A 57,671-nucleotide genomic window follows, 5' to 3' on the forward strand; every position below is an offset into this window, starting at 1 on the left:
TTTTATAATGGAAATGTCAAAACGGCATCGGAAATGCTTCAGAAGGCGGAACGAAGAGATGTAACTCTGGGCGATCTGAAAGAAATCGTATTTAAAAATGACGATACAGTTTTATTTGAATATTTGTGTCAAAGAGAATGGCTTAGTGTTACAGATATTTCTAACGAAGATATCGGAACGATTGTGGTAAAAGATGCCAGAGAGATCATGAATTATCTGTTTCAAAACGGATATCGGTTTTCAGATCATAAAGGGGCATCTAACGAGGTGTTAAACCGGGCAATTATGTTTGAGCGGGAGGAGATGCTGGATTTATTATTAGCAAATGCCGCTGATCCCAGTGAAGATGGGGAACTTGGTTATCCGCTGATTGAGAGCTGCCAGTCTGGGGATTCCAAAACGATAGAGAAACTGCTGTCCTATGGTGCAGACTTAGATAAGTGTGGAGAAGCTGCAATGCAGAACGCTGTTGTAAGTGCAAATCTGGACGCTGTCAAACGCTTAATAGAGCATGGAGTGAAAATTTCAGAGACCACATATAAGGATGCAAAAGAAGCTGGTATTTATAAGAATGATCATACCCGGGAATTTGTGAAAAAAGTGTATGAAAGTCAGAAATAAAGAATATGCAGCCCAGGAGGGGAATTCTACAAATACAGAATTCTTCTCCTGGGTTTTACAGTACAGTCATTTCTAAATTGCAGTCAGGGTAAACTTTCCGGTTTGAATTTTTTCCAGCGCAGCTTCTTTTCCAAACAGCCGGATCAGGCTGATCACTTTTCTGGCATAGTCCTCCTGATCTGTATAATAGATGATCATCTGCCGGGATGCCGTTTCCAGCTGCCGGATGATCATTTCATCACCTGTGGGCATGGAATAGCCGAAAATATGAGTGATTACAGGAACAGGCAGCCCCTGGGAGTCCGTTGGATACAGCTGCTGTTTGTCAGGAATACCGGTAAATCTTATAATATTCTGGAAATAGTTTTTAAAGTAAATAAAATCCAGATTGTCCTGAGAATCGTTCGGAATTCCAAGAATCATATTCAACGGCTGGCTGTCTGCACGGCCTTTGGCATAAAAGATCTGTTCCCGGGGAATGTCATACAGCCTGCAGGTATCTGTGTAATTAAAATTAATGACATAATCCGGCTGAAGTTCCAAGAGTTTTTCCCAGCGGGCAGTACAGTTTTTTGGCTCAGCGCAGTGGGACAGATACAGGCCAAGGGACCGGGTAAAGTTGTCAAGCTCCCTGCAAAGCTCCTGTATCATTCCTTTTTGGTTCAGTTCTCTGCCGTCTGTAATATAATCCTGCCGGATTTTAAACAGGCCTCCGGATAGATCATCATAGATCTGTTCAAAGAGCCGGAAAAACTGCTGAAAAACACGCAGTTCATAATAAGAGAAGCTTTCGCAGAAAATGGAATACCGGCTGATATCAAACTGGGGTTCTTTTTTCTGCTCTTCCAGCTTTTTGAAAAAATCAATAAAGACAGTTACTATTTTTTCCAGCTCTGCTTCAAATCCATTCCAATCATTTTCAATGGCCATACCCTTTTGAAAATATCTGAAAAATCCATTCTGAATACATAAGGTAAAAATTTTCTGTTCCCATTTAGTCCGCTGATCTTCAGGTTTTTCCTCGATTTGGCCGGCGGCAGTTAAAAAATCCTGATAATTTGTTTTTAAACCGTGGTAAAGGTCAAAACCATTGCCTGTTACTAAAATATGGTGTGTATTTGACATATGAGATCCCTTCTTTTTATTAAAGTTTCTGTCTGTTTAAAAAGTCTTTAAACTCCTGTTCCTGCTCCCGGAAGTCTTTCATACCAAGGTCATACAGCTGCTGCTCGATTTCGCGGTCCATGGTATAGGTGCCCATTTTCAGCTGTGTGCTGGGAGCAAAAATAAATGCTTTTCCCTGTTTTTCCAGTTCGAAGGCTTTTTCCTGGCAGGCCCGGTACATAATATGTCTGTTATCAAGGGCTTCTATAACTTTTGGATATTTTCTGCAGAGGCGGGAGTAGGCAAACCGCATTTTTTCAGGCCCTTTTATAAGATCTTTCTGTTTGGATAAAATGATAACCAGCCGGTCACAGCCGTCATCCAGCGCCCTTTGCACGGGAATTGCATCAGTGACTCCGCCGTCATAATAAAGGCGCCCGTCTATCTCTACCGGACGGCAGGCGCCTGGCAGTGCACAGGAAGCCATAATATGGCGGTAATCATCCTGTATCATATCCTGTTTGCTGAAATAGGCCGGTTTTCCCGTCTGGGCATCTGTAGCAACTAAGTGAAATTCTGCGGGGTTTGCAAGAATAGCCGGGAAATCCAGTGGGTCGGCACCGTCTGAATTGGTAAGGTCTGCATATATGTACTGGAGTCCAAACAGATTTCCGGTTTTCAGGAAGCTTTTTAATCCGAAATAACCGGGTTCTTTTAAATGTTCTGTGTAAAAACGCAGATTACGTTCCCGTTGTCCGGCCATAAAGGATGCAACGTTGGCGGAACCGGCTGATACGCCGATACAGTAGTCAAAGGTAATATGATGATCTAAAAATGCGTCAAGGATACCTGCGCTGTATGCACATTTCATACCGCCGCCCTCAACGATCAGTCCAAGTTTATTCATTCTTTTCCTCCATTTGTGAATACCATTTATTTTATACCAGTTGTTTTCAGATTACAATGTCTGCCGGGAGGAATCTTTTGCATACCGGTTGTAAATATGGTAATCTTGGTCTGTAAAAAAGAGAAAAAAGAAAGAGGTGCAGGATGATGACTGATGGATATGACAGCCGTGAAATAGAAGAAGCAATAGAAGCTGGATGGCAGGCGAAAAACACTCTGGAAAGCGCCATAGATGCTCTGGAGAGCGCCGCAGGATGGGGTGTCTGGGATCTGCTGGGGGGAAATCTGTTTTCCGGAATGATGAAGCATTCCCGTATGGATGATGCTCAGGTGCTTGTGGAAGAAGCACAGCGAAAGCTCCGGAGATTTCAAAGAGAGTTAAATGATGTTCATCTGGCTCCGGAGCTTAAGGTAAATATGGAAGGTTTCAGCCGTATGGCAGATTATCTTTTTGACAATGTTTTTCTGGATATGTTTGTGCAGTCCAAAATCAGGAATAATATCCGGGAACTAAAGCGGGCTGTAACAGAGATTGAACAGGTGCTCTCCTGGCTGCGGGTTCAGGCTGAGATATAGTCTTTGAAACTTTTTCCAATTGGATTTTCAGGCTGAGATATAGTCTTTGAAACTTTTTTCAGCTGGATTTTCAGGCTGGGATGCAGGATTTAAAAACTTTTCCAGCTGTTCTTTCAGTGTATGGAAATCTTTGATGCCAAGGTCATACAGCTGTTGCTCCCGTTTCGCATCCATGGTGATCAGATTTGTTTTTAAATCTGTGCTGGGGGCGAAAAGGAATGCTTTTTGTTCCTGTTCAAGCTTTAATGCCGTTTCACGGGTTTTCCGATACATAATATGGCGTTGATTCAATGCCTGGACTGTATTTGGATAGTTTCTGCACATACGGGAATAGAGAAAACGGAATTTTTCCGGGGGTTTGATAAAATTTTTTGGTTTACATAATATAACAACGATTTTATCACAGCCCTCCAGAAAGGCCCGTTCAATGGGAATGGCATCAGAAATGCCGCCGTCATAGTAGGGGACACCGTTGATTTTCATGGGCCGGCAGGCTCCGGGCAGTGAGCAGGAGGCAATAATATGGCTGTAATCATCCTGTTTCATCAGATCTTTGGAAAAATATTCTGGGGTTCCGGTTACAGCATTGGTGGCAACGGCATAAAAAGGAACCGGATTATTTTTAAATGCAGGGAAATCCAGGGGATCCTTACCGGCTGAATTGCTTAACGTTCTGTAGATATAGTCCAGACCAAAAAGATTGCCGGTTTTAAAAAAACTTTTTACTCCGAAATATCCGGGGTCTTTTAAATGTTCGGTGTAGAAACGGAGATTTCGTCCCCGCTGTCCGGCCAGATAACTGACCAGATTAGCCGCGCCGGCAGAAACTCCGATGCAGTAATCAAATGTAATCTTGTAATCTAAAAACGCATCAAGGATACCTGCACTGTATGCGCATTTCATCCCGCCTCCTTCAACAACCAGTCCGATTTTATTCATAAAAGCTCTTTCCTTTCGTTTATTAGTGTATGGATGTTACAAAGAATTGTTATACAGGTATGCCGGGAACGGAAAGAAATCTTCAAATTGAAATCTTTAAATCGAAATCTTTAGGAGGATGTTTTTTTGATAAAAAAACTCCTCTGCTCTGATAAAAAAACTCTATAACCCTCTTGAAAATTTCAAAACTGCTTTTAATGAGAAAAATAGTCGCAAAAAATAAAAAAATCAACTTGTAATTTTAAAATTTGGAATTTATAATACAAAATCGAGTTAGCTATAACTAACCAAGGAGGGATTCATGAAAAAAATCATTGTATATATTGTAGTATCGGCTGCAGTCATATCCATGTGTCTGGGGGCGGCCGGATGCTCCACAAGCACCAATGTTTTGGCAGCCCAGCAGTCTTCGGAAAATGCTGACAGTACAGAAAAGGATGAAGCGTCCGGGGAAGTTTTATCTGCATCCAGGGATATATTTGCTATGGATACTTATATGACGGTGGAGGCCTATGGGGATCATTGCCAGGAAGCGGTAGATCAGGCGGAAGAGGAGATTTTAAGACTGGATCAGATGCTTTCTACAGGAAGTATTTCCAGTGAGATATCTAAATTAAATCAAGACGGTTACGGAACCGTATCCCGGGATACTTTTTACCTGATTCAAAGATCGCTGGAGCTGTATCAGGAGACGGACGGGGCTTTTAATATTGCTGTTTATCCGGTTATGAGAGCCTGGGGATTTACTGATCAGAATTATAAGGTTCCGGATGAGACAGAGCTTAAAAAACTGATTTCTGATATGGATCTGACCGGGGTTGTGCTGGATGAAAAAACGTACCGTGTACAGCTGGCAAATGATGAAATGGAAATTGATCTGGGAGGGATTGCCAAAGGATACACATCATCCAGAATTATGGATATTTTCAAAAGCTGTAAGGTGGAAAGCGGGATGGTAAGCCTGGGTGGAAATGTGCAGCTGTATGGAGCAAAAGCAGATGGAAGCAGCTGGAGAGTGGCTATTGAAGATCCTAATAATTTATCCGGGTATGCAGGAATTCTGGAAGCCAAAAACCGGGCGGTGATTACCTCAGGAGGGTATGAGCGTTACTTTGAACAGGATGGAAAAGAATACCATCATATTATTGATCCCAAGACAGGATATCCGGCTGACAACGGCTTAAAATCAGTAACTATTGTAAGCGCTGACGGAACGCTGGCCGACGGTCTTTCCACTTCTTTGTTCATTATGGGAAAGGACAGGGCTTTGGAGTTTTGGCAGGCGCACAGTGAGGAGTTTGATGCTGTTCTTATTATGGAGGATGGAAGTATTTATATTACAGAAGGAATTGAAAACGATTTTCAGACAGAGCAGAAATCAGTAATTGTGAGAAAGGAAGATTCGGATGAATAATCATTTAAAAAAGTGGGGAGGGATGCGCTACCTTCTGCCGGCGGCTTTATGCACCTGCTGTGTTGCCTGGGCGCTGCATGGATATACGGCTCCTGTATATGAAGTAAAAGCATCGGATCTTTCTGAACTGTCAGATGAGAATCCGGAAAATGAAGAATCGGCAGCTTCCGGGAATTTTGACCTGGAAGATGGATTTTATGAGGGAACCGGCGTGGGTTATGCGGGAAATATCACGGTATCGGTAGAAATAAAAGATCATTCTATTGTGGGAATTGAAATTCTCAGTGTGGAAGCAGACGATAAAGCTTTTTTTAATCGGGCAAAAGGTGTTATTGACCGGATTATCAGCAGTCAGAGCACAAATGTGGATGCAGTGTCCGGAGCAACCTACAGCTCTAGGGGAATTATCAGTGCGGTGGAAAATGCGCTTACCGGTAAGGTAAACCAGGAAGAGCCGGCCAAAGCAGCTGCATCTTCCCCCAGGGGTTCGCTGACAGTGGCTGATGTAAAAGATGCGGCTGCCTATCGGGACGGGACCTATTATGGAAACGGGACCGGTTTTTCGGGAGATCTGAAAGTGAAAGTGGTGATAAAAGACGGAAAGATTGTTTCTGTTGATGTGGTTTCTTCCGGGGACGATGCAGCTTATCTGAAAAAAGCGTCCGGATTGATTAAAAACATCATCTCGGGTCAGAGCACAAATGTGGACACTGTGTCCGGTGCAACGTACAGCTCAACGGGCATTATTACAGCTGTCCGGGATGCATTAAGCCAGGCGGCAGTGGAGCCGGATACCAAAACAAATAAAACAGAAACGGTGAAATCGGATGCCGGTAAAACAGAAACCGGCAAAGAAGGAAGATTTCCATACAATGACGGGATCTATTATGGAATCGGAGAAGGATATCTTGGTGAAATAAAGGTTGCCCTTGTTTTGAAGAATCATACTATAAAGGCGGTTATGATTCTTGAAAATGAAGCAGATGATGAGGCCTTTTTTAACAGAGCTAAAGTCATTGCGGACCGAATTGTGGAGCAGCAGAATACAGATGTAGATGTAGTATCCGGAGCAACCTACAGTTCAAAGGGGATTTTAGAGGCGGTAAAACAGGCTCTGCTAGAGGCAGAGCAGGTAACTGCCGGCAAGAAAGAGCCGCCGGCAAATGATAATACCGATTCTGACGGGAGCGGAAACGGCTCGGAGGATACATCGGGAGATGAATCATTAAACGGCAAAGATGATTCTTCAGGAAATGATTCAAAGGATCCTTCCCAAGAAAGCATTTACCGGGATGGTGACTATACATGGGAGGTTTTATGTGAACCGGATGAAGAACAGGATTTTATGCCGTATCTTTTGTCACTGACGGTTTCCATAGCCAATGACAAAATTGTGGCAGTAACGGATATTAAGGGTACCGGAGATGATTATGATTCCGGAAACGATCCGTACCTGAACAAAGCGGTAAAGGGAACAAGTAAGTATCCCGGAGTTGTTTCACAGATTTTAGACCAGGGCGTTCCGGAGCATATTGACGTGGTAACAAGAGCAACGTGCTCGTCAAATGCCATTATAAAAGGCTGTCAGGAAATACTAGAACAGGCCAGGATACAGCAGGGTGAGGAGGCGGAAGAATGAAAAGATTTTTTGCAAAATCCGTAAACATTTTTGCTGTAGCAGTACTGCTGATGGGATATAATATGGTGCTTCAGGCCCGGCATCAGCAGGAAGAGATAGAACGTCTGGAAGCAGAATTAAAGTCGGGAGAACTCTCACATTCAGACGGCAGTGGAAAAGAAACGGGAGCTTATGCCGACGGGACATGGGAAGGTCAGGCAGACGGGTTTGGAGGTATTATAAAGGTTTCCGTGCTGGTGGAGGATGGAAATATAAAAGAGGTGAAGATTCTTTCAGCGGATGGGGAGGACGGAGCATATCTTAAGATGGCTCAGGAAATTACCGGGGATATTATAGAGGAGCAGTCCACGGATGTGGATGTGGTCAGTGGTGCCACCTTTAGCTCCAACGGAATTAAAAATGCCGTAAAGCAGGCATTGGATAAGGCGGTTTCGTAGTATGCAGTTTAAAAAGAGAAAAAAAGCCGGAAAATATGTCAGAGCAGTTATACAGCTGATATTTTTTCTTCTGATGCCATCAGCATTTACAACAGCTTTTGCAGGTGTTAAGTATATTTTTACCCAAATCGGACAGGAGACACAGTTAGAGATGACAGCATTTGTCACGGTTCTGCTTGTGCTTGGCATTTATACCATTGTATTTGGCCGTTTTTTCTGCGGATTTGCCTGCGCCTTTGGAAGTCTTTCGGATGCTGTCAGGGCTTTTTATGTGTGGATTTGTAAAAAAATGAAAAAAAAGCCCGTTACGATAGGGGATTCTGTAACAATAAAATTAAAATATTTAAAGTATGTGGTGCTTGCCGCTGTTGTGCTGCTTTGCTTCCTGGGATTGTATGGAAAGCTGCAGGGGACAAGTCCCTGGGATGTATTTTCCATGCTTCATGCAGGGAACTTAAGGCTGCAGAAGTATCTGGCAGGGGCTGTGATACTGATTTTAATTGTAATAGGAATGTGTGTGCGGGAACGGTTTTTCTGTCTGTTTTTGTGCCCTATGGGAGCAGTCTTTGCTCTGCTGCCGGTTCTGCCGTTTTTCACTTTCAGGAGAAACCGGGAGAAGTGTCTGAAAGGGTGCCGGGCTTGTACCCGGCAGTGCCCGGCAGCGCTTAATCTTCCGGATGATAAAAATCCCGGAGTGTCCGGGGATTGTTTTCAATGCCAGAAATGCGCTGATATCTGCCCGGGAGGAAATATTCACTGCAGCGGTATGGCGGGAAATGAGATTCCGGTAACCATTGTAAAAGCAGCAGTGCTGTTTGGTATCTTGTTCTGGTTAGGAGTATAAAATGAGGAAAAAAGATCTGATTCTGCTTGGAGGGATTCTGTTATTGGCAGCAGCACTGTTTTTGTGCCTGGGTATGGGCAGGAAAAAAGAGGGAAGTATTGTGAAGATTACCATTAAAGGAGCGGTCTATGGGACGTATTCTCTGGATGAAGACCAGGAAATTAAAGTAAAAGGCAGCCAGGGAACCAATGTTGTTTGTATAAAGGATGGGAAGGTTTTCATGAAAGAAGCGGATTGTCCGGACCAGTACTGTGTGGAGCACAATGCAATCAACAATAAAACAGATACGATTGTCTGCCTCCCCCACCGGCTGGTGGTGGAAGTGTCAGATGACAGCCAGGCCCAGGAAGATATTGATGTAACTGTTAGGTAGAAGGGAGAACGAAATGACGAAAAAAATAGCGCTGCTTTCTATGTTAGTGGCACTTGCTCTTGTATGCAGCTACGTGGAAGTACTGGTCCCTATACAGGTGGGGCTTCCCGGAATGAAACTGGGGCTTGCGAATCTGGTAATTGTAACAGGGCTTTATTTTTTAAATGCCAGAGAAATATTGGCAGTGTCCATTGTCAGAATTATGCTTTCTGCGTTTATGTTTGGAAATGGTATGTCGCTGATTTACAGTCTGGCAGGAGGCGTTTTAAGTCTGGCGCTTATGCTTTTGCTGAAAAAGAACAAAGGATTTTCTATTGTGGGCATCAGTATTGCCGGTGGTGTCTTCCATAATGTGGGCCAGCTTTTGATTGCGCTGGTGATCGTGGATAATATAAACCTTGTTTTCTATTTTCCTGTATTGATGGTGGCAGGAGCTCTCACAGGTACTGTTATTGGTATTGTAAGTAAAAAGATATTGGAGGCCCTGAAAAAAGGGGTGCTGAATCATACTGTTCATTAGTTAGTTAAAACTAACTTTATGATAAAATATTTCAATTTCTCAAATGTTTGGGAAACCCGCAGATGCGGAGAACAGGTAAAGGAGGAAGTGTTGAAAAAAGCTGATAAACAAAAAAAGAGGTTTTAGATATGAAAGGAGAATGATATGAAATTAAAAAAACTGCTATCAGCAGGATTGTCTCTTTCCATTGTTATGGGAATGGTACCGGTTACCTCCCTGGCGGCAGAGACAGCAGAGTATAAGGATGGAACCTATGGAGCAACAGCAACGGTAGAGCCGGATGAAGATGAGGATTTTGATGCATATGACATAAAGGTTAATGTAACAATTACGGGCGGTAAAGTTACGGCAGTAGAATATGCAGATACAGATAAAATTCCGCAGGACAGTGTTACTTATGCAGATAAAGCCATGAAAGGAACGAAAAGTAAAGCAGGTGTTGCAGAGCAGATTATCATAAATAACAGCGCTGATAATATTGATGTGGTTTCAAGTGCAACCTGCAGTTCCGATGCGATTCAGTCAGCAGTTAAAAAGGCGCTGGAGGAAGCAGGGGCAGCAGCTTCAGAACCGGAGAAAAAGGATATTTATGTATTAATGAATATTCCTTATGATGAGTTTTATCAGGCAGATGTCAATAACAGTATTCCTGTAGATGCAATGAGTTCTGCCACAAAAAATAAAACAAGAACATCAACACTGGCAGGGGGCTCCTACCATATAAACAGTGATGGCAGTGATATTACAGGTATTACATTTCCTGTTAAGGTAAGCAGTCTGGATGAGCTGAAAAAATATACACAGATTACAGACAGCAGTTCTGTAGATATTACAGTTACCAACCGGGGACAGACAACGACCACAACTTATACTGGCAAAGATGCATTGTTTGAAAGCGGCAGCTATTCTTATTATGTATTAAATGAGACTCCTTCTTATTACAAAGAACTGACTGTAGGAGAGAACGGAACGCTTTCATTTGGAAAAACGATAGGGACAGAGCAGCAGGTATCCGGAGCTGGAGCGGCTCTTTTAACGGATACTACTTATGGAGACTATCAGTTAAATATGACAGGGCTAAGCAAGATTATTGACAGTAATGATCCTATTTATGGTGTTATTATTACTACAACAGACGGCAGCAGCTATGGTCTGCGTCATCTGGAAAATATCTGGCTTGGAACAGAGCTTGCTTGGTGCACAGGATATACGGATAAAGTTCACAACTGCCCCACCTCATCTGAGCACTATAAATCAATGATGGGCAAAACAATTGACAAAGTTACTTATTACACCAGCGACGGTATTTATGTGGCAGATATTGCAGATATTTATGTACCTGAGAAATTCAGCGGTTCTGTTACGGTTGCAGATGCTGCGCTGAATGCCGGAAAAACATCCGTAGTTATGAATGATATTCCCGGGGATTTTCAGGCGGAATACAGTGTAGAGGGGCTGGAAGCACAGGTGTCAGATGGTGTGCTGACATTTTCTGGGGATGCAGAACCGGGTACCTATATCCTGACAGTAAAAGATAAAAGTGGAAAATATGCTGATCTGAAAGTTGATTTTACATTGACAACCGATAAGATTCCGGCAGCTTTTGATCAGGAGAAAAAAGCATTGACCGCAGCAGAGGGAAGCAGTGCGGATGATTTGTCCAATTATGTGGGCAATATCGTTTCTGTTTCTGTAAACGGAAAAGCTTATTCCGCCAGCGGACGGGGAGCTGTACAAATTATTAATGATGACGGAACACTGAATCTGGAAGCTGCTTCTGGCGGGAGTGCAGTGTTTGGCGATGCCGGCACTTATAAAATTGAAGTAACTGCAACCGGATATACAAAACCGCTGGAGTTTAATTATACACTGTCATATAAATATGTGTATGCGGCATTGAGCTGGGCGGAATACTGGGAAGCTGAAAATGTATACCTTGCCCCAGACAGCACAATGACCTCTGCATCTGATGAGGTGGATGAAAGAGGGGAAGCTGATAAAGGTGCGTTTGATGTGGTTTCCAGAGCTACAACGAATCACGGACTGCACAGAGGAAGCTTTCAGAGTGATACCATCATTTATGATACAGATGGGAAAAGCTATGAGATATCTTACTGGAAAGATAAAAACACAATTGTTCTTGCAGACGGAAGTGAGATTGGATTTGATAAGGGCACCATTACTGCTGCAGATGGAAAAACAGCAGTCATGGATCATTACGAGGTAAAAGGTCTGAAATATGTTCCGGTAGCGGTAAAAGAAACAGATTATGCTGCCTTTTGTGAAAAATATCATGTAGTAGAAAATGGCGATATGCTCTATGGCGGTTATGAAGAAGTTAATTTAAAGAGCTACTCCGTTGAGGCAGAGGTGAGTGATACTACCAATGGACTGAAAACGGTATCTAAAAATGAGGATGGAAGCTTTTCCTTCTCAGCACGCAAAAATGGCAGTCAATCAGGTATTTCATCCACAGAGCAGAAAAAAGTAAATGCGGATCAGCTGGAGGTTACTGTAAAAGAAGCTGACGGAGCTTATGGCGAATTTTTAAGGGTAGATCTTACCGGAGAAGCGTATGGAGATCTGGGATCAAATCTTCAGGCAGTGAAATGGACCTATTATGGAAGTGATGATTCTTACAGCACACCCCTTGTATCATACGGAACCAAATTTGCAGCAGATAACTGGATGCATAAATCAAATGGTATTCAGCTGGGGCTGACAGATTCTCTGCGGTGCCAGCTGCCGGAAGGAACAGATGGAACCGGTTACTGGGCGTTAACGGTATATGCAATGGGATATGAGGATTATACCTTCCAGATTAAAGTTACAGATGACAATATTGTAAAAGCAGATGAAGAGCAGGTTGACATAACAGAACTTCAAAACGTTATCGGCCAGGCAGAAGCATTGAAGGAAGCGGATTATACTGCTGAAAGCTGGGCTAATATGCAGACAGAATTACAGGAAGCAAAAGATGCTCTGGCAGCTCCAAACAGCCAGGCCATTGTAAACGAAGCAATCGCTCACCTGCAGGAGGCAATTGCCGCTCTTGTGAAAGTGGATACGGAAAACCCGGGAGGGGACGATCAGCAGAATCCTGAAACACCGGGAGGAGATGACCAGCAGAATCCTGAAACACCTGATGGAGATGATCAGAAAGATCCTGTGGTACCCGGAGATCAAAATCAGACACCTGGAACAAATACACAAAATCCAAATGGCAGCGGAATGAATCAGGTAAATACAAATGGAAATGCTGATAAAACTGATACAGAGGATGAGAATATTGTGAAAACCGGAGATAGTACAAATGCAGTGATTCCTTTTGCGGCTGCAATGCTGGCACTGGCATCTGCGGCAGGTGTCGGGGTATATGGAAAAAGAAAGAAAACGGAAGAGTAAATAAAAGAGGATTTCTTAGGGGTGTGGCTGGCGCCGAATATAGCCGCAGACCCTAAGCGCCAAGCGGCACCTTAGAAATCCAAAAGGATTTCCTCGGTTTGTGGCTGGCGCCGAATATAGCCGCAGACCCTAAGCGCCAAGCGGCACCTCGAAAATCCAAAAGGATTTCCTCGGTTTGTGGCTGGCGCCGAATATAGCCGCAAAATACCCAGGCTCCAAGCGGCACCTCGAAAATCCAAAAGGATTTCCTCGGTTCGTGGCTGGCGCCGAATATAGCAAAATACCCAAGCGCCAAGCGGCACCTTAAAAATCCAAAAGGATTTCCTCGGTTCGTGGCTGGTGCCGAATATAGCCGCAGACCCTAAGCGCCAAGCGGCACCTCGAAAATCCAAAAGGATTTCCTGGGTTTGTGGCTGGCGCCGAATATAGCCGCAAAATACCCAAGCTCCAAGCCGCACCTCGAAAATCCAAGAGGATTTCCTCGGTTCGTGGCTGGCGCCACATATAGCAAAATAATAGACCGTAAAACGATATGCAAGCACATTGTTTTACGGTCTATTATTTCACTATACGCGGCTTGGAGCCTGGGAATATTTCGCTTCGCTGAGTTCGTTGAAGACTTTGTTTTTCAGGTGATAGAGTTTATCTGACAGATCTACATAGATTTCAGCGGGGTTTACGAATCGCATATTTTCGTTCCACAGGGTGTCTTTTTCTTTTGTGCAGTATTCCTGAATTTCCATAACACTTGGAGAGGTGTAAATGCATTTTCCTTTATCGAAGATTGGAATTAGAAGTTCTCTCATGGTATATGTTCCGCCGGTCAGGAGTGTTCGTTTCCATGTGGCGTTGGGATCAAAGAGGAGGAGGTCTTCTTCTGAATTAAACACTTCTTCTTCCAGGCAGATTAGATCTGCTCTGATTTTTTTGCTTTCTTTATCATAAATCCGATAAACTGTTTTATTTCCGGGGTTTGTAACCTTTTCTGTGTTTTCTGACAGCTTGATTTTGGGGATAAAGTTTCCGTTTTTATCCTGAATAGCGGCCAGTTTATAGACGCCTCCGAAGGCAGGACAGTCTCTAGAAGTAATCAGACTGGTTCCCACACCCCAGGATGTAATCTTTGCCCCCTGTATTTTCAGGGATTCAATCAGGTATTCGTCAAGATCGTTGGAAGCGGAGATAACAGCGTCTTCAAATCCTGCTTCGTCCAGCATCCTGCGGACTTTTTTGGAAAGATAGGCCAGATCTCCGCTGTCTAAGCGGACACCATAATTTTTCAGTTCAATGCCTGCTGCTTTCATCTCCTGAAAGATACGAATGGCATTGGGAACGCCGGATTTTAAGGTGTCATAGGTGTCGATCAGAAGAATGCAGGCTGTGGGATAAAGTTTGGCATAGGTTTTAAAGGCGGTATATTCATCCGGAAAACTCATAATCCAGCTGTGGGCGTGGGTGCCTTTTACCGGAATATCAAAAAGCTGGCCGGCTAGAACGTTTGACGTGCCGCAGCATCCGCCGATGACTGCTGCCCGGGCGCCGTAAATGCCGGAGTCGGGTCCTTGTGCCCGGCGCAGACCAAATTCCATAACACCATCGTTTTGCGCAGCATAACAGACTCTGGAAGCTTTTGTGGCAATAAGACTTTGATGATTTATAATATTTAAAACGGCGGTTTCAAGGAGCTGGGCTTCCATAATAGGCGCTACAATTTTTACAATTGGTTCTCTCGGGAAGATTACTGTTCCTTCTGGTACAGCATAGATGCTTCCAGAGAAACGGAAATTGCTGAGATACTTTAAAAATTCCTCCTGAAAAATATTGAGGCTTCTCAGGTAGCGGATATCATCCGGTGTAAACTGCAATGTTTTTACATAGTCAATAACCTGCTCTAGCCCGGCGGCAACAGCATAGCCGCCTCCAGAAGGTGTTTCCCGGTAGAAGGTGTCAAATACAACAATATCCTGATTTCCGGTTTCAAAATATCCCTGCATCATTGTGATTTCATAGAGATCAGTCAATAATGTCAAATTTTGTGTTCTCATTCTATTTTCACATGCTTGCGTTCGCATGTGCTCCTCTCTTACTGAAAAAATGTATGATTTACAATTATACTCTTTTTATTCAAAAGTACCAGCATTTTCTTATATTTTACTATTGTGGGAAGGGAGGAAGTTTGATATACTCTTGCTATAGTTTATTTATAAATGGAGGTTACTACTATGGATGAAAATAATAACTTCAACAATCAAGAACCAGAAAATAATAATGTGCAGCCTGCAATAGATCCGGTTTTTACAGATGCAGACTATCATGACCCGGAGAATACAAATAACACAGTAAATAATTATGATACAAATACTAATTATAATAACGGTGGTGAAGGAAAGTCCGGTCCACAAGGATTTGCCATTGCATCATTAGTACTTGGAATTATCTCTATTGTATTATTCTGCGCAAGTATTAATATTGTAACAGGTATACTTTCAATTATATTTGGCGCTATTCATCTGGTAAAAGGATATCAGGATAAAAGAGGTATGGCCCTTGCAGGACTGATACTTGGTATTATTTCTATTGTACTGTATATTATTCTTCTTGCCATTGGTGTAAGTGCACTTAACAGTGGTTTGTATAGTTACAGCACAATGTTCTAACAATTATAAAAAGATTATTGCAGTAGAAAAATATGAATGTTTCGGGCGGCTCTAAGAGGGGGCCGCTTTGTGATTTCTCACAATGATTCATCCGGCATATGACGGAATAGTTGCTGATTTTTCTGATGAATCAGGCGATAATCAGTTGACAAAGTTCTGAAAGACTTTTATAATATTTTCGATCTATTAATAAATGAAAAAAACGTTGAAGAAGACAGTAGATTATATATAGAAAGTAGCAGAGAGCCGGGGTGGTGAGAGCCGGTACAAGTATATTATAATTGAAGATCACTTCCGAGTTTCAGACTGAAATGTTTACAGAGTAGGTTCTGACGGGATTCCCCCGTTACCGGGAAACAGTATCCGGCAAAAGCCGCGTACTTCGAAACAGGTGGTTACGAATTTATTTTACTCTCGTCCTTTTTCGGACGGGAGTTTTTTTATACTTGGGAAATCTTATTTCCCAAGTATAAAAAATGCTCCGCAGGGATGCGCACAGGCGTGAAAAGGAAGAGAGCCGCAGGCGGCCACGCCCGGCGCGAGAATGTGCAAAAGCACATTCTTTTATATACCTGGGAAAATAAGTTTCCCAGGTATAAAAGCGCTCCGCAGGGATGCGCACAGGCGTGAAAAGGAAAAAAGCCGCAGGCGGCCACGCCCGGCGCGAGAATGTGCTAACGCACATTCTTTTATAAACAGAAAGGAGATCTTGAATGTACGAGAAAGTATCGACAAATCTGAATTTCGTTGACAGAGAAAAGAAAACCGAAGAGTTCTGGAAGGACCATGATATTTTTCGAAAAAGTATGGAAAACAGAAAAGAAGGGGAGACCTATACCTTTTATGACGGTCCGCCAACAGCTAATGGAAAACCTCATATTGGGCATGTTTTGACCCGTGTTATTAAGGATATGATTCCGAGATACCAGACAATGAAGGGAAAAATGGTTCCCCGTAAAGCCGGATGGGATACCCATGGACTGCCTGTAGAGCTGGAAGTGGAGAAACTGCTTCATCTGGACGGGAAGGAGCAGATAGAGGAATATGGTCTGGATCCCTTTATTCAGAAATGTAAAGAGTCCGTCTGGAAATACAAAGGTATGTGGGAAGATTTTTCCGGTACCGTTGGATTCTGGGCTGATATGGATCATCCATATGTCACATACGATGACAATTTTATTGAATCAGAGTGGTGGGCATTAAAACAGATCTGGGATAAAGGACTGCTTTATAAAGGGTTTAAGATTGTGCCTTACTGTCCGCGGTGCGGGACTCCTCTGTCATCTCATGAGGTTGCTCAGGGATATAAAGAGGTCAAAGAGCGTTCTGCTATTGTGCGGTTTAAAGTAAAAGGCGCGGATGAATATATTCTGGCATGGACAACCACACCCTGGACACTGCCGTCTAATGTAGCTCTTTGTGTAAATCCGGTGGAATCCTATGTTAAGGTAAAAGCGGCAGATGGATATACGTATTACATGGCGGAAGCACTGCTGGATAAAGTTCTGGGTACAGATGAAGAAAATGGCGCTTCTTATGAAATTCTGGAGACATATAAAGGCAGGGATCTGGAATATAAAGAATATGAGCCTCTTTTTGACTATGCCCTGGATATCTGTGAAAAACAGCATAAAAAAGCATACTATGTGACCTGTGCGGATTACGTTACACTGACAGATGGTACCGGTGTTGTTCATATTGCGCCGGCTTTCGGTGAAGATGATGCCCAGGTAGGACGCAGATATGATCTGCCTTTTGTACAGCTGGTTGACGGCAAAGGTGAGATGACAAAAGAAACGCCATATGCAGGCGTATTTGTAAAAAAAGCCGATCCTATGGTATTAAAAGAACTGGAAGAAAAAGGTCTGTTATTTGACGCTCCGAAGTTTGAACACAGCTATCCACACTGCTGGAGATGCGACACACCGCTGATTTACTATGCAAGAGAATCCTGGTTTGTTAAGATGACTGCCGTGAAGGATGATCTGGTTCGGAACAATAATACTGTAAACTGGATTCCGGAATCTATCGGAAAAGGACGTTTCGGAGACTGGCTGGAAAATATCCAGGACTGGGGAATTTCACGTAACCGTTACTGGGGAACTCCATTAAATATCTGGGAGTGCGAAGACTGCGGTCATATGGAATCCATTGGAAGCCGGCAGGAACTTGCAGAAAAAAGCGGAAATCCGGATGCTGTTCATGTAGAACTGCACAGACCATATATTGATGAAGTGACAATAAAATGTCCTCACTGCGGCAAACCTATGCACCGGGTGCCGGAAGTAATTGACTGCTGGTTTGATTCCGGAGCAATGCCTTTTGCGCAGCATCATTATCCCTTTGAAAACAAGGAAGTATTTGAACAGCAGTTCCCGGCTCAGTTTATTTCTGAAGCTGTAGATCAGACACGTGGATGGTTTTACTCCCTGATGGCAGAGTCTACTTTACTGTTTAATAAAGCTCCTTATGAAAATGTAATTGTTCTGGGTCATGTTCAGGATGAGAACGGACAAAAAATGAGTAAATCCAAAGGAAATGCGGTAGATCCTTTCGACGCACTGGAGAAGTACGGTGCAGATGCAATCCGCTGGTATTTCTATATTAACTCAGCTCCATGGCTGCCTAACCGTTTCCATGGCAAAGCCGTTATGGAAGGACAGCGTAAATTTATGGGTACTCTCTGGAATACCTATGCATTTTTTGTGCTGTATGCGAATATTGATAATTTTGATGCCACAAAGTATCAGCTGGAATATGATAAATTATCCGTTATGGATAAATGGATGCTGTCAAAATTAAACACACTGGTACAGACAGTGGATGATAATCTGGCAAATTACAGAATCCCGGAAGCGGCAAGAGCTCTTCAGGACTTTGTAGATGATATGAGCAACTGGTATGTCAGAAGAAGCCGTGAGCGCTTCTGGGCAAAAGGTATGGAGCAGGATAAGATCAATGCTTATATGACGCTGTATACTGCACTGGTAACTGTTGCAAAAACAGCGGCTCCAATGATTCCGTTTATGACAGAGGATATTTATCAGAACCTTGTAAGAAGTATTGACAAAAATGCTCCGGAAAGTATTCATTTATGTGATTTTCCTGTTGCAGAAATGTCCATGATTGATAAGGAACTTGAGAAAAACATGGATGAGGTTCTGAAAATCGTTGTGATGGGCCGTGCATGCCGAAACAGCGCTAATATTAAGAATCGTCAGCCAATTGGAAATATGTTTGTAAAAGCCGCAAATAATCTGCCAGAATATTTTGTGCAGATTATTGAAGAAGAGCTGAATGTAAAAAAAGTAACTTTCTCAGAGGATGTAAGTTCCTTTACAAGCTATACGTTTAAGCCTCAGCTGCGAACAGTAGGACCTAAATATGGAAAAGTACTGGGCAGGATTCAGAAAGCGCTGGCATCCTTAGATGGCAATGCAGCTATGAACCAGCTAAAAAGTACAGGATTACTGAAACTGGATATTCCGGATGCTGAGGTAGAATTATCTGAAGAAGATCTGCTGATTACCATGACACAGATGGAAGGCTATGTGACAGAAAGCGATAATGAAGTTACTGTTGTGCTGGATACAAAACTGACACCTCAGCTGCGTGAAGAAGGATTTGTAAGGGAAATCATCAGTAAGGTTCAGACTATGAGAAAAGAGGCAGGGTTTGAAGTTATGGATAAGATCCTGCTGTCTTATGAAGCTGGAAAAAAAGCTGCAGATATTTTTGAAAAATTCGGTAATGATATTCAAAAGGAAGTTCTGGCGGTATCTGTTTTGGGGGGAACACTTCAGGGATATCAGAAGGAATGGAACATTAACGGCGAACAAGTAAAATTGGGAGTGGAAAAACAATGATGAAAAATCCGGCATTTGAAAAAGAGACTTTTAAAAAAAGTGTAAAAGAGAATGTTAAAAATTTATATCGAAAGACATTAAAAGAAGCGACCCAGCAGGAAATTTATCAGGCGGTTTCTTATTCTGTAAAAGATGTAATTATTGATCAGTGGCTGGCAACTCAGCAGACCTTTGATAAAACAGATGCCAAAATTGTATATTACATGTCCATGGAATTTCTCATGGGAAGAGCTCTTGGCAATAATTTGATCAACCTGACAGCCTACAATGAAGTAAAAGAAGCCCTAGAAGAGATCGGGGTGGATTTGAATGCCATTGAAGATGAAGAGCCGGATCCGGCTCTTGGCAACGGCGGGCTTGGCCGGCTGGCTGCCTGTTTTATGGAATCTCTGGCAACTCTTGGTTATCCGGCTTATGGATGTGGTATCCGTTATCGGTACGGAATGTTTAAACAGAAAATTAAGGATGGATATCAGCTGGAAGAACCGGATAACTGGCTGAAAAACGGTTATCCCTTTGAACTGCGCAGACCAGAGCATACCTTTGAAGTGAAGTTTGGCGGATATGTCCGGGCAGAGGCCTCTGGAAACGGCCATACGAAGTTTATTCAGGAAGGTTATCAGTCAGTTCGCGCCGTACCTTATGATATGCCGATTATCGGATATAACAATAATATGGTAAATACGCTGATGATCTGGGATGCAGAACCTATTCAGTGTTTTGAACTGGATTCCTTTGATAAGGGGGATTACAGAAAAGCTGTAGAGCAGGAAAATCTTGCAAGAAATCTGGTGGATGTGCTGTATCCTAATGATAATCATATTGCAGGAAAAGAACTCCGGTTAAAACAGCAGTACTTCTTTGTATCAGCCAGCATTCAGCGTGCTCTGGCAAGGTTTAAGAAAAATCATCCGGATATTCACATGCTGCCTCAAAAGGTTGCTATTCAGATGAATGATACGCATCCCACTGTAGCAGTAGCAGAGCTTATGAGAATTCTGCTGGATGAAGAGGGACTTGGCTGGGATGAAGCATGGGAGATCACCTCTAAAACCTGCGCTTATACTAATCATACAATTATGGCAGAAGCTCTGGAAAAATGGCCGATTGAGATATTCTCCCGTCTGCTTCCTCGTATTTATCAGATTATTGAGGAAATTAACCGCAGATTTTTACTGGATATTGAGGCTAAATTCCCGGGGGATTACCATAAAAAAGAAAAAATGGCTATTATCCATGACGGACAGGTAAAAATGGCTCATCTTGCTATTGCGGCAGGATATTCAGTGAATGGTGTTGCCAGACTTCATACAGAAATTCTTAAAAATCAGGAACTGAAAGATTTTTATGAGATGTTCCCGGAAAAATTCAATAATAAAACAAACGGTATTACCCAGAGACGGTTCCTATATCACGGAAATCCGCTTCTTTCTGCGTGGATTACTGATAAAATCGGAGACGACTGGATCACTAATCTGTCGCATATGGAAAAGCTTGCATTGTTTGCGGATGATAAAAAAGCGCAGCAGGAGTTTATGAATATTAAATACCAGAATAAACTGCGCCTGGCAAAATATATTCAGAAACATAATGGAATCGAGGTTGATCCAAGATCAATTTTTGATGTTCAGGTAAAACGTCTCCATGAGTATAAACGTCAGCTTCTGAATATCCTGCATATTATGTTCCTCTATAATATGTTAAAAGAGCATCCAGACATGGACTTTTATCCGAGAACATTTATTTTCGGTGCAAAAGCAGCGGCAGGTTACAGAATAGCAAAGCTGACAATTAAGCTTATTAATTCTGTGGCAGATGTTATTAACAATGATAAAACCATTAATGGCAAGCTGAAGGTTGTGTTTATTGAAGACTATAAAGTCTCCAATGCAGAATGGATTTTCGCTGCTGCCGATGTCAGTGAACAGATTTCCACTGCAAGTAAAGAGGCTTCCGGAACCGGCAACATGAAATTTATGTTAAATGGTGCAGTAACAATTGGTACTATGGATGGAGCTAATGTTGAAATTGCAGAAGAAGTGGGAGAAGATAATATTTTTATTTTCGGTATGAGTTCTGACGAAGTCATTGAGCATGAGAAGAGACGCGATTATAATCCAATGGAGATTTTCAATAATGATCAGGATATCCGTCAGGTACTGATGCAGATTATAAACGGATTTTATTCACAAAATGATACAGAGCTGTTCCGGGATCTGTATAATTCCCTGTTGAATACACAATGTACCCAGTTTGCAGATACCTACTTTAATCTGAAAGATTTCCGTTCCTACTCAGATGCACAAAAACGTGTAGAAGAAGCGTACAGAGACGAAGAACGCTGGGCAAAAATGGCAATGTTAAACGTAGCTCATGTTGGCAAATTTTCATCTGACAGAACCATTCAGGAGTATGTGGATGATATCTGGCATCTGGAAAAAATCCAGGTAGAGCCGGAAGAATTTTAAATAACGACTATATTTAGGGAGTCATCACCTTACAAAATATTTATTTAAATATTTTGTAAGGTGGTATATACTTATTATGTTCTTTTAGGCTGGTTCACAGCTTAAGGAATTGTTTTTCTACTATTCTTAATACATTTCTTGAAAGTTTTTTCAAAATATCCGTACAAAGTCACAAATTTATAATCTGGGAAAGGGATTTTCTTTACAGTTGTAAGGAATCTCTTTATAATGAAAGGAGAAGTTATTTGAAACCTAGTAAACCATTGGGACAATTGACACTGTTTGATCGCTTTTTATTCGCAGAGGCTATGGAAAGCCCGGGAAATCTGCAGATTTTACTGGAAATTATTCTTGGAAGAGATGTTCATTTAAAGGACTGCCCGCAGTCTGAGAAGGAAATACGGACTACTCCGCTGAAGCGGTTTGTAAAGCTGGATGTCTGGAGCCAGGATGAGGAGGGTGTTGTATATAATACGGAGGCCCAAAAGGAAAATACCGGAAATCTGCCGAGGCGAAGCAGATATTATCAGGGAATGATTGACAGTAAACTGCTGGAACCGGGAGAAATTGATTTTAGAAAATTAAATCAGCTGTATGTAATTATGATTACACCTTTTGACCTGTTTGGGGCGGGGAAGTATCAGTATACTTTTCAGATGAAGTGTGAAGAAGTGCCGGGACTGAATCTGGAAGACGGAGTTACCCGGATCTTTTTAAACAGTCATGGAACAGACCCGGAAGGGGTAAGTGAGGAGCTTATAGAGCTTTTGCATTACATAGAGCATACCAATGAAAAGACAGAGGAAAGCTGTAAAAGCGGCCGGATAAAAACGCTGAAAAGACGGATCGACAGTCTCAAAGAGAATGCGGAAGTGAGTGTGAGATATATGCAGGCATGGGAAGAGAGAGTCATGGAGCAGAATGAGGCTAGAAAAGAAGGCATAAAGTCTGGTTTGATTGCTGGGAAACAGAAAAAATTAGAAGAACAGATACAGAAGAAATTAGTAAAAGGAAAAAATCCGGAGCAGATTGCGAAAGATTTGGAAGAACCGATAGAAACAGTTAGAGGAATAATAGAAGCAGTAAAAGGTAGTATTGATTCTTAAGATCAGACTGTGATTCATATCAAATATTAGTAGTTGTTACTAATAAATAAACAAAAACATTCCCAGGCAGTTAAGGAGGCAGCCCCTTGATTACCTGGGAATGTTTTTTTACTCTATAGGAAATACTGTGTTGTGATAAAGCTGAAAAGTACCGATTCCTATAGAGCAAAAAAACGCTCCGCTGTGGATCGCACTGCGGCGGAATGGAGTCATGTCGCAAAAGCGACCCGCCGCAGGCGGAAAACCCTGCCGTGGCAGGATTCTTTTTTATGCTGCAGACAACTATGTTTGACTCAGGAATGTGAAAGGGCACATTCCTTTTCATTCTTTTACAAACCGGTCATTTTGAATCTGGAATTCACTGTTATAAATATAAAGTGCGAAGATGGTCAATGCAATGCCGATGGCTGAAAATCCTGCAAAACTAAAGGCCGTGGTCAGGTCAAAGAAGCCGGAGAAGATACTTCCCAGGAGATTATACAGCATGTGAAGAATCACAGCATATTTAATACTGCGTCCGGTACGGCAGAGCCAGCCAAGAATCAGTCCCAGAAAGAAAGAGTAAATGCCCTGAACCACATTCATGTGCATAAGTCCAAACAAGGCGGCCTGTAGAATATTGGCCCCCCAGAAAGGAAGAGCCTTTCTGGCAAAGCGGTAAGTCAGTCCCCGAAAAGCAATTTCTTCCCCAATTGGTGCTAAAATGATGGTATATATTGCAAGAAGAATGGATATTGCATCAAATCCTGCAGAATATAAGGTCTGATTATAAGTAACCATCCATTCCGGACGAATCCAGGAGATCCCGCTGGTTAAAAGCACTGTGATGTATTGAAGTCCAAATGCCAGGAAAATCAGGGCAAAAAAAATGTGAACAGAAAATCCGCTCCAGTATCTTTTTTTCTTCTTGCGAAAAGGAGTTACAAATACCTTCCGGTACCAGATTCCAAAAATAATAATTATGGTAATAGAAAATACAACAGAAAGTCTTTGCAAAAAAGCGGTATCCTGTAAAAGGGACAGTGTATAAGATATAAAATTAACGCCGGTATCGGCAGGTGTATCTGAAAAAAGGAAATGAATAATAACCTGAATTACCATCATGGGAATTGTTACAGCCAGCTGAATCAGGAAAAACAGGATAAACGGAAGAAAGCTTTTGAAAAAATTAATCATGTTTCTTGTTATGCCTCCTATATATTCTTAAATAATACAAGTTAAATAAAAGTGCCTCAGTGACACATGGTAATCAGTATAGCATAGTATGGCTGAATTTACATAATTTTATATTTAAAATTTTTTTAATATTTCCTGTTTGGAAAATGATAGCAGGTACCGATGGCAGGAAACAGAGCTTATGGGAGGGAAAAGATAATTGAGTCTGTACATTGCCTGTTATAAAAAAATGTAGTAAACTTACTTCACCAGAAGAATCGTTTATGAATGAGTACGAAAGGATGAAATATTATGGCGTTTGCGCATCTTCATGTCCATACAGAATACAGTCTGCTGGACGGTTCAAATAAAATTAAGGAATATGTCAGCCGGGTGAAGGAGCTGGGGATGAACAGCGCGGCTATTACCGACCATGGCGTTATGTTCGGTGTTATAGATTTTTACCGGGAGGCACGCAGCGCCGGAATTAATCCGATTCTTGGCTGTGAGGTATATGTGGCGCCAAATTCCAGATTTGACCGGGAAAATGTACATGGAGAGGACCGGTATTATCATCTGGTACTGCTGGCGGAAAACAATACAGGCTACAGCAACCTGATGAAAATTGTATCCAAAGGATTTGTGGAGGGATATTATTACCGGCCCAGAGTTGATATGGAAGTTCTGGAAACCTATCATGAGGGGATCATTGCCTTGAGCGCCTGCCTGGCAGGAGAAGTGCAAAGGGCTCTGGTCAGAGAGCAGTATGAAGAAGCTAAAAATGCAGCGCTGAAATATGAAGCCTGTTTTGGAAAGGGAAATTTCTTTCTGGAGCTGCAGGATCATGGTATTCCTGAGCAGGCCAAAGTGAATCCGCAGCTGATGCGTATGAGTCAGGAGCTTGGGATTGAATTGGTTGCCACCAATGATATTCATTATACATATGAGGATGACGTGGAGCCCCATGATATTCTCCTTTGTATTCAGACCGGTAAAAAGCGCGCAGACGAAAACCGTATGCGTTATGAGGGCGGCCAGTATTATGTAAAGTCAGAACAGGAAATGAAAGAACTGTTTCCGTATGCCCTAAAGGCTCTGGAAAATACCCAGAAAATTGCGGACCGCTGTCATGTGGACATTGAGTTTGGAGTAACCAAGCTGCCGAAATTTGAGGTCCCGGATGGGTTCACATCCTGGGAATATCTGAATAAACTGTGTTTTGACGGTTTAAATGACCGTTATCAGGAACGGGCAGAGGAACTAAAACCCAAACTGGAATATGAGCTTTCGATTATTCAGAAAATGGGGTATGTGGATTACTTTCTGATTGTATGGGACTTTATCCGATTTGCAAGGGAAAATGATATTATTGTAGGACCCGGAAGAGGGAGTGCTGCCGGAAGTCTGGTTTCTTATACGCTGGGTATTACAAAGCTGGATCCGGTCCGCTACAGTCTGCTGTTTGAGCGTTTTTTAAATCCGGAACGTGTTTCCATGCCGGATATTGATATTGATTTCTGTTTTGAAAGGCGCCAGGAAGTGATCGACTATGTGGTAGGAAAATACGGAAAAGACCGCGTGGTGCAGATTGTGACCTTTGGTACCTTTGCGGCCAGAGGAGTAATACGGGATGTAGGGCGTGTTATGGATCTGCCCTATGCCTTTGTTGATAATATTGCAAAGATGATTCCAAACGAGCTTGGAATTACCATTGAGAGTGCCCTTGTGAAAAACCGGGAGCTAAGGGGGCTGTATGAATCAGATGCCAGTGTAAAAGAACTGGTCGATATGGCAAAGCGTCTGGAAGGTCTGCCCCGCCATACATCTATGCATGCCGCCGGGGTAGTAATCAGCCAGAAGTCTGTGGATGAGTATGTTCCGTTATCAAGGGCTTCCGATGGTTCTATTACCACCCAGTTTACTATGACAACACTAGAGGAGCTGGGGCTTTTAAAAATGGACTTTCTGGGCCTTCGGACACTGACGGTGATACAAAATGCAGTGAAGCTGGTGGAAAAAAGCCAGGGGATATCCATAGATATTGACCATATAGATTATAATGATAAAGCTGTCTTAGACTCTCTTGGCACCGGTAAAACAGAAGGGGTATTCCAGCTGGAAAGTGCAGGGATGAAAAATTTCATCAAGGAGTTAAAGCCTCAGAATCTGGAAGATATTATTGCCGGTATTTCTCTGTACCGTCCCGGTCCAATGGATTTTATTCCCGCCTATATCAGGGGGAAAAACAATGCCTCTCAGATTACCTATGACTGTCCTCAGCTTGAGCCCATCTTGTCCCCCACATATGGGTGTATCGTTTATCAGGAACAGGTGATGCAGATTGTACGGGATCTGGCAGGCTATACCCTGGGGCGGAGTGATCTTGTGCGGCGTGCCATGTCCAAAAAGAAAACTTCTGTTATGGAAAAGGAACGTCAGAATTTTGTTTATGGCAATCAGGAAGAAGGGGTTCCAGGCTGTATTGCAAACGGCATCAGCGAAAGGACAGCCAATAAGATTTTTGATGAAATGATAGATTTTGCCAAATATGCCTTTAATAAATCTCATGCGGCGGCCTATGCGGTTGTTTCCTATCAGACTGCGTATCTGAAATATTACTATCCGGTGGCATTTATGGCGGCTTTGATGACCTCGGTCATTGATAACTCATCAAAAGTATCTGAATATATTATGACCTGCCGGCAGATGGGAATTGAGGTTCTTCCTCCGGATATTAATGAGGGAGAAGGCAGTTTTTCCGTATCAGGAAATGCCATCCGCTATGGACTGTCAGCAATTAAAAGCATCGGGCGGCCGGTGATCGAGGCGATTGTGGCAGAACGGGAGAAGAACGGACTTTTTACATCTTTGAAAGACTTTATTGAACGTCTGGCAGGAAGAGAGGTAAATAAACGTGCCGTTGAAAATTTTATTAAGGCAGGAGCTCTAGACGGTCTGGGCGGAACCAGAAAACAGTTTATGCAGGTTTATATCCTGGTTATGGACTCGGTGCAGCAGGAGAGAAAAAACTCTATGACAGGACAGATGTCGCTGTTTGATCTGGTTTCGGAGGAAGAGAAAAAGGAGTATGAACTGAAACTTCCAAATGTGGGAGAATTTGAAAAAGAAGAACGGCTGGCCATGGAAAAAGAAGTGCTTGGTGTGTATATCAGCGGACATCCTATGGAAGAATATGAAGAAAAATGGAAGAAAAATATTACAAGAGTAACGTCAGATTTTATTCTGGATGAGGAAACCGGAAGTACCCGAGTCCATGATGGTGAGAGTGTTATGGTGGGGGGGATGATTGCTGAGAAAACAGTAAAATATACAAGAAATAATAAGACTATGGCTTTTATTTCGCTGGAAGATCTGGTGGGCACTGTGGAGGTTATTATTTTCCCAAGGGACTATGAGCGGTATCATCAGCTTTTAGAGGAGGACAGTAAGATCTTTGTGCGGGGAAGGGTATCTGTGGAAGAGGATAAAAACGGAAAACTGATCTGTGAAAAAATATATTCTTTCCGGGATGCCAGAAGAGAGGTATGGCTGCAGTTTGATACAAAAGAAGCCTATGAAGATAAAATGCAGGAAATCAAAGAAATATTAGATGTATCAGATGGTTATGATCAGATTGTAGTCTATATTTCTTCTTTAAAAGCAATGAAACGTCTGGGAGCGAATATGGGTGTACTGGCAGATCAGGCGCTGGTTGCCAAGCTGAAAGAAAAACTTGGTGAAAATAATGTCAAAGTTTTGGAAAAGTCCATTGAAAAATAGTTGAAAAACCATTAGAATAAGAAACAGTCGGTGACGGGGGAGCGATGAAAGACAGGAGGAATTGTCATGGGAAAAGATATTAAGACAATTGGCGTTTTAACAAGCGGCGGAGATGCGCCGGGCATGAACGCTGCCATTCGCGCAGTGGTACGTCAGGCAATTTCAAAAGGAAAAAAAGTAAAAGGTATTAAGCGCGGTTACGCCGGACTGCTGGATGAGGAAATCGTTGATCTGGAAGCAAAGCATGTTTCCGATATTATTCAAAGAGGCGGCACTATGCTTCTGACAGCCCGCTGTCCGGAGTTTAAAGAGCCCGAGGTACAGCAGCAGGCGGCAGAGATCTGCCGTAAGCATGGAATAGATGGAATGGTGATTATCGGCGGAGACGGTTCTTTTCGGGGAGCGCAGAAGCTGGCTGCTCAGGGAATCAATACCATCGGCATTCCGGGAACTATTGATCTGGATATTGCCTGTACCGATTATACCATTGGTTTTGATACAGCTGTGAATACAGCCATGCAGGCAATTGATAAAATCCGGGATACATCCACTTCTCATGAACGGTGCAGCATTATAGAAGTTATGGGAAGAAGCGCGGGATATATTGCGCTGTGGTGCGGACTTGCCAATGGCGCGGAACGGATTCTGCTTCCTGAAAAGTATAATTATGATGAGCAGAAAATTGTAAACAGCATTATTGAAAACCGTAAGCGCGGCAAGAAACATTATATAATTATAAATGCGGAAGGAATCGGTCATTCCACAAGCCTTGCTAGAAGGATTGAAGCTGCAACCGGCATGGAAGCAAGGGCAACGATTCTCGGACATATGCAAAGAGGTGGAAGTCCTACCTGCAAAGACCGTGTGTATGCATCTACCATGGGCGCTTATGCAGTGGATATTTTATGCGAGGGTAAATCCAAACGTATTGTCAGCTATCGGGACGGTAAATTCTGTGATGATGATGTGGATGAGGCTCTGGCTATGACCAAAGATATTTCAGATTACCAGTATTCCATTGCCAAAAATCTTTCAATTTAAGATAACGGCAGTCAATGAAAACGACAGGCGGAGCAGGTACAGACAAAAAGTGTCTGGAACGCTTCGCCTTTTATCAAACAGCAGACAGGAGAGACATAGTCAGATGATAACAAGTACCGGAAATCAGCAGGTAAAAAATCTGGTTCAGCTGAAAAAGAAAGCGAAAGTGCGAAAAGAACAGAATGTATTTCTGGCAGAAGGATTGAAAATGTTTCAGGAAGCGCCGGAGGATAGAATCAGACAGGTATATGTTTCTGAATCTTTTGAAAGGGAACATGGAGAGGCACTGTTAAATCACAGATATGAAGTTCTGGCGGATTTTGTGTTTTCCTATGTGTCAGATACCAAAACTCCCCAGGGAGTTTTATGTCTGGTGGAACAGGCGTCCTGGGAGCTGAAAGATTTGGTAGAACAGCCGGATCCATGTTTATTAGTACTTGAAAATATTCAGGATCCGGGAAATCTGGGAACTATGTTCCGCAGCGCCGAGGGCGCAGGCTTTTCAGGGGTGATTATGGATGGAAGTACAGCTGACATCTACAATCCTAAGACGATCCGGTCTACCATGGGCAGCATTTACCGGGTTCCTTTTGTGACGGCTAAAGATCTGCCGGCAGCTGTACTAGAATTGAAAGAACTGGGGGTACGGGTGTATGCAGCTCATTTAAAGGGCACCTGTTGTTATGATGAACCGGATTATAAGAAGGCCAGTGCCTTTTTAATCGGAAACGAGGGAAACGGGCTGACAGATCAGCTGGCAGAACTTGCGGATGAATATGTGAAAATTCCCATGGAAGGCAGGCTGGAATCACTGAATGCGGCGGTGGCTGCATCTTTGTTTATGTATGAGACAAACAGACAGAGGAGAAAATAAATGTTTCGAATATGGGGTAAAATTTTTAAAGACAATCGTATGCTTCAGGATACTACTATCTGTGATGAATCTGAAGATACCCGGACACATAAAGTGTTTCGGGCGCTGGAAGAAATATGTTACGAATTTGACCTGGGAAAACCTATCTGGCTTGAAAACACAATTGCAGAATTTAAAAGACATGCCAAAGCCAGGTTTTATCAGGACAATTTTGTGGAACAGATTGAGTTTGACTATCTGGAACTGCAGGTAATAGAGGAAGATTAGGAGAATATAACAGATGGCAGAGGGAGAAACACGAAGACTGAATATTATGCGTATGCTTTCAAAAGCGCAGCATCCCCTTTCAGGCTCAGAGCTGGCAAAAGAGTTTGGCGTCAGCAGGCAGGTGATTGTACAGGATATTGCACTTTTAAGAGCTGTGGATAAAAATATTTTAAGTACCAATAAAGGATATCTTTTGTATGAACCGGAGACGGCCAATACAAAAGTAAAGCGGTCCTTTGCAGTGTGCCATACAGATGAACAGATGGCGGATGAGCTGTATACTATTATAGATTACGGCGGCACGGTTTTAGATGTGGTAGTAGAGCATGAGATATACGGACAGATTACCGTGGATCTGCTTTTGCGTAAACGGGCAGATATTAATGAATTCCTCAAAAAAATAGAACAGGTCTTTGCAAAACCGTTAAAGGAACTTACAAATGGGAATCATTTTCATACGGTGGAAGCAGATAATGAACAGACTTTGGAAGAAATACAAAGGCAGCTTTCTAAGAAGGGATTTCTGGTAGAGTTATAATATTAATTTTTTCTGAAATACGTAAAAAGACAGCGTCATTTTATGAAAATTCTGATAGAATATAATATATGTAACTAATTCACAGGCTGGAGGGAATAAAATGCAGTCTAACAGTATCAGACAAGATGTTGACCAGTGGCAGAATGCGATGTTTCTTTACCGTTCTGCCATCAAAGAAGTTTGTACCAAGCTGGAGATTCTAAACGATGAGTTTCAGAATATTCACAACTACAATCCCATCGAATATATCAAATCCAGATTAAAGACACCTGAGAGCATTGTAAAAAAACTAAAGCGCAACAATTATGAAAGTACCATGGAAAATATGATGCAGTATATCAATGATATTGCGGGAGTCCGGGTAGTGTGTTCCTTTACGTCAGATATATACCGTCTGGCGGAGATGATTGGGAAACAGGAAGACTTTACGATACTTTCTGTAAAAGATTATATGAAGCACCCAAAGGAAAGCGGTTACCGGAGTTATCATATGCTGATCACCGTGCCGGTGCATATGAGTACCGGAGAGGTACAGACAAAGGTTGAAATACAGATCCGGACAATTGCCATGGATTTCTGGGCAAGTCTAGAGCATAAGATTTACTATAAATTTGAAGGAAATGCACCGGAATATATCAGCAGGGACCTGCAGGAATGTGCGGGTATTGTTTCTAAGCTGGATGCCAAAATGCTGTCATTAAATGAAGCGATTATAGACGCAAAGGCCGAACAGGAGCAGGATCGTATTTTGTATGCACAACAGACAAAGGAGAGAAAAGAAGCGTGAGAATTTTTGTCTTAAGCGAGAATCTTACATATCAGAGAGGGATTGTCTGTGAACATGGATTATCTCTGCTCATAGAGGAAGGTGGTAAACGCTGGCTGTTTGATACCGGACAGACCGGAATATTTGTGAAAAATGCCCGGACTATGGGGCTTGCTCTTGAGCCTCTAGATGGGATTATTTTAAGCCACGGACATTTCGACCACTGCGGCGGGATAGAAACGCTGATAAGACAGCTGAGTGTTCCGGTCCCTGTCTATGTGAGGGGGCGTGCTTTTGAAGCAAAGTTTGCAGATAAAAAGGGGCCTGAAAAGGAAGAAATCGGGATCCCATGGAAAAAAGAAAGCTGCGGCAGCCTGGTGCTTGTTGAGGAGAGAAAAAAGAAGCTTTCACAGGACGTCTGGCTGCTTGGAGATATACCATATACGCCGGGACTTGAGGGGACTTCCCCTGGAATGTTTGTGTTAAGAGCCGGGCAGTTTGAACAGGACCGGATGTCTGACGAGCAGATGCTTGTATTTGACACGCCAAAGGGGCTTTTGGTATTTGCAGGATGCAGCCATCCGGGAATTATAAACTGTCTGCACTATGTCAGAGAGCAGTTTCCTGGAAAGAAGATTTATAGTCTGCTGGCGGGAATGCATCTGATGCATGCAGGTCAAGAGAAAATATCCTGGACCCTTGAGCGGCTCAGGGAATACGGCGCGGAAGTGTTGATGCCGGTTCACTGTACCGGGGTAAATGCTATTGTGCAGATACAGCAGCAGTATCCGGAGCAGTTTCGGGATGTTCACTGCGGAAGCGTGATAGAATTATAATAATCGGGAAGGAATCTTTAAACAGAGACTCCTTCCCGATTTTTCAATACATATAGAGCGAGGGTATCGCTCAATCATCTATTTGATGATTTTGTGCACCTCATTACATATCAATACTGGAAGAGTTTAAATATGCCTCCTGCTGTGGAGTTAATGTGTCGATACTTTTTCCAAGGAAATTCAGTTTTCGTTTTGCTACTTCCATATCAACTTCTTTTGGGACATTAATCAGCTTGTCCGTTAATTTATCTGCGTTCTCAACCAGATATTTTGCGCTGAGAGCATGGATGGCAAAGCTCATATCCATGATTTCAGCCGGATGTCCGTCCCCGGCAGCCAGGTTTACAAGACGTCCCTCCGCAAGGACATAGATCCAGTTTTCTTCTGAGATCTGATAGCCGATAATATTTTTCCGCTGGTCAATGGTATCAAGGGCAATCTCACGGAGACGTTTCATATCAATCTCTACATCGAAGTGGCCGGCATTGCAGAGGATGGCTCCGTTTTTCATAACTTTGAAATCTTCTTCACTGATGACGCCGGCGCATCCTGTAACTGTAATAAAAAAGTCTCCGATTTTTGCGGCCTCTCTCATTGGCATCACGTCAAATCCGTCCATAACAGCCTCAATGGCTTTCACAGGATCTACTTCTGTTACAATTACCTGGGCACCAAGACCCTTAGCGCGCATGGCAACGCCTTTTCCGCACCAGCCGTATCCTGCAACCACTACCTGCTTGCCGGCTACAATCAGGTTGGTTGTGCGGTTGATGCCGTCAAATACAGACTGTCCGGTGCCGTAACGGTTGTCAAACAGATGCTTGCAGTCAGCGTTGTTTACAAGAACCATAGGGAACTTCAGTTCCTGGCTGTTTGCCATGGCGATGAGACGGATAATACCTGTTGTGGTTTCCTCGCATCCGCCGATAACATACTGGATTTTATCCTGAAGCTTTGTGTGAAGCATATGTACCAGGTCTCCGCCGTCATCAATAATAATATTGCAGTTGTTTTCCAGTACACAGGTAATATGATGTTCATATTCTTCCGGCGTGGAATTATACCAGGCGAAAACATTCAGACCGGCATCAGCCAGTGCAGCTGCTACGTCATCCTGTGTGGAAAGGGGATTGCTGCCTGTAACAAACATTTCGGCGCCTCCGGCAGCCAGAACTTTGCACAGGTATGCAGTTTTTGCTTCCAGGTGGATGGACAGCGCGATGCGGATGCCCTCAAAGGGCCTGGTCTGTGCAAATTCTTCTTCCAGACTTCTTAAAAGGGGGCAGTTTTTCCGGACCCAGTCAATCTTATGGGCGCCGGAAGGTGCAAGTGTAATATCTTTAATTTCGCTCATAGAAAACCTCCTGATGATAATCGTAAATAAACTTTTATCATTATATCGGAAAAGGTACTGCTGCGCAAGAAAAGAGTATGACAGATGGATACTTTTAAAGTATAAGTTAAAGTATATACATAGAATTCGGAACATGTTATGATAGGTACCATATCAATAGATATATAATCCAGGGTTTAAGTTGGAGGAAAAAAATGAGAAAAAGACTTATTGTTCTGATGCTTACCGGGATGCTGACACTACCGGCCGTTCTTACCGGATGCGGCGGAACGGACCGTGAAGCGCAGGAATCATACAGACAGCTTGGAATTTTAAAATTGAAAGAAAATGATTATGATGCCGCGGTAGAAAGTTTTCAGAAAGCACTAGATGAGTCCAAGGGAAAAATCGGAGATATTGAATTGGATATCTGCTATTATAAAGCGCTGGCTCAGTATAAAGGCGGAGATTATAAAGATGCTGTTGAAACCTATGACAGTCTTCTTACATATGATGATGAAAATGCGGACGCTTATTTCTTAAGAGGATGTGTGTATCTTGCGGATGGCCAGGGGAAGAAATGCGTCAGTGATTATAATCAGGCGGTAGAACTGGCTCCAGATAATTATAAGCTTTATATCGAAATCTATGAAAATTTGAGCGCTTTTGATTATGAGGATAAAGGTAAAGAATATCTGAAATTAGCACTGGAGCAAAAGGCTTCAAAAGGAGAAGAGTACTGTGGCCAGGGCTATATTTACCTGCTGCTTGAAGATTATGAAAACGCGGATAAGATGCTGAGTAAAGCACTGGAAAAAGGTTATGATAAAGCTATGATGTATCAGGCCCAGTTGTTAAAAGCTCAGGGAGACAGCCAGAAAGCCCAGGAAGTATATGAAGAATACATCAGTAAATATCCGGAAGACATTGATGCGTTAAATGAAATCGGCGTACTGGAGATGAATGCCGGCGATTATGAAAATGCCCTGGAAGCATTTGAAAAAGCGGCTGCCCTGGATACTGACGGAGAGAATCAGACCCTTCGTTTGAACAGGATCTATGCCTATGAATACAGCGGAGACTTTCAAAAAGCGTATACGCTTATGAAAGAGTATCTGAAAGACCATCCGAAAGACAAAGAAGCTCAAAGGGAATTTGAGTTTCTGAAAACAAGAATTACAGATCAAAGCCAGCAAAAAAGTGATAATCAAGGGGAAGCAAGCTCGGATCAATCATAGAAAAGCGGATGAAAGAATAAAAAGGAATGATATGACAGGATTTGATTTAGAACAGGTAAAAGAGCGGGTAATCCTTGTGGGCGTCAGTGAGCAGGAACAGGACGACACAAAAGATTCTCTGGAGGAGCTGGCCCAGCTGGCGAAGACGGCTGGGGCACAGGTAGCAGGAACTGTAATACAGAATCTTTCCAGAATCCATCCGGGAACTTATGTGGGCAGCGGCAAGTTAGAGGAGATCCGGGAACTGTTATGGGAGCTGGATGCTACAGGGATTGTATGTGATGATGAACTTACGCCCGCTCAGATAAAAAACATGGAGCAGGTTCTGGACACAAAAATTATGGACCGAACACTTCTGATTTTAGATATTTTTGCAGATCGTGCCAGAACCAGTGAGGGAAAGATACAGGTGGAGCTGGCCCAGTTGAAATACCGGTTAAGCAGACTGGCCGGGCTTGGCAGATCTCTGTCCCGTCTAGGCGGCGGAATCGGTACTAGAGGCCCCGGAGAAAAAAAGCTTGAGATGGACCGGAGGCTGATTAATCACCGGGTGGCTCAGCTGAACCGGGAGTTAAAGGATATTGTAAAACATCGTGAGGTTACAAGAAGCCAGCGGACAAAAAACGGCATCAAAACAGCAGCAGTTGTGGGTTATACCAATGCGGGGAAGTCTACGCTGTTAAATTTCCTGACAGATGCGGATGTTTATGAAGAGGATCAGCTGTTTGCAACCCTGGATCCCACCACAAGACTTTTAGAGCTGCCGGATAAGCAGAAGCTTTTGCTGACAGATACGGTAGGGTTTATTAGGAAGCTTCCTCATCATCTGGTAGAGGCATTTAAAAGTACACTGGAGGAAGCTAAGTATGCAGACTTTATCCTGCATGTAGTGGATGCTTCTAATCCCCAGTGGGACAAACAGATGCATATTGTTTATGAAACATTAAGAGAGCTTGGTGTAGAGAATAAAAAGATTATCACGCTGTTTAACAAATGCGACAGACTGGAAACAGAGGATAATTACCGGGATTTTAAGGCTGATATAACACTGCATATTTCAGCCAGAACCGGAATGGGAACCTGGCGGCTTAAAGAAATTCTGCAGGATGTTCTAAGAGAAGATAAAGTTCTCATTGAGCAGCTGGTGCCTTATTCTCAGGCGGCGCTGATCGGAAAAATCCGTCAGTACGGCGAATTACTGCAGGAAGATTACAGAGAAAACGGAATTTTTATTCAGGCATATGTGCCGGGAGGCATGTCGCGGATATTTGTGAAAGGGTGAGTAAATGCTCAGAATTATAAAAAGAAACGGAGATGTTCAGTCATTTTGGCTGGAGAAAATCAGCAGTGCCATGAAAAAGGCCTTTGACGCTTCTGCGAAGGTGTATACAGAAGATATTATTGAACTACTGGTTCTGCGTGTAACAGCAGATTTTCAGGATAAAATTAAAGACGATACGGTTCAGATTGAAGATGTACAGGACAGTGTGGAAAAAGTCCTGGCGGGAGCCGGATATGAGGAGGTGGCCAAAGCCTATATTCTGTACCGTAAACAGCGGGAAAAGATGCGGGCCATGAAATCAACCATTCTGGACTACAGGGAAGTTGTAAACTCCTATGTAAAGGTAGAAGACTGGCGGGTAAAAGAAAACTCTACCGTGACCTATTCTATCGGCGGGCTGATTTTAAGCAACTCCGGCGCGGTCACAGCCAACTACTGGCTCTCAGAAATTTATGATGAAGAGATTGCAAATGCTCACAGAAATGCGGATATTCATCTTCATGATCTGTCTATGCTCACCGGCTATTGTGCGGGCTGGTCTTTAAAGCAGCTGATTAAAGAGGGGCTTGGAGGGATTCCGGGCAAGATTAATTCCGGCCCTGCAAAGCATCTGGCTGTGCTCTGCAATCAGATGGTGAATTTCCTTGGAGTGATGCAGAATGAGTGGGCGGGGGCCCAGGCGTTTTCATCCTTTGATACATATCTTGCTCCCTTTGTAAAGGCGGACAATCTTTCTTATAAGCAGGTGCGTCAGTGCATAGAGTCTTTTGTATTCGGAGTAAATATACCAAGCCGCTGGGGAACCCAGGCGCCTTTTTCCAATATTACTCTGGACTGGACGGTTCCCGAAGATTTAGCAGAGCTTCCGGCTATTGTAGGCGGCAGAGAGATGCCTTTTAAATACAAAGACTGTAAAAAAGAGATGGATATGGTAAATAAGGCATTTCTGGAAACAATGATTGCTGGTGATTCTGATGGAAGGGGATTTCAGTATCCCATTCCAACCTATTCTATCACCAGGGATTTTGACTGGTCTGATACAGAAAATAATCGTCTGCTCTTTGAAATGACAGCCAAATACGGAACGCCGTATTTTTCCAATTATATTAACAGCGACATGCAGCCTGGGGATGTCCGTTCCATGTGCTGCCGTCTGCGTCTTGACTTAAGAGAGCTGCGGAAGAAATCAGGGGGGTTTTTCGGTTCCGGTGAGAGCACCGGATCTGTGGGCGTGGTTACCATTAACATGCCAAGGATTGCATATCGGTCGTCAGATGAAGAAGATTTCTACCGGAGACTGGATCAGATGATGGATATTGCGGCAAGGTCTTTAAAGATTAAGCGGGGAATTATTACCAAGCTGTTAAATGAAGGGCTTTATCCGTATACAAAACGTTATCTGGGTTCCTTTGAAAATCATTTTTCAACCATTGGTTTGGTGGGAATGAACGAGGCAGGGCTGAATGCTTCCTGGCTGAAGGCGGATCTGACCCATCTTAAAACACAGGAATTTACAAAGAACGTGTTGAACCACATGAGAGAGCGTCTGTCAGATTACCAGGAAATGTACGGCGATTTATATAATCTGGAAGCAACGCCGGCGGAATCCACCACATACCGGCTGGCAAAGCATGACAGAAAGCGTTATCCGGATATTATCACGGCAGGAAAGCCGGGGGATACACCGTTTTACACAAACAGTTCTCATTTGCCGGTGGAATATACGGCGGATATTTTTGATGCTCTTGATATTCAGGATGAACTTCAGACATTGTATACATCAGGAACCGTTTTCCATGCATATCTGGGGGAAAAGCTGCCGGACTGGAGGGCTGCGGCATCTCTTGTGAGAAAAATTGCAGAAAATTATAAACTGCCATATTATACAATGTCGCCGGTATATTCCGTCTGCGCAAAACACGGATATTTGTCCGGAGAGCATTTTGAGTGTCCTGTCTGCGGGGAAAAGGCGGAAGTTTACAGTCGTATTACCGGATATTACAGACCTGTTCAAAACTGGAATGACGGCAAGGCTCAGGAATATAAAAATAGAGTTTTGTACCGGCCGGAAATGTCTGTGCTGAAACATCCCGTCACTGATGAAGAAGCAGAAAAACAGGAACTGCAAAGGGAGCTGAACCGGGAGCAAAACGATTTTCAGTCGGAGATGCTTGTTCCTGTTGAGAAGGAGAGCCGCGGTCAGAAAGTATATTTGTTTACAACCGCCTCCTGCCCTAACTGTGCAGTTGCAAAAGAATGGCTGAAAGATACAGATACTGAGTATCAGCTTGCCGATGCAGAGGAGTATCCAGAGCTGACAGAAAAATATCAGGTGATGCAGGCTCCCACATTAGTCGTTTTAAAGCATGGAGAGGTGCACAAGTATGCAAATCTTTCCAATATAAGAGCTTATCTGGATCAGATAAAACAATAAAGTATTTCCGTGAAAAGGCAGAGGGGAAAACAGTTTCCTGTCTGCCTTTTGCGGGGACAAAAGAAAATATTAACCGGAGGTCTGCCGCTTTTTTCAGATATGGACTGGTTTTCTTTTTAGTAGCATATAGTTGTAAGGGACTGGGAAAAATGCTAGAATAAAATTGATTTAGACTGTGAAAAAATACTAGGAGGTTCAATTCTAAATGACACTTCTGATTAAAAATGGAACGGTAGTGGATCCGGCGTCTAAAATGGAAAAAAAGCTGGATGTGCTGGCGGAAAACGGAATAATTACAAAACTGGAAGAGAAAATTACAGATTCTGCAGACCAGGTGGTAGATGCAGAGGGCTGTTATGTAATGCCAGGATTTATTGATCTGCATGTACACTTAAGGGATCCAGGACTTGAATATAAGGAAACCATTGAGACAGGAACGGCAGCGGCCGCTCACGGAGGATTTACCACAATTGTGGCTATGCCCAATACAAAACCTGTGGCAGACCGTCCCAATGTAATTTCTTATGTACATCATAAAGCAGAATCGGTATCCAAGGTGCATGTGTTTCAGGCCGGAGCTGTGACAGAAGGACAAAAGGGGGAGCGTCTTGCGGACATTACGGGCATGAAAATGGCCGGGAGCCCTGCTATCAGTGAGGATGGAAAGTCCGTAATGAATGCTCAGCTGTACCGGGAAGGCATGAAGCTTGCAGCAAAGAACGATATGGCAGTGCTGGCTCACTGTGAAGATATTAACCTGGTAAACGGCGGCGTAATGAATGAGGATGCCAGGTCAAGAGCCCTGGGACTTCCGGGAATTACAAATTCCGTAGAAGATGTCATTGTGGCCAGAGATATTATGCTGGCAAAAGAAACAGGGGTCAGACTACATCTGTGCCACTGTTCCACAAAGGACAGTGTTTCTATGGTACATGCAGCTAAAAAACTCGGACTTCCTGTAACTGCGGAAGTATGCCCTCACCATTTTACACTTTCATCTGATGATATACCCCAGGATGACGCCAATTATAAAATGAATCCGCCTCTTCGTTCAAAAGAGGATGTGGAGGCTTTAAGAGAAGGACTCCGCCAGGATGTGATGGATGTGATTGCAACGGATCATGCTCCGCATTCAGCACGGGAAAAAATGCAGACCATGAAAAAAGCTCCTTTTGGGATTGTGGGTCTTGAAACGGCAGCGGCGCTGACTTATACAGAACTGGTAAAACCTGGAATACTGACAATTATGCAGATGGCAGAAAAAATGAGCTATAATCCTGCAAAAGTGCTTAAAATTCAGGACAGGTGCGGCAGTATTGAAATTGGAAAAGCCGCGGATCTGACGGTGCTTAACGTGACGGAGACTTACAAAATTGATCCGGACAAGTTTTTTTCTAAAGGGCATAATACACCTTTTGGTGGAAAAGAAGTACAGGGAAAGGTAATGGCGACCATTGTATCCGGTGAGATTGCTTATCAGGAAGCATAAGCAAAAAAATGTTTGTATGAACAAAACTTATGAAGTAAAGATGGATAAGTGAAGAGAGGAAAATATAATGATAAATAAACTTTGTGACAAAATAAAAAAGACAAATGCGCCCATTGTAGTGGGACTGGATCCGATGCTTTCCTATATTCCGGAGCAGGTGCAGAAAGCAGCCTTTGATGCGTACGGAGAAACATTAGAGGGAGCAGCGGAAGCCATCTGGCAGTACAATAAAGCCATTGTGGACGCAGTACATGACCTGATTCCAGCAGTAAAGCCTCAGATTGCCATGTATGAGCAGTTTGGCATTGAGGGGCTTAAGGCATTTCAGAAAACTGTAGATTACTGCCGCGAAAAGGATCTTGTGGTGATCGGTGATGTGAAGCGCGGAGATATCGGTTCTACATCTGCGGCATATGCAGTGGGGCACCTTGGAAAAGTACAGGTTGGAAGTAAGACATACTCTGCATTTAATGAAGACTTTGCCACAGTAAATCCTTATCTTGGAACAGATGGAATCAAACCTTTTGTGGATGTCTGCAAAGAAGAAAAGAAAGGTTTGTTTATTCTTGTAAAAACTTCCAATCCATCCAGCGGTGAGTTTCAGGATCAGCTGATAGACGGCCGGCCATTATATGAACATGTGGCTGAGAAAGTAGCTGCCTGGGGAGAAGATCATATGGGAGACAGCTACAGCTATATCGGTGCAGTTGTTGGGGCTACTTATCCGGAGGTAGGAAAAATTCTCAGAAAAGTGATGCCCAAAAGCTTTATTCTGGTACCGGGATACGGTGCTCAGGGGGGGAAAGCCTCCGATCTTGTGCACTATTTCAATGAGGATGGACTTGGCGCCATTGTAAATTCATCCAGAGGAATTATTGCTGCATATAAGCAGGAAAAATATGCGCAGTTTGGGCCTGAGAATTTCGCGGATGCTTCCCGCCAGGCAGTGCTGGATATGATTGAGGATATCAACGGAGCATTGCAGAAATAGCAATTTAAAAGTACAGAACGTTATAAAAAACCAACGAATAGGAGACAGCATGGCTGAAAAGTTTAAAGAGCAGGCGGTAATTATCAGCCAGGAAGAGATTGCCCCTGGAATTTACAGTATGTGGCTGAAAACAAATCAGATTGCAAAGCACGCAAAGGCAGGACAGTTCATTTCTTTATATTGTGATGACAAAAGCAGAATGCTTCCGCGTCCCATCAGTATTTGTGAAATAGATGCGGCAGACAGTGCATTGAGAATCGTATACCGGATTGCAGGAGGCGGAACCGCGGAGTTTGCCGGAAAGCATACGGGAATGCAGCTTGAGATTATGGGACCTCTTGGAAACGGTTTTCCACTGAAAAATAAAAAGGCCTTTCTCATCGGCGGAGGAATCGGTATTCCGCCTATGTTAGAGCTGGCAAAGCAGCTGGACTGTGAAAAACAGATTGTACTAGGATACAGAAACAGCGAAATGTTTTTACTGGATCAGTTTAAAAAAGAAGGCAGTGTTTATGTGGCAACAGAAGACGGAAGTTACGGCAGCCGGGGAAATGTTTTAGATGCAATCCGGGAGAATGGACTTGGCGCAGACATTATTTATGCCTGCGGACCCACACCAATGCTGCGGGCTTTAAAAGAATATGCTGCAGAGCACAAAACAGAATGCTGGATCTCTATGGAAGAGAAAATGGCATGTGGTATCGGGGCCTGCCTGGCCTGTGTGTGTAAGTCTAAGGAAGTGGACGAGCATACCAATGTACATAATAAAAGAGTCTGCAAAGAAGGACCGGTTTTCCGGGCTGAGGAGGTGGAACTGTAATGAATACGAAAGTAAATATTGCGGGAGTTACCCTGAATAATCCGGTTATGACTGCATCGGGAACCTTTGGTTCCGGAGAAGAATTTTCCGAATTTGTAGATTTAAATAAGCTGGGAGCTGTGGTAACCAAAGGTGTGGCTAATGTACCCTGGCCCGGTAATCCAGTTCCCAGGATCGCTGAAGTTTACGGCGGTATGTTAAATGCCATCGGTCTGCAGAATCCTGGAATAGACGTATTCATTTCCAGAGATATTCCATTTTTAAAAAAGTATGACACAAAAATTATCGTAAATGTCTGCGGCAGATCCACAGAGGATTACTGTCAGGTAGTAGAACGGCTGGCAGATCAGCCAGTAGATATGCTGGAAATCAATATTTCCTGCCCAAATGTAAAAGAAGGCGGCATTGCTTTTGGACAGGATCCCAAAGCTGTGGAGGAGATTACAAAAGCCGTAAAAAAATATGCGGCACAGCCGGTAATTATGAAATTAAGCCCCAATGTGACGGATATTACCGTTATGGCAAAAGCGGCAGAAGCGGGAGGAGCAGACGCCCTGTCCATGATTAATACATTGACAGGTATGAAGATTGATGTGCAGAAGCGTCAGTTTGCCATTGCCAATAAAACTGGAGGCCTGTCAGGTCCTGCAGTGCGGCCGGTGGCAGTTCGTATGGTGTACCAGACCGCACAGGCTGTGTCCATACCGATTATCGGAATGGGCGGTATCCAGACTGCAGAAGACGCCCTGGAATTTATTCTGGCAGGAGCTGCGGCAGTCAGCGTTGGAACGGCAAACTTTGCCAACCCTGCTGCCACTATAGATGTGGTAAACGGTATTGAAGAGTACATGAGAATGAATCATGTGGAAGATATCAATGAACTGATTGGTGCGGTGAAGTAGGATATAAAGGCTCATGCTGAGGATATGCCTCTGGAGTCTCATATGGTATATGAATCCGGAAGGCTGAAAGATTTTCTGCCTCCGCTGTATCAGCTGTGGAAGGATTTGCCGGATCCCTGGGAGAATGTTCACTATGATCTCACTACAGAGCAGCAGCCGGACGGGACATGGAAACATAAATATGATAATAAACCGCATACCCATTAATTATTTGTATTTGTGGAAAATATAATTTGAGGAAACCGGAAAAACAGATCTTAAGAGGTCTGGTTTTCCGGTTTTACTGTTATGAATCAAAAATATCTGCAGGAAATAGAAGAATTTGGTATTGAACCTGGAATTTGTATCGTTTTAGTTTTAAGTATGCAGTGTCAATGAATCTGTGAAATACTTATCTGTTTTTATAGGGTATGTCAATTGTAAACCTGGTAAAAATATGATAAAATCAGTAAAACCTTAAAAGCGGAAAGGCAGAGGAGCATCTTCACTCTGCATCTGCAGCCAGGAAATCCGGAAAGCTTCGGATACAGATAATGAACAAGCAGATTTGAAATCTGCTTTTAGACAGATAAATGGAGGATATGAAAGGTATGGAACAGTATAAGCAGGAATTTATTGAGTTTATGGTAGCATCAGATGTTTTAAAATTCGGAGAATTTACATTAAAAAGCGGAAGAAAATCTCCTTTTTTTATGAATGCAGGTGCATATGTAACGGGAGCACAGCTGCGCAGGCTTGGACAGTACTATGCGAAAGCAATTCATGAAAATTATGGAGAGGATTTCGACGTACTGTTTGGACCGGCATATAAAGGGATACCGTTAAGTGTGGCAACTACCATTGCCTTTAGTGAACTCTATGGAAAAGATATCAGATACTGCTCAAACAGAAAAGAAGTAAAAGACCACGGCGATACAGGCATTCTGCTTGGAAGCTCCATGAAAGATGGGGACCGTGTTGTAATCATTGAGGATGTTACTACATCTGGTAAATCCATTGAAGAGACATTTCCAATTATTAAAGCACAGGGAAATGTAAATGTGGTGGGGCTTATGGTGTCCTTAAACCGTATGGAGCGGGGAAAAGGAGATAAGTGCGCTCTGGATGAGGTCAAAGATTTGTACGGATTTGAGACAAATGCCATTGTCACAATGGAAGAAGTTGTGGAATATCTTTATAATCGTCCATGTAATGGTAAAATTGTCATTGATGATACATTAAAAGCTGCTATCGACGCATACTATGAACAGTATGGTGCAAGATAGGGGATTTATGTTGTCTGATGCAGGAAAAACATTATAAAAAACTTCGTATTTTATGTAATATATTATTTTGGGTTTATATACTGGTATTGTTTTACTTTCTGTTTTTTGCGGAAATGGCAGGGCGAATGGACGAAAACAGGACTTACCATTATAACCTGGTTTTATTTAAGGAAATTACCAGGTTTATAAAGTACCGGCATCTGCTGGGCTGGGTCTGCGTGTTTCAGAATTTGATTGGGAATATTCTGATTTTTCTTCCTTTTGGAATGCTTGTTCCAATTCTGAGTAAAAGATACAAAGGATTCTTTATGGTAACACTGCTGAGCTTTGAGTTGAGTCTGGCGGTGGAGCTGATTCAGCTTATAACGAAAGTAGGCAGCTGTGATGTGGATGATATGCTGCTCAATACCATCGGAGGAATGCTGGGTTATGCATGTTATGTATGGCTTCGCAGAAGGAGGAGAAAGCACCGTGCCAAGTAGTCGCAGACAATATTTTCGAAAAACCAGAAAGGTCAGAAGACGGGAACAAAAAAATTCTGTTACCGGGATTTTATCCGGAATTTTTGGACTGACAGCACTTGTAATGTTTTTTGTATCAGTTATAAAAACATTTCAATCTGGCGGAAATTCAGGTTTTTTGCTGGGGACGGCAGGTCTTTTTGGACTGGTATTTGCAGCAGGTGCCTTTGCACTTGGAATTTTGGCCTTTAAAGAAAAAAATATTCGTCTGATTCCCCCAAGGACAGGGGCTGTGTCCGGCGGTATTTTAGCAGTCGTATATTTGGGACTTTACATTTATGGAATCATAATTTAATTCTGGCCGCTGTCTGACAGATGACGGTGGTCAAAAAATACAAAAGCCGCCGTGAACAGGATCTGGAACAGATAGGATGTTTGCGGCTCTTTTAATAAATGGGAAAATATCCGGTTTTCCAATTCTGTAAAATATCTCACAGAATAGATCAGCCGGTTTAGAGCAGGAAGGGAGTAAGTATCTTAGTGGAAAATAAAGAGATTTATCAGGAAACAGATGAAGCGTTAAAGGAGCGGCATACGCTTTTGGTTCTCCGGTTAAAGGAGATTTTGTCAGAGCGTACCGTGGAGGAAAGATACAGAGAATATTTTAAAGAAACAGCTGAGTTTCTTTTATATCTGGACAGGCTTTTAGAACAGGAGCAGAATCATACTTTATTTCAGGTATCTATGGAAGAATGTAAGAAAAGAAATGACAGGCTGTACGGCAGGTTTATGGGAGAACATTATGAAGCCTGCTTTGGAAATCCGTCATATGCTGTGAAATTATTTGGCCGGGAAGCAGGAGAGATGCTTTCCTTTATGTATTCTGAGCTGCAGGCCGGGACAGGTTATGTATTTGAGGGCAGAATGGATGCATTTGTTATGCTGGGAGAGCTGTTTGTACAGGTATATAATTGTTTTGAGGGGACCGTTGATCTGAAAGAAGCACGCCAGACAATTTACTGGTATTTTCATGATTACAGTGAAATTTTTGCCAAGCGGCAGGTAGAGGAAATGGTGGATCCCAAACTGGATTTCTGCACAAAAATTATAATGGAATCTGATTTGAGCGATCTTAGATATCTGTACCGGTATGGATTACCTGTGGGCGAAAACGAAATAAAAACGGCGGAATATTTAAACAGCATGCCGGAGACTGAGATTCAGGCTATGGCTGATACTTATACGGAAGGCTACCGCATTGGATTTGAAGTTACCGGAAAAGATATTTCGAAAAAGAAGACGGTAAGTCTTCATTACGCGCTGGGATTTGAGCGGATGATGCGGGCTGCAATTGGAAATTTTGAAAAGATTGGACTGCGCCCTACCATCGCAAAGGAGGCGTTTTCCTCTTTTTTTGGAAAAGGCGGTGCAAAACGGGGAGCATATTCTTCTTCCGTGAATAAACAGTATGATTTTGACCACCGTGAGGATAAAGCTTACTATTTCGATAAATCCTTTGTAGAACGCAGACTGGAAGCCTTAAGAACAGCCTTTGAGCAGAATAAAAAGGCGGCCGCAGAACATGGCGGGCCGGCAGTACTTGAAACCTTTGGAGAAGAACCCTTTTCGCCGGCTGTAAAAGAGGAAGCAATTCATTATTCAGAAAAGCAGCAGCAGCTTAATGTTTATCATGCCTCCATGTCCGGGCAGATAACCAATGAGTATGTAAAAGGAGAGGAGCGCAGCTTTACTATTATTGCCTATCCGGTTCCTGCAATCGGAAAACAATTTCCGGAAATATTTGCTGAAACTGTGAAAATTAATACACTGGATTATAAAAAATATCAGAATATCCAGCAGAAACTGATTGATGTTTTGGACACCGCAAGAGAGGTACGTATTAAAGGAAAAGGAGCAAACCAGACAGATCTCACCGTATCCATATGGGCGTTAGAAGAACCGGCCCGCCAGACAGCCTTTGAAAACTGTGTTGCCGATGTGAACATCCCTGTGGGGGAGGTCTTTACTTCGCCGGTATTAAAAGAGACCAGCGGGATTCTTCATGTATCAGAAGTGTTTTTAAATGAATTGCAATATCAGAATCTGACACTGGAATTTAAAGATGGTATGATTAAGAAGTACAGCTGTACGAACTTTGAAAAGATAGAAGAAAATGAAAAATATATCAAAGATAATGTGCTGATGCATCATGATACACTGCCCATGGGAGAATTTGCCATTGGAACCAATACAACAGCTTACCGGATGGGAAGAAAGTTTAAAATCAACGACAAACTGCCTATTTTAATTGCAGAAAAATGCGGCCCTCACTTTGCTGTGGGCGATACCTGCTATTCCCATGCGGAAGATATGAGGGTCTATAATCCTGACGGAAAAGAGATCATGCCCAGAGACAATGAAATATCTGTTCAGAGAAAAGAAGATATCAGCAAAGCCTATTTTAACTGTCATACAGACATTACCATTCCCTATGATGAACTTGACAGTATCATCGTTGTTCAGAAAAACGGAACAGAAATACCTGTTATTTTAGACGGAAAATTTGTAGTGCCGGGAACAGAAGAATTAAACGTACCTTTAGAATCATAGAAAAAGAGTACAGCTAATGAAACAACCAGTTTTAATTAGCAACGCTAATAAATCATATCATAATTTGTAATTAGAAATTGAACCCAATATACGTTACAATATTCACGAAAGCAATGAGCAGTGCCATCGGCAGCAGGGGCAAATAATGTGGCTGCTTGCAGACAAAAATATTTGCCCCTGCTGCCGATGATAGGGCGAAAGCCCGTGACCTGGAAAAGCGGAGATTTTCCAGGTTACAGCCCTGCTCAATATGTAAGGGAAAGATAGGGCGAAAGCCCGTGACCTGGAAAAGCGGAGATTTTCCAGGTTACAGCCCTGCTCAATATGTAAGGGAAAGATAGGGCGAAAGCCCGTGACCTGGAAAAGCGGAGATTTTCCAGGTCACAGCCCTGCTCAATATGTAAGGAAAAGATAGGGCGAAAGCCCGTGACCTGGAAAAACGGAGATTTTCCAGGTTACAGCACTGCGCAAAAAGTAGAGAGAGGCAGTGACTGCTTGCAGACAGTGCGCTCTGTAAACAAAGAACTATTAATTAATTTATTCACATAAAAAGGAGATTACAATTATGGCTAAAGTAGGAATTGTAATGGGTAGTGATTCCGATATGCCGGTTATGGCAAAGGCAGCGGAAATTTTAGAAAAACTGGGAATTGAGTATGAAATGACTATTATTTCCGCTCACCGGGAACCGGATGTTTTTTATGAGTATGCTACATCAGCGGAAAGTAAAGGATTTAAAGTAATTATTGCCGGCGCTGGAAAAGCAGCTCATTTACCGGGAATGTGCGCAGCTATTTTCCCGATGCCGGTGATTGGAATTCCTATGAAGACATCTGATCTTGGGGGTGTGGATTCACTGTATTCTATTGTTCAGATGCCATCCGGGATACCGGTTGCTACAGTTGCCATTAATGGTGGAGCAAATGCAGGGATTCTTGCAGCAAAAATTCTTGCTGCATCAGATCCTGAATTACTTGAGCGTGTGAAAGATTATTCTAAAGAACTGAAACAACAGGTTCAGGAAAAAGATGCGAAGCTGCAGGAAATCGGTTACAAAGCATACATGAAATAATCAGGGGAGGATTCATAATGGATTACAAAAACGCGGGAGTAGATATTGAAGCCGGATACAAATCCGTAGAATTAATGAAAAAACACGTTCAGGGAACCATGCGCCCGGAGGTGCTGACAAATCTTGGAGGATTTTCCGGAGCGTTTTCTATGGAAAAATTTAAAGAGATGGAAAAACCCACATTGGTTTCAGGAACGGACGGCGTTGGAACAAAGCTGAAACTGGCATTTATTCTGGACAAGCATGATACGGTGGGGATTGACTGTGTAGCTATGTGTGTCAACGACATTGCATGTGCAGGCGGCGAACCGCTGTTTTTCCTTGATTATATTGCCTGTGGAAAAAATACACCTGAAAAGATTGCGGATATTGTAAAAGGTGTGGCAGAGGGATGCAAGCAGTCAGATGCAGCGTTAATCGGCGGTGAGACTGCCGAGATGCCAGGCTTTTATCCGGAAGATGAATATGATCTTGCAGGGTTTGCGGTAGGTGTGGTAGATGAAAAAGACCTGATTACAGGAAAAGACTTAAAAGCCGGGGATGTGCTGATCGGTATGGCCTCTTCCGGTGTTCACTCTAATGGATTTTCACTGGTGCGAAAGGTATTCCGTATGGAAAAAGAGGCGCTGGATACGTATTATGATGAGCTGGGAACAACATTAGGGGAAGCCTTGATTGCTCCTACAAAAATCTATGTAAAAGCGCTGCATTCTGTAAAAGAAGCTGGAGTTACGATTAAAGGCTGCAGTCATATTACCGGCGGCGGATTTTATGAAAATATTCCCCGGATGCTTCCGGAAGGCAGACGGGCGTTTGTAAAAAAGGACAGCTATCAGATTCCGCCAATTTTTACATTGCTGGCAAGAGAAGGCAAGATTGAAGAACAGATGATGTACAATACATATAATATGGGGCTTGGAATGATACTGGCAGTAGAACCGGCGGATGCAGATAAAGCAATGGAAGCAATCCGGGCAGCAGGAGAGACACCATATATAGTAGGCCAGATTGAAGACGGAGAAAAAGGAGTTACTGTATGCTAAAAATCGCAGTACTGGTTTCCGGCGGCGGGACAAATCTGCAGGCGCTTATAGATGCAATTGAGAATGGTACGGTTACAAATGCTCAGATCGTATCTGTAATCAGCAACAATAAAAATGCTTATGCGCTGGAACGGGCAGAAAAACACGGGATTTTTCATCAATGCATTTCCCCCAAGGATTTTGAGATGAGGGAGCAGTTTCATGATGCGCTGCTGCAGGCTTTAGAGACGGCAGAGGCGGATCTGATTGTGCTTGCAGGGTATCTGGTAGTGATCCCTGAAAAGATGATAAAGAAGTATAGAAACCGTATTATTAATATTCATCCCTCTTTAATTCCTTCTTTTTGTGGAACCGGGTTTTATGGGCTGAAAGTTCATGAAGGGGCATTAAAAAGAGGGGTAAAGCTTACAGGAGCTACCTGTCATTTTGTGGACGAGGGAACAGATACCGGACCTATTATTCTGCAGAAGGCAGTGGAGGTGAAAGAAGATGATACCCCGGAAACCCTGCAGCGGCGGGTTATGGAAGAAGCAGAATGGGTGATTCTGCCAAGAGCGGTGCATCTGATTGCCAATGGACAGGTTTCTGTGGAAAACGGCTTTGTTAAGATTTCTCAGTAAGAGGAGGATAAGATGAAAGTATTAATCGTAGGAAGCGGCGGAAGAGAACATGCCATTGCAGATGCAGCGGCAAAAAGCAGTCGTGTGGATAAAATATACTGTGCACCGGGGAATGCCGGAATTGGTCAGATTGCGGAATGTGTTGCTATTGGCGCTATGGAGTTTGAAAAACTGGCGGCCTTTGCACAGGAAAAAGAAATTGATCTGACAATTATCGGTATGGATGATCCACTGGTTGGCGGTATTGTAGATGTATTTGAAGAAAAGGGACTGAGAGTATTTGGCCCTAGAAAAGATGCGGCAATCCTTGAAGGATCCAAAGCTTTTTCCAAAGATCTTATGAAAAAATATCAGATTCCAACAGCCGGCTATGAGACTTTTGATGATCCGAAAGCTGCGCTGGCTTATCTTGAGACCGCTAAGATGCCTATTGTATTAAAGGCAGACGGTCTGGCTCTTGGGAAAGGCGTTTTAATTTGTCAGACTCTTGAGGAGGCAAAGGCCGGCGTAAAAGAAATCATGGAGGACAAGAAGTTTGGCTCTGCAGGAAACCATATGGTTATCGAAGAATTTATGACCGGACGGGAAGTGTCTGTGCTGTCTTTTGTAGATGGAAAGACAATCCGGATTATGTCCTCAGCACAGGATCATAAGCGGGCAAAGGACGGAGACCAGGGGCTTAATACTGGTGGTATGGGTACATTTTCTCCAAGTCCGTTTTATACAAAGGAAGTGGATGAGTTCTGCAGAAAATATATTTACCAGGCAACGGTTGATGCTATGGCGGCAGAAGGAAGAGACTTTAAAGGCATTATTTTCTTTGGGCTAATGCTGACAGAAGAAGGGCCAAAGGTGCTTGAGTACAATGCCAGGTTCGGTGACCCGGAAGCCCAGGTTGTACTTCCACGGATGAAAAATGATATCATTGATGTAATAGAAGCATGTGTGGATGGCACCCTGGATCAGATTCAGCTGGAATTTGAAGACAATGCCTGCGTCTGCGTTGTACTGGCAAGTGACGGCTATCCGGTCGCTTATGAAAAAGGAAAAGTGATATCGGGTCTGGAAGAATTTGACCAGCACGAGGGATACTATTGTTATCATGCAGGAACAAAATTGACGGAAGATGGGAAATTTGCCACCAACGGCGGCCGTGTTCTTGGTGTGACTGCCAAGGGGAAAGATTTAAAAGAGGCCCGTTTGAATGCTTACAAAGCAGCGGAATGGGTTTCCTTTGACAATAAATATATGCGTCATGATATCGGAAAGGCAATTGACGAGGCTTAAAGAATGAAAAAAGGCGTTATTTTTGACTTGGATGGAACCCTGTGGGATGCGGCAGATCAGATTGTGGTTTCCTGGAATCAAACAATTTTGAGATTTCCCGAGGTTAGAGAGGTGCTTACCAGAAAGCGTCTGGAAGAGGAGCTTGGTAAACCTATGGATCAGATTGCTGTATCGCTGTTTCCATACTTGTCTTACCAACGTGCTGTTGAGATTATAAATGTCTGCGGTGAGGATGAGAACAGGTATCTAAAAGAACACGGAGCAGTTTTGTATCAGGGGCTGGAAGAAAGTTTTAAGGTGTTGTCAGAAGACTATCCTCTTTATATTGTCAGTAACTGTCAAAGAGGGTACATTGAAGCGTTTTTGGAATATTACCGGTTTACTGGTTATTTTCAGGATACCGAATGTTATGGAAATACACAAAAGTCAAAAGGCGATAACATACGCAGTCTGCTCCAGAGAAATCAGATTGATCGGGCGGTTTATGTAGGTGATACCATGGGCGATTATGAAGCCTGCAGACAGGCTGGGATTCCCTTTATATGGGCGTCCTATGGATTTGGAGAAGTGCGGGAAGCTGACGCAGAGATTTCATCCATTCTTGAGCTTCCAAAGATTTTGAAACATATCTGGAACCAGCTCTTTTGACGGCAGATATTTTCAGGCAGTGTATATAATTTTTTGAAAAAGAGAAGCAAAATAACAGCCCTGGGGATTGAAAGGTTGAATTTCAATCCCTAGGGCTGAATTTTATACAAGAAAGATTTAGCTTTGTTTTCTATAACATGAAGCCAGAATCATTCATACTGAGAATAGTAGTCGTCATACTGTTCACCGGTAATCAGATCAGATTCGCTGGTGATCAAACCAAGTGTTTGTAATGCTTCTATGGTGTGTCTGCAGTCTGCATTAAATTGTAAATAAGCATCTGTCGTATTCAGAGATTCATCCGGTCCTGAAGAGATACTTGTAACGTAACTGCCGCCAAATACCGGCTGTACGATGTCATTGTTCATGTATTTTTCTGGAGAAGGAGGCGATTTGATGCCGTCCTCGGAGTAGAAAATCAGTGACAGCGTATTGTAATAAGTATCTGCTGTTTCTTTATTCAGATCATCAATATTCAATGCAAGACTGCCTTCTTCTAGATCTTTTTTGTAGGCCTCAAAAATAACCTTTGCCTGTTTGGAAGTCAGTTCTATGTTGTGCTCTTCTATTGTTTTCCCCAGAGAAAGGGTTGAAAAATTACCGCCTCTAAGGTCTGCATCTTTATAATTTTCACATATGATATTTTTTAAATATATATCTGTATCAGATAATATCTTACGAAGCTGTGAAGCCGCACTTTGAGAATCGCTGAATGCTTCTTTAGTAACAGGAATAATGTAGGCTCTTGTTAAGTGCGAACCATCTGACAGATAATAGGTCAGTGTAATTCCAGTAGAAGTAATGGCTGTATCCTGGCTGTCGTCGCCGTAAGATGTATCGCTGTACAACGCGGTGTAGGAAAAGAAATCCTGGTTATTTTGATATTTTTTGTATTTCTGCTTGTGGTCTACGATTTCATGGTGGATATCAAGAATCTGCTGAATCATATCCTGATCGTCTGTAGTGAAATCCTGTGTGCTGGAGACTGTTACCGCTTCTATATTCCTTTTTTCCGGAACAGTTTCTTCAAAACGGAAGATATCTCCTTTTAGGCAGCCAAGAAATCCCAGTGTGATACCAATACAAATGATAAGCTGAGGCACAGATTTTCTTTTAAATACCCGAAAACGTTTCTGTAGAAGCATCTCAGCAATGAAATACCAGATGCCTGCAAAGATGGCCGTTAAAATCAGCAGAGCAGGAAAATAATATCTTGCTGTATGGAAAAACAGCTCGGAGAAGAAATAACCGGTGCCTAGTCCCGCCATACAAGCGATCAGCCAGCGAAAAACAGGCTTTAACCACCGTACAGCCACAATATCTCCGGAGGTTTCCAGTTGTCTGCGCTGATATAAAACTGCTGAAAATATAAGCAGCAGCACTGCCGGGATACAATAAAGCAGAATATATCTGCCCCCTGTTAAGGAAATAGAGACAGCAGCTCCACTGTCTGACGTTTTGGTCTGTACAGATACAAAGTAGCTTAAGAATGTATAAGGAGACAAAAACTCACCCTGGGAGGCGGAAGTATCATAAAATAGTGTCGTGTCCACACTGGAAAAACCAAAACAGATGGCTGCCAGAAGATTGGACAGTAAAAATTTAATCAGCCGGAAAACTGCCAGAATCAGAACAAAATAAGCTGCACTGGCACAGATATGCCCGCTGAGCATACAGCAGAAAACGCTGAGTGTGTAGAAGAAGAATGTCATTCCCATAACATACAGCAGCCAGAAGAAAAGATGCTCAACATTGGTAATCCCGCGGATAATACAAATAATCAGGCTGGATAAAAATGTAACCGCCTGAGGGATGACCAGAAACAGCAGTCCGGAAACATAGTTTGTAGTGAAAAGTTCACTTCGCTTCAGCGGCAGGGCATGAATCATATTGCAGCTTCTGGCAGAAAACAAATATGAAAACATGGCGATGGCACAAATAATTGAAAACAGGCAAATCAAAAAGACGCTCAGACCGGTATCGAGTGTAGAAGCCAGTGAGGTTAATTTCAAACTTGTAATATCACTTTCTGACAGCCCCGGATAGGAAGCGCCTGTCTGCATAAACAGAGACAGCGGAATAATAACCAGAAGAATAATCAGGTATAAGGTCCAGACCGGCCAGAACCGGTTAATATTTTTCTGAAAGATCGTCCGGTTAAAACAGGATGTCTTTGATTTCATAATTGGCCCCTCCCATTTCATAAATAAATATTTCTTCCAGAGACAGTGGTATGATGTCAATCAGCATTGGATGTTCTGCTTCCAGCCTGGCCTTTGCCTCCTGCGGATTCCCTTTAACGATTAAGGTGTATACGCGGCCGATATTGGACATATGCAGAATTTCAAAATCATCAGGCAGTGCCGGCATGCCTTCCTGAAATGCAACCTGAATTTTAGAAACAGATCCTTGAAGTTCTGTAAGTGTACGTTCCAGCATGATTTTTCCCTGATGCATAATTCCCACGTGGTCGCAGATATCTTCCAGTTCTCTTAGATTATGTGATGAAATCAGTACGGTAATGTCGTGTTCGGCTACCTCTGATAAAATAATTCCCCAGATCTGCCGGCGCATAACCGGGTCTAATCCGTCAATAGGCTCGTCTAGAATCATCAGTTCCGGTTTCGAACAGATAGCAAGCCAGAAGGCAACCTGTTTTTGCATTCCCTTTGAAAGATGCCGTATGTTTCGTTTCATATCTATTGCCGGAAAAAAGTCTTTGAGTCTGGAGAAAAGATCAGAGTCAAACCGGGGATAGATTCCCTGATAAAATTTTTTCATGTCCAGCGTATTTGCCTGGAGAAAATAAAACAGATCATCCGGAATATATGAGATCTTTTTTTTGGCATTTACATTATCCCACACAGGTTCACCGTCAATGAGAACAGAACCGGAATCCGGCTGATAAATGCCTGTAATATTTCGGATAATAGTAGATTTTCCGGCTCCGTTAGGTCCTACAAGTCCATAAACAGCCCCTTTGGGAACGTGCATAGAAACCTGATTCAGAGCTTTAAAACCGTGAAATTCTTTTGTAACATTATCTACCTGAATCAAGAATTGCCCCTCCTTTCCGCAGTCCGCAGAACATGATCACATAAATCAGAAACCGGGACAGATAAAAAAAGCAGCTCTGCAACAAGATCATCAAACCGGGTCAGAAGATCTTTCTGGCGTTTCGTCTGAGAGCTGCTGTTTGCAGAAGAAGCAAAGGTGCCTTTTCCAGGAACAGTATAAATATAGCCTTCATTTTCCAGCTCCCGGTATGCGCGTTGAATGGTATTAGGATTAATTGTGAGTGTAGAGGCAAGTTCTCTGACAGACGGCAGTTTCTCGTTTTCATGAATAGAGTGAGTGATCAGCAGCTGTCGGAGGTTGTCTTTAATCTGTTCGTAAAAAGGCCGGGTATCCCGGTAATTTAGTTGGAACATATACTCCTCCTTCTAAGTGTACCAATAAATATAATACAGTAACTATAGCATTCATACGCACCCATAGCAAGAAAGATAAACAGAAAAAAATCTTAAGACTTTTTGTAGCTACAAGCCATGCAGGGATAAAAAAGAGACTGCTGTTCTTAGGGAAAACTTGTTTTTCAAGAAGAACAGCAGTCTCTTTTTTAGACATATACGGCGCCAGCCGTAAACTGACAAAATCTATGATTTTGGAAGTTGCATGGCTTTTAAAATCATTAGGCATATACGGCGCCAGCCGTAAACTGACAAAATCTACGATTTTGGAAGTTGCATGGCGTTTAAAATCATTAGGCATATACGGCGCCTTATTTCGGTATAATTTTATTTCCAGGTTAGAACGGCGCTTCCCCAGGTCAGTCCGGCTCCGAATCCGGCCAGAACAATGGTATCTCCGGATTTAATCATCCCTTTCTGACGAACTTCATCCAGAAGCAGTGGAATAGAGGCACCGGAGGTGTTTCCGCAGTGGTCCATGTTACATGGAAATTTATCCATGGAAATTTTTAATTTGTGTGCAATAGACTGGTTAATTCTTAAATTTGCCTGATGAAGCAGGAATAAATCTACATCTTCCGGTGTCAGTCCGGCGTCATCTAATGTTTTAAGAATACTTTTAGGAACCGTTTTTACCGCAAACTTAAATACTTCCGGGCCATTCATATACAGAAAATCCATTGGTTTTTCTTCAGGGACAAAAGGATTATGATTTTCTCTGTTTTTCACAATTAAAGCGTTGCTTTTATTTCCGTCGCTTCCAAGGGAACAGGCCATAAGACCTGTGTCGGCAGCCTCTACCACGGCGGCGCCTGCTCCGTCGGCAAAGAGTACGCAGACAGACCGGTCGTTCCAGTCAACAATTCTTGACAATGTTTCAACTCCAACCAGCAGTGCATTTTTATACATTCCTGACTGAAAAAAGGAGTCTGCCGTACTGAGGGCATAAATAAAACCGGAGCATGCGGCATTTAGATCAAATGCAGCTGCCCTGTCCGCTCCAAGACGCCCCTGTATATCGCAGGCAGTGCTTGGAACAAGAGTATCTGCCGTACAGGTGGCCACAATAATCAGGTCAAGGTCCTCCGGTTTCATATGAGCGTCATCCAGAGCTTTTTTTGCTGCTTCATATGCCATAGAAGCAGATGTTTCATGTTCGGAAACAAGATGTCTAGAATGGATGCCGGTACGGCTGCTGATCCATTCATCATTTGTATCTACAATTGTAGAAAGAAAATCATTTGTTGCAATATTTTCAGGAAGATAGCTTCCTGTACCTATAATTTGTGCTCGCATATGTATCACCATTTCATTTTAGTTTGATAATCAAAATAATATACAAGAAGTATAAAAAAAAACGATAGGTTTGTCAATAATAGAAAAGCGGAAATGTATTAATATGGAATGTCAGGCATATATTGAAAATTATAAAGAAAACGGAAAGAGGATACTATATGGCGGTACAGATCATATTAGATGCCGGACACGGTGGATTTGACAACGGAGCAGTCTTTCGGGAAAGAAACGAAAAGGATGAGGTGCTGAGGCTTGCGCTGGCAGTAGGTGAAAAACTGGAACAGGCCGGGTATCCGGTGGGATATACAAGAACGGAGGATATTTATGAATCTCCCTATCAGAAGGCACAGAGGGCCAATGAGATGGGAGGGCAGTTTTTTATTTCTTTTCATAGAAATTCTGCCATTGAAGACAATCTGTATCAGGGCGTTCAGGCTCTAGTCTGCGATATGGAAAACGAGGAATCCGTTATGCTTGGGGAAAATATAAACCGGGAAATGGAAAAACTGGGTTTTCGGAATCTGGGAACAGAAGCAATTCCTGATCTGATAGTTTTAAAAAATACCCAGATGCCGGCGGTACTTGTGGAAATTGGATTTATAAACAGTGAAGAAGATAACGAACTATTTGATACAAAGTTTGAAGAAATTGTTCAGGCGGCGGTTAACGGAATTGAACTGACCCTCCCTGTTAAAGTCCAGGAAGTGGAAACCACCCATCGGTTTTTTGTTCAAACCGGCCTTTTTAAATATGACGTAAATGCTGCCTATCAGTTAGAGCGCCTGCAGATACTGGGATTTGACGGAACAATTCATTATGAAGAGCCGTATTACGGTGTCTGGGTGGGAAGCACTCAGACTCTTGAAGAGGCGGTAGATCTGCAAAACCAGCTGCGTGAAAATGGCTATTCCACGTTTATTGTAGCAGAATAAAATCTTTACATTTGTCGGCTATTTGTTATAATTTAAGAATATTTCAGATCTATTTTATCAAATCCAGATACATGTCAGATGTGCGCTTTAGAACAGGAGCGCCAATGAAACAAAGTATTCTTTTAAGTTTTTTTAGTCCCGGTGAATGGAAAACAGAATATTCAAAGACAGAGCTGTTCTCGGATTTATTTGAACAATGGCCGGAGCTTATCTGCATTGACTGTAAAAACAACAAAGATCCGCGGTCTCTTAAGCTGTTAAGAGAAGCGGATCTGACTGTAGTATGGTTAAAGCAGGATCCTGTCCTGCTTAAGAATTTTTTTGAACAGTTCAACAGGGCAGACAG

Annotated in this window: 49 protein-coding genes (1 of these 49 running past the window's edge); 39 read left to right on the forward strand and 10 right to left on the reverse strand. The window is 42.8% G+C overall.

Going from position 1 to position 57,671, the window contains the following annotated elements:
• The coding region (locus OCV88_RS09375; RefSeq protein WP_262591104.1) for an ankyrin repeat domain-containing protein at positions 1 to 621 on the forward strand (621 nt) is incomplete at its 5' end.
• A gap of 72 nt (positions 622 to 693) precedes the next feature.
• On the opposite strand, the gene OCV88_RS09380 is transcribed toward OCV88_RS09375, so the two are convergent.
• Both OCV88_RS09380 and OCV88_RS09385 read right to left on the reverse strand, forming a co-directional pair.
• The gene (locus OCV88_RS09380; protein ID WP_158425246.1) at positions 694 to 1,746 is read right to left on the reverse strand and encodes an AbiH family protein; all 1,053 of its coding nucleotides are present in this window, start codon (positions 1,744 to 1,746) and stop codon (positions 694 to 696) included.
• A gap of 19 nt (positions 1,747 to 1,765) precedes the next feature.
• Positions 1,766 to 2,632, reverse strand: coding sequence for a patatin-like phospholipase family protein (locus OCV88_RS09385; RefSeq protein ID WP_158425247.1), 867 nt, complete (start codon positions 2,630 to 2,632; stop codon positions 1,766 to 1,768).
• Between the two features lie 143 nt (positions 2,633 to 2,775).
• Between OCV88_RS09385 and OCV88_RS09390 the strand changes: the two genes are divergently transcribed.
• Positions 2,776 to 3,207 (forward strand): hypothetical protein, encoded by a 432-nt coding sequence (locus OCV88_RS09390; RefSeq protein WP_158425248.1) that lies wholly within the window; start codon positions 2,776 to 2,778, stop codon positions 3,205 to 3,207.
• Between the two features lie 27 nt (positions 3,208 to 3,234).
• Here the strand turns inward: OCV88_RS09390 and OCV88_RS09395 are convergent, their stop codons facing one another.
• The gene (locus OCV88_RS09395) at positions 3,235 to 4,146 is read right to left on the reverse strand and encodes a patatin-like phospholipase family protein (RefSeq protein ID WP_158425249.1); all 912 of its coding nucleotides are present in this window, start codon (positions 4,144 to 4,146) and stop codon (positions 3,235 to 3,237) included.
• Between the two features lie 301 nt (positions 4,147 to 4,447).
• On the opposite strand from OCV88_RS09395, the gene OCV88_RS09400 reads away from it, so the two are divergent.
• The 7 genes from OCV88_RS09400 to OCV88_RS09430 all read left to right on the forward strand — a co-directional run bounded on the left by OCV88_RS09400 (position 4,448) and on the right by OCV88_RS09430 (position 12,778).
• Positions 4,448 to 5,560 carry an FAD:protein FMN transferase gene (locus OCV88_RS09400; RefSeq protein ID WP_158425250.1) on the forward strand — a complete coding sequence of 371 codons (1,113 nt, stop codon included), beginning with the start codon at positions 4,448 to 4,450 and terminating at the stop codon, positions 5,558 to 5,560.
• Positions 5,553 to 7,199 (forward strand): FMN-binding protein, encoded by a 1,647-nt coding sequence (locus OCV88_RS09405; protein WP_158425251.1) that lies wholly within the window; start codon positions 5,553 to 5,555, stop codon positions 7,197 to 7,199. Before OCV88_RS09400 ends, OCV88_RS09405 begins: the two co-directional genes overlap by 8 nt.
• Positions 7,196 to 7,636, forward strand: a complete 441-nt coding sequence (locus OCV88_RS09410; protein ID WP_158425252.1) for an FMN-binding protein — start codon at positions 7,196 to 7,198, stop codon at positions 7,634 to 7,636. Before OCV88_RS09405 ends, OCV88_RS09410 begins: the two co-directional genes overlap by 4 nt.
• A gap of 1 nt (position 7,637) precedes the next feature.
• Positions 7,638 to 8,480, forward strand: a complete 843-nt coding sequence (locus tag OCV88_RS09415) for a 4Fe-4S binding protein (protein ID WP_158425253.1) — start codon at positions 7,638 to 7,640, stop codon at positions 8,478 to 8,480.
• A gap of 1 nt (position 8,481) precedes the next feature.
• Complete coding sequence (locus tag OCV88_RS09420) at positions 8,482 to 8,853, forward strand: NusG domain II-containing protein (RefSeq protein ID WP_158425254.1); 372 nt, start codon at positions 8,482 to 8,484, stop codon at positions 8,851 to 8,853.
• A gap of 13 nt (positions 8,854 to 8,866) precedes the next feature.
• A complete protein-coding gene (locus tag OCV88_RS09425) occupies positions 8,867 to 9,373 on the forward strand; it encodes a Gx transporter family protein (protein ID WP_158425255.1) in 507 nt (168 codons plus the stop codon).
• Between the two features lie 144 nt (positions 9,374 to 9,517).
• The gene (locus tag OCV88_RS09430) at positions 9,518 to 12,778 is read left to right on the forward strand and encodes a penicillin-binding Tp47 domain C-containing protein (RefSeq protein ID WP_158425256.1); all 3,261 of its coding nucleotides are present in this window, start codon (positions 9,518 to 9,520) and stop codon (positions 12,776 to 12,778) included.
• A gap of 566 nt (positions 12,779 to 13,344) precedes the next feature.
• Here the strand turns inward: OCV88_RS09430 and OCV88_RS09435 are convergent.
• Complete coding sequence (locus OCV88_RS09435; protein WP_158425257.1) at positions 13,345 to 14,823, reverse strand: nicotinate phosphoribosyltransferase; 1,479 nt, start codon at positions 14,821 to 14,823, stop codon at positions 13,345 to 13,347.
• A 177-nt stretch (positions 14,824 to 15,000) separates the two neighbouring features.
• Between OCV88_RS09435 and OCV88_RS09440 the strand changes: the two genes are divergently transcribed.
• The 4 genes from OCV88_RS09440 to OCV88_RS09455 all read left to right on the forward strand — a co-directional run bounded on the left by OCV88_RS09440 (position 15,001) and on the right by OCV88_RS09455 (position 22,875).
• Positions 15,001 to 15,435, forward strand: a complete 435-nt coding sequence (locus OCV88_RS09440) for a DUF4190 domain-containing protein (RefSeq protein ID WP_262591108.1) — start codon at positions 15,001 to 15,003, stop codon at positions 15,433 to 15,435.
• 713 nt (positions 15,436 to 16,148) lie between these two features.
• Positions 16,149 to 19,301 (forward strand): isoleucine--tRNA ligase, encoded by a 3,153-nt coding sequence (ileS, locus tag OCV88_RS09445; protein ID WP_158425259.1) that lies wholly within the window; start codon positions 16,149 to 16,151, stop codon positions 19,299 to 19,301.
• Positions 19,301 to 21,769 (forward strand): glycogen/starch/alpha-glucan phosphorylase, encoded by a 2,469-nt coding sequence (locus OCV88_RS09450; RefSeq protein ID WP_158425352.1) that lies wholly within the window; start codon positions 19,301 to 19,303, stop codon positions 21,767 to 21,769. The genes ileS and OCV88_RS09450 overlap by 1 nt, the downstream gene beginning before the upstream one ends.
• A 245-nt stretch (positions 21,770 to 22,014) precedes the next feature.
• Positions 22,015 to 22,875 (forward strand): Rpn family recombination-promoting nuclease/putative transposase, encoded by an 861-nt coding sequence (locus OCV88_RS09455; RefSeq protein WP_262591109.1) that lies wholly within the window; start codon positions 22,015 to 22,017, stop codon positions 22,873 to 22,875.
• Between the two features lie 321 nt (positions 22,876 to 23,196).
• On the opposite strand, the gene OCV88_RS09460 is transcribed toward OCV88_RS09455, so the two are convergent.
• Positions 23,197 to 24,051: a CPBP family intramembrane glutamic endopeptidase gene (locus OCV88_RS09460; protein ID WP_158425260.1), complete on the reverse strand. Its 855-nt coding sequence runs from the start codon at positions 24,049 to 24,051 to the stop codon at positions 23,197 to 23,199.
• Between the two features lie 291 nt (positions 24,052 to 24,342).
• On the opposite strand from OCV88_RS09460, the gene OCV88_RS09465 reads away from it, so the two are divergent.
• The 7 genes from OCV88_RS09465 to OCV88_RS09495 all read left to right on the forward strand — a co-directional run bounded on the left by OCV88_RS09465 (position 24,343) and on the right by OCV88_RS09495 (position 32,132).
• Positions 24,343 to 27,810 carry a DNA polymerase III subunit alpha gene (locus OCV88_RS09465; protein WP_158425261.1) on the forward strand — a complete coding sequence of 1,156 codons (3,468 nt, stop codon included), beginning with the start codon at positions 24,343 to 24,345 and terminating at the stop codon, positions 27,808 to 27,810.
• A 66-nt stretch (positions 27,811 to 27,876) separates the two neighbouring features.
• Positions 27,877 to 28,851: a 6-phosphofructokinase gene (pfkA, locus tag OCV88_RS09470; RefSeq protein ID WP_158425262.1), complete on the forward strand. Its 975-nt coding sequence runs from the start codon at positions 27,877 to 27,879 to the stop codon at positions 28,849 to 28,851.
• Positions 28,852 to 28,954: 103 nt separating this feature from the next.
• On the forward strand, positions 28,955 to 29,725 hold the full coding sequence (locus OCV88_RS09475; protein WP_158425263.1) for a TrmH family RNA methyltransferase: 771 nt from the start codon (positions 28,955 to 28,957) through the stop codon (positions 29,723 to 29,725).
• Positions 29,726 to 29,992 carry a hypothetical protein gene (locus OCV88_RS09480; protein WP_158425264.1) on the forward strand — a complete coding sequence of 89 codons (267 nt, stop codon included), beginning with the start codon at positions 29,726 to 29,728 and terminating at the stop codon, positions 29,990 to 29,992.
• Positions 29,993 to 30,005: 13 nt separating this feature from the next.
• Positions 30,006 to 30,530, forward strand: coding sequence for a transcription repressor NadR (locus OCV88_RS09485; protein ID WP_158425265.1), 525 nt, complete (start codon positions 30,006 to 30,008; stop codon positions 30,528 to 30,530).
• 100 nt (positions 30,531 to 30,630) lie between these two features.
• The gene (locus OCV88_RS09490) at positions 30,631 to 31,317 is read left to right on the forward strand and encodes a GTP pyrophosphokinase (protein ID WP_158425266.1); all 687 of its coding nucleotides are present in this window, start codon (positions 30,631 to 30,633) and stop codon (positions 31,315 to 31,317) included.
• Positions 31,314 to 32,132, forward strand: a complete 819-nt coding sequence (locus OCV88_RS09495; RefSeq protein ID WP_158425267.1) for an MBL fold metallo-hydrolase — start codon at positions 31,314 to 31,316, stop codon at positions 32,130 to 32,132. The genes OCV88_RS09490 and OCV88_RS09495 overlap by 4 nt, the downstream gene beginning before the upstream one ends.
• A gap of 103 nt (positions 32,133 to 32,235) precedes the next feature.
• On the opposite strand, the gene OCV88_RS09500 is transcribed toward OCV88_RS09495, so the two are convergent.
• A complete protein-coding gene (locus OCV88_RS09500) occupies positions 32,236 to 33,486 on the reverse strand; it encodes an adenosylhomocysteinase (RefSeq protein WP_158425268.1) in 1,251 nt (416 codons plus the stop codon).
• Positions 33,487 to 33,680: 194 nt separating this feature from the next.
• Between OCV88_RS09500 and OCV88_RS09505 the strand changes: the two genes are divergently transcribed.
• From OCV88_RS09505 to OCV88_RS09585, 17 genes are all read left to right on the forward strand, one after another.
• Complete coding sequence (locus tag OCV88_RS09505; protein WP_158425269.1) at positions 33,681 to 34,703, forward strand: tetratricopeptide repeat protein; 1,023 nt, start codon at positions 33,681 to 33,683, stop codon at positions 34,701 to 34,703.
• Between the two features lie 31 nt (positions 34,704 to 34,734).
• A complete protein-coding gene (gene hflX / locus OCV88_RS09510; protein WP_158425270.1) occupies positions 34,735 to 35,985 on the forward strand; it encodes a GTPase HflX in 1,251 nt (416 codons plus the stop codon).
• Between the two features lie 4 nt (positions 35,986 to 35,989).
• On the forward strand, positions 35,990 to 38,419 hold the full coding sequence (locus tag OCV88_RS09515) for a ribonucleoside triphosphate reductase (RefSeq protein ID WP_158425271.1): 2,430 nt from the start codon (positions 35,990 to 35,992) through the stop codon (positions 38,417 to 38,419).
• 205 nt (positions 38,420 to 38,624) lie between these two features.
• Positions 38,625 to 39,908, forward strand: a complete 1,284-nt coding sequence (locus tag OCV88_RS09520; RefSeq protein ID WP_158425272.1) for a dihydroorotase — start codon at positions 38,625 to 38,627, stop codon at positions 39,906 to 39,908.
• 67 nt (positions 39,909 to 39,975) lie between these two features.
• Positions 39,976 to 40,899 (forward strand): orotidine-5'-phosphate decarboxylase, encoded by a 924-nt coding sequence (pyrF, locus tag OCV88_RS09525; protein ID WP_158425273.1) that lies wholly within the window; start codon positions 39,976 to 39,978, stop codon positions 40,897 to 40,899.
• Between the two features lie 49 nt (positions 40,900 to 40,948).
• Positions 40,949 to 41,719, forward strand: a complete 771-nt coding sequence (locus OCV88_RS09530) for a dihydroorotate dehydrogenase electron transfer subunit (RefSeq protein ID WP_158425274.1) — start codon at positions 40,949 to 40,951, stop codon at positions 41,717 to 41,719.
• Positions 41,719 to 42,621 carry a dihydroorotate dehydrogenase gene (locus OCV88_RS09535; protein WP_158425275.1) on the forward strand — a complete coding sequence of 301 codons (903 nt, stop codon included), beginning with the start codon at positions 41,719 to 41,721 and terminating at the stop codon, positions 42,619 to 42,621. The genes OCV88_RS09530 and OCV88_RS09535 overlap by 1 nt, the downstream gene beginning before the upstream one ends.
• Positions 42,622 to 42,663: 42 nt before the next feature.
• The gene (locus tag OCV88_RS09540) at positions 42,664 to 42,828 is read left to right on the forward strand and encodes a hypothetical protein (protein WP_262591113.1); all 165 of its coding nucleotides are present in this window, start codon (positions 42,664 to 42,666) and stop codon (positions 42,826 to 42,828) included.
• Between the two features lie 383 nt (positions 42,829 to 43,211).
• On the forward strand, positions 43,212 to 43,886 hold the full coding sequence (gene pyrE, locus OCV88_RS09545; RefSeq protein WP_158425276.1) for an orotate phosphoribosyltransferase: 675 nt from the start codon (positions 43,212 to 43,214) through the stop codon (positions 43,884 to 43,886).
• Between the two features lie 17 nt (positions 43,887 to 43,903).
• Positions 43,904 to 44,368: a VanZ family protein gene (locus OCV88_RS09550; RefSeq protein ID WP_158425277.1), complete on the forward strand. Its 465-nt coding sequence runs from the start codon at positions 43,904 to 43,906 to the stop codon at positions 44,366 to 44,368.
• Positions 44,358 to 44,702: a DUF6142 family protein gene (locus OCV88_RS09555; protein WP_158425278.1), complete on the forward strand. Its 345-nt coding sequence runs from the start codon at positions 44,358 to 44,360 to the stop codon at positions 44,700 to 44,702. Before OCV88_RS09550 ends, OCV88_RS09555 begins: the two co-directional genes overlap by 11 nt.
• A gap of 185 nt (positions 44,703 to 44,887) precedes the next feature.
• Positions 44,888 to 46,957 carry an aminopeptidase gene (locus OCV88_RS09560; RefSeq protein ID WP_158425279.1) on the forward strand — a complete coding sequence of 690 codons (2,070 nt, stop codon included), beginning with the start codon at positions 44,888 to 44,890 and terminating at the stop codon, positions 46,955 to 46,957.
• Positions 46,958 to 47,522: 565 nt separating this feature from the next.
• On the forward strand, positions 47,523 to 48,029 hold the full coding sequence (gene purE, locus OCV88_RS09565; RefSeq protein WP_158425280.1) for a 5-(carboxyamino)imidazole ribonucleotide mutase: 507 nt from the start codon (positions 47,523 to 47,525) through the stop codon (positions 48,027 to 48,029).
• A 17-nt stretch (positions 48,030 to 48,046) separates the two neighbouring features.
• Positions 48,047 to 49,072 carry a phosphoribosylformylglycinamidine cyclo-ligase gene (purM, locus tag OCV88_RS09570; protein ID WP_158425281.1) on the forward strand — a complete coding sequence of 342 codons (1,026 nt, stop codon included), beginning with the start codon at positions 48,047 to 48,049 and terminating at the stop codon, positions 49,070 to 49,072.
• Complete coding sequence (gene purN, locus OCV88_RS09575; protein WP_158425282.1) at positions 49,066 to 49,692, forward strand: phosphoribosylglycinamide formyltransferase; 627 nt, start codon at positions 49,066 to 49,068, stop codon at positions 49,690 to 49,692. The genes purM and purN overlap by 7 nt, the downstream gene beginning before the upstream one ends.
• Before the next feature lie 12 nt (positions 49,693 to 49,704).
• On the forward strand, positions 49,705 to 50,979 hold the full coding sequence (gene purD / locus OCV88_RS09580; protein WP_158425283.1) for a phosphoribosylamine--glycine ligase: 1,275 nt from the start codon (positions 49,705 to 49,707) through the stop codon (positions 50,977 to 50,979).
• 3 nt (positions 50,980 to 50,982) lie between these two features.
• Positions 50,983 to 51,627, forward strand: coding sequence for an HAD family hydrolase (locus tag OCV88_RS09585; RefSeq protein ID WP_158425284.1), 645 nt, complete (start codon positions 50,983 to 50,985; stop codon positions 51,625 to 51,627).
• 149 nt (positions 51,628 to 51,776) lie between these two features.
• Here OCV88_RS09585 and OCV88_RS09590 read toward each other — a convergent pair whose 3' ends face one another.
• From OCV88_RS09590 to OCV88_RS09605, 4 genes are all read right to left on the reverse strand, one after another.
• On the reverse strand, positions 51,777 to 53,810 hold the full coding sequence (locus tag OCV88_RS09590; RefSeq protein ID WP_158425285.1) for a hypothetical protein: 2,034 nt from the start codon (positions 53,808 to 53,810) through the stop codon (positions 51,777 to 51,779).
• Positions 53,785 to 54,684, reverse strand: a complete 900-nt coding sequence (locus OCV88_RS09595; protein ID WP_158425286.1) for an ABC transporter ATP-binding protein — start codon at positions 54,682 to 54,684, stop codon at positions 53,785 to 53,787. Before OCV88_RS09595 ends, OCV88_RS09590 begins: the two co-directional genes overlap by 26 nt.
• Positions 54,681 to 55,058, reverse strand: a complete 378-nt coding sequence (locus OCV88_RS09600) for a GntR family transcriptional regulator (RefSeq protein ID WP_158425287.1) — start codon at positions 55,056 to 55,058, stop codon at positions 54,681 to 54,683. The genes OCV88_RS09595 and OCV88_RS09600 overlap by 4 nt, the downstream gene beginning before the upstream one ends.
• A gap of 366 nt (positions 55,059 to 55,424) precedes the next feature.
• Positions 55,425 to 56,393 carry a beta-ketoacyl-ACP synthase III gene (locus tag OCV88_RS09605; RefSeq protein ID WP_158425289.1) on the reverse strand — a complete coding sequence of 323 codons (969 nt, stop codon included), beginning with the start codon at positions 56,391 to 56,393 and terminating at the stop codon, positions 55,425 to 55,427.
• Between the two features lie 158 nt (positions 56,394 to 56,551).
• On the opposite strand from OCV88_RS09605, the gene OCV88_RS09610 reads away from it, so the two are divergent.
• Entirely contained in the window at positions 56,552 to 57,325 is a 774-nt protein-coding gene (locus OCV88_RS09610; RefSeq protein ID WP_158425290.1) for an N-acetylmuramoyl-L-alanine amidase, read from the forward strand.
• A gap of 104 nt (positions 57,326 to 57,429) precedes the next feature.
• Positions 57,430 to 57,671 carry the 5' end (the start) of a hypothetical protein gene (locus OCV88_RS09615; protein ID WP_158425291.1) on the forward strand. Its footprint extends 277 nt past the window's final position, so the window shows 242 of its 519 coding nt (coding positions 1-242); its start codon is at positions 57,430 to 57,432; its stop codon lies beyond the right edge, outside the window.

The organism is Brotonthovivens ammoniilytica, assembly GCF_025566885.1.
GTDB lineage: Bacteria > Bacillota > Clostridia > Lachnospirales > Lachnospiraceae > Brotonthovivens > Brotonthovivens ammoniilytica.

What these genes read in the sequence shown, in the direction of transcription:
- OCV88_RS09380 (WP_158425246.1), bottom strand. Translation starts at nt 1,746, where the DNA reads ATGTCAAATACACACCATATTTTAGTAACAGGCAATGGTTTTGACCTT.
- OCV88_RS09385 (WP_158425247.1), bottom strand. Translation starts at nt 2,632, where the DNA reads ATGAATAAACTTGGACTGATCGTTGAGGGCGGCGGTATGAAATGTGCA.
- OCV88_RS09390 (WP_158425248.1), top strand. Translation starts at nt 2,776, where the DNA reads ATGATGACTGATGGATATGACAGCCGTGAAATAGAAGAAGCAATAGAA.
- OCV88_RS09395 (WP_158425249.1), bottom strand. Translation starts at nt 4,146, where the DNA reads ATGAATAAAATCGGACTGGTTGTTGAAGGAGGCGGGATGAAATGCGCA.
- OCV88_RS09400 (WP_158425250.1), top strand. Translation starts at nt 4,448, where the DNA reads ATGAAAAAAATCATTGTATATATTGTAGTATCGGCTGCAGTCATATCC.
- OCV88_RS09405 (WP_158425251.1), top strand. Translation starts at nt 5,553, where the DNA reads ATGAATAATCATTTAAAAAAGTGGGGAGGGATGCGCTACCTTCTGCCG.
- OCV88_RS09410 (WP_158425252.1), top strand. Translation starts at nt 7,196, where the DNA reads ATGAAAAGATTTTTTGCAAAATCCGTAAACATTTTTGCTGTAGCAGTA.
- OCV88_RS09415 (WP_158425253.1), top strand. Translation starts at nt 7,638, where the DNA reads ATGCAGTTTAAAAAGAGAAAAAAAGCCGGAAAATATGTCAGAGCAGTT.
- OCV88_RS09420 (WP_158425254.1), top strand. Translation starts at nt 8,482, where the DNA reads ATGAGGAAAAAAGATCTGATTCTGCTTGGAGGGATTCTGTTATTGGCA.
- OCV88_RS09425 (WP_158425255.1), top strand. Translation starts at nt 8,867, where the DNA reads ATGACGAAAAAAATAGCGCTGCTTTCTATGTTAGTGGCACTTGCTCTT.
- OCV88_RS09430 (WP_158425256.1), top strand. Translation starts at nt 9,518, where the DNA reads ATGAAATTAAAAAAACTGCTATCAGCAGGATTGTCTCTTTCCATTGTT.
- OCV88_RS09435 (WP_158425257.1), bottom strand. Translation starts at nt 14,823, where the DNA reads ATGAGAACACAAAATTTGACATTATTGACTGATCTCTATGAAATCACA.
- OCV88_RS09440 (WP_262591108.1), top strand. Translation starts at nt 15,001, where the DNA reads ATGGATGAAAATAATAACTTCAACAATCAAGAACCAGAAAATAATAAT.
- ileS (WP_158425259.1), top strand. Translation starts at nt 16,149, where the DNA reads ATGTACGAGAAAGTATCGACAAATCTGAATTTCGTTGACAGAGAAAAG.
- OCV88_RS09450 (WP_158425352.1), top strand. Translation starts at nt 19,301, where the DNA reads ATGAAAAATCCGGCATTTGAAAAAGAGACTTTTAAAAAAAGTGTAAAA.
- OCV88_RS09460 (WP_158425260.1), bottom strand. Translation starts at nt 24,051, where the DNA reads ATGATTAATTTTTTCAAAAGCTTTCTTCCGTTTATCCTGTTTTTCCTG.
- OCV88_RS09465 (WP_158425261.1), top strand. Translation starts at nt 24,343, where the DNA reads ATGGCGTTTGCGCATCTTCATGTCCATACAGAATACAGTCTGCTGGAC.
- pfkA (WP_158425262.1), top strand. Translation starts at nt 27,877, where the DNA reads ATGGGAAAAGATATTAAGACAATTGGCGTTTTAACAAGCGGCGGAGAT.
- OCV88_RS09475 (WP_158425263.1), top strand. Translation starts at nt 28,955, where the DNA reads ATGATAACAAGTACCGGAAATCAGCAGGTAAAAAATCTGGTTCAGCTG.
- OCV88_RS09480 (WP_158425264.1), top strand. Translation starts at nt 29,726, where the DNA reads ATGTTTCGAATATGGGGTAAAATTTTTAAAGACAATCGTATGCTTCAG.
- OCV88_RS09485 (WP_158425265.1), top strand. Translation starts at nt 30,006, where the DNA reads ATGGCAGAGGGAGAAACACGAAGACTGAATATTATGCGTATGCTTTCA.
- OCV88_RS09490 (WP_158425266.1), top strand. Translation starts at nt 30,631, where the DNA reads ATGCAGTCTAACAGTATCAGACAAGATGTTGACCAGTGGCAGAATGCG.
- OCV88_RS09500 (WP_158425268.1), bottom strand. Translation starts at nt 33,486, where the DNA reads ATGAGCGAAATTAAAGATATTACACTTGCACCTTCCGGCGCCCATAAG.
- OCV88_RS09505 (WP_158425269.1), top strand. Translation starts at nt 33,681, where the DNA reads ATGAGAAAAAGACTTATTGTTCTGATGCTTACCGGGATGCTGACACTA.
- hflX (WP_158425270.1), top strand. Translation starts at nt 34,735, where the DNA reads ATGACAGGATTTGATTTAGAACAGGTAAAAGAGCGGGTAATCCTTGTG.
- OCV88_RS09515 (WP_158425271.1), top strand. Translation starts at nt 35,990, where the DNA reads ATGCTCAGAATTATAAAAAGAAACGGAGATGTTCAGTCATTTTGGCTG.
- OCV88_RS09520 (WP_158425272.1), top strand. Translation starts at nt 38,625, where the DNA reads ATGACACTTCTGATTAAAAATGGAACGGTAGTGGATCCGGCGTCTAAA.
- pyrF (WP_158425273.1), top strand. Translation starts at nt 39,976, where the DNA reads ATGATAAATAAACTTTGTGACAAAATAAAAAAGACAAATGCGCCCATT.
- OCV88_RS09530 (WP_158425274.1), top strand. Translation starts at nt 40,949, where the DNA reads ATGGCTGAAAAGTTTAAAGAGCAGGCGGTAATTATCAGCCAGGAAGAG.
- OCV88_RS09535 (WP_158425275.1), top strand. Translation starts at nt 41,719, where the DNA reads ATGAATACGAAAGTAAATATTGCGGGAGTTACCCTGAATAATCCGGTT.
- OCV88_RS09540 (WP_262591113.1), top strand. Translation starts at nt 42,664, where the DNA reads ATGGTATATGAATCCGGAAGGCTGAAAGATTTTCTGCCTCCGCTGTAT.
- pyrE (WP_158425276.1), top strand. Translation starts at nt 43,212, where the DNA reads ATGGAACAGTATAAGCAGGAATTTATTGAGTTTATGGTAGCATCAGAT.
- OCV88_RS09550 (WP_158425277.1), top strand. Translation starts at nt 43,904, where the DNA reads ATGCAGGAAAAACATTATAAAAAACTTCGTATTTTATGTAATATATTA.
- purE (WP_158425280.1), top strand. Translation starts at nt 47,523, where the DNA reads ATGGCTAAAGTAGGAATTGTAATGGGTAGTGATTCCGATATGCCGGTT.
- purM (WP_158425281.1), top strand. Translation starts at nt 48,047, where the DNA reads ATGGATTACAAAAACGCGGGAGTAGATATTGAAGCCGGATACAAATCC.
- purN (WP_158425282.1), top strand. Translation starts at nt 49,066, where the DNA reads ATGCTAAAAATCGCAGTACTGGTTTCCGGCGGCGGGACAAATCTGCAG.
- purD (WP_158425283.1), top strand. Translation starts at nt 49,705, where the DNA reads ATGAAAGTATTAATCGTAGGAAGCGGCGGAAGAGAACATGCCATTGCA.
- OCV88_RS09585 (WP_158425284.1), top strand. Translation starts at nt 50,983, where the DNA reads ATGAAAAAAGGCGTTATTTTTGACTTGGATGGAACCCTGTGGGATGCG.
- OCV88_RS09590 (WP_158425285.1), bottom strand. Translation starts at nt 53,810, where the DNA reads ATGAAATCAAAGACATCCTGTTTTAACCGGACGATCTTTCAGAAAAAT.
- OCV88_RS09600 (WP_158425287.1), bottom strand. Translation starts at nt 55,058, where the DNA reads ATGTTCCAACTAAATTACCGGGATACCCGGCCTTTTTACGAACAGATT.
- OCV88_RS09605 (WP_158425289.1), bottom strand. Translation starts at nt 56,393, where the DNA reads ATGCGAGCACAAATTATAGGTACAGGAAGCTATCTTCCTGAAAATATT.
- OCV88_RS09610 (WP_158425290.1), top strand. Translation starts at nt 56,552, where the DNA reads ATGGCGGTACAGATCATATTAGATGCCGGACACGGTGGATTTGACAAC.